The sequence below is a fragment of the Paenibacillus silviterrae genome (assembly GCF_030167925.1).
Taxonomy (GTDB): Bacteria; Bacillota; Bacilli; order Paenibacillales; family NBRC-103111; genus Paenibacillus_G; species Paenibacillus_G silviterrae.
This window is the reverse complement of the sequence record NZ_JASKUT010000002.1, coordinates 1,787,816-1,845,486: the sequence shown is the minus strand read 5'-3', so window position 1 is coordinate 1,845,486 and position 57,671 is coordinate 1,787,816. Positions and strand designations below refer to the sequence as shown.

The window sequence follows — 57,671 nt, the reverse complement described above, 5'->3', positions numbered from 1 at the left end:
TTATCGTGAGTCTATGAAAACCGTCGAGGAACTGAAAAATTACGCTGAAAGCCACGGATATAAAGTTTCGGGCGGCAGACGCGAGGTGTATCTAAACCAGCCGGGTTGCAACCCGGAGCATAGATGGGAAACTATTGTTAGACTACAAGTCGGAGAATAAGTAAGTGAAAAAATATAAAGCTAATAGGTCAAGTTTAATCTAACGAAGAACGATAGTTGAACTGATCCACGGAGCAGATTGCCGCGGCAGCTGCTCTTTCTGTTATTAAGCGGGAAGGATAACAAAGAGCATGGTCAAATATTGGAAGCATATTTCTAAAATTGAAATGGGGTATTTCAATGGAAAGCCTGATAGTAGAACCCTACAATCCAAAAAGTGATAAAGCTGCAATCAGTGCCATGTTGTGTGGAAAAGAACAATTTGATGAAATGTTTCAAGTGAGTGATACAAAGTATCCAAAAGATATATTGGTTGCCCGATACAACGGATTAACCGTAGGGTTTCTTTCATTTATTGGTTTTAAGAGAGCAACAGATACGACGATCTTTGTCCGTGACGAATACAGAAGAATGGGCATTGGCACCGAACTTATGAAAAGAGCGAATCGATTGCTTTCTCAAAATGAGGCAGTTGAGCGTTCGAGAGGGGTATGCACGGATGGAGACAGTTCTTCCCTGCAATTTTTATATAAAAACGGATTTTATATCAGTTATTCGTCTTTCATCATGGAACGGGACGATGAAAGTCTTCCCGAAGGTAGCATTTATGTAAGGCAATATGAAGATGATGATTATCTTATATGTCATAAAATAAGTGAAATAGCTTTTTTCAGAATGCACGAACAAGTGGGTATGCCCTTTCGGGGGAATCGGCTGTGGTCAATAATAACAATGAGCAAATACCTGAAGATACCCATAAACGGAGAGGGACTGTTCCTCTTAGTCGAGAGGCCATCGTAGGACTGGCATTACATGTTGCGGATACGGAAGGGATCGATGCGGTGAGTAACGGATTGGCGGGAACAGGTTAGAGGGTTACTTTATGCTCTACGTCAAGTGTTGCTCATACATCCTTCTGGCAGATACTTGCTATCCAGACGGTCTCTGCCTTCGACAAATAGACTTAAAATTTTCGAGGCCTCCCTTGGCATTCTTCGTAATGCTGGATTCGGGCCTCAAGAAGCATTTTTAATCTTTGAACACCTATTGAGTCAAGTCATATCGTTGATTGTGACGGGAGATGGTTATATACAAGGGTCAGAAGAAGAACGCCAAGTGTGGGGGGCTAAACTATTGGAGTTCTATGGAAGCCTTCCGCAGAAAGAATATCCTTGGCTTGTAGAAGCAGCCCCGAATATTGCTGCATGCGTCGATAATGATCGTCACTTTCAGTTCGGTGCAGACCTCATACTGGCTGGAGTAGAGGCAATGGCGGCCTCTATTAACGTTAGCGAATAACCGGGGAGCAGACCGCCGCGGCCACTGATCCCTGGTGTCGTTGAAATAACGGGAGATTAACGTAATAATGATGGGGCAATTTACTATCAATCCACAATATGCACGACAAGACGATCCAATCCAGCCGAGCAAGCAATCTTCACACCGTCGATATAAACGGCCAAGCCTGCGCCCTTGTTGTATTGTCGGCCGAATTTATCATAAATGATAGTGATGTTCTTACCACGATAGTATAAACGGTCTAAACAAAAATACTCCCATGTTCCTTCAGGGATAAGTGGATTAACCTCAAAGCTACCATCATACCTCGCGCGGAACCCGATGAGACCGGTTATGATCAGGTCGTTAAATGTGGAATGGTTGTAATCCTTACCCCGTTCGCGGCCGCCCTTTCTTTCAGGCCAATTCCACTCCTCAAGTATCCGTCTGGACATCCACTCCCCTGTATAGGGATCAATGTTTTCGTCTAACCAGGATACCCGCTTGCCATCAGCTTTTGTGCGGTAATGACAATGCGCGTAAGCGCTCAATAGGTTCCAATAATCTTCTTTATTGATAACTTGCTGTTCGTAATCGTTCAATACGTTGGCCAACGCCGTCAGCGTCTGGGATGTGGCGAATGGCCAAGATGGTCCATTCCACAAGCATTCGTGCTCATAGGAGAACATGAATCGGGCATGGCGCTGCTCCGCAGTTGTTGGCCCGAATGGAGCATAGAAACCGGACGGATCCATTAGCTGTGTCCATGCTTGTTCATAACCAACGTCGGGAAGGTGGAAAGCCCAAGGGATATATCCAAGCTGTTCGCGTACGTTGTGAGCGGGATCCATCTTTTGAAATTCCCATTGTTCTACAGTTTCTTCAGCAGTCTTCAATGGGATGACCTTGAAAAACTGCGCCTCATCGTCCCACAAATGTTCTTGGACAAGTTGTTTTAACCGATTCGCTTTTTCCTTAAACCTTCTTTCCGTTTCGAAGTCGCCAGCCAGGTGTGCAATATTGGTAATCGCTACTGCATCGGCGTACATATAGGTATTCAGAGTTGGTCTTAGCCCTGGGCCGCTGATGGAAATTTCCATCGCGTCACGATCGTCATTAGACCAGAATAACCCACTTGGGTTCTGATGCTTTTTTTCCCATTCCGTGTAGTTGGCGACCATATCCGGTAGCAGATCAATGGCAAGCTGGAAGTCACCGTCTACTTTGCAATAATTCCACACGGCATCTGCTATCCAACAACTATAGGAGCGGAGGCTTCCGTTTCTTTGGAACCAAAACAGAATATAGTCCTTGAGGAAGTCCTGACGGTTTCGCAACCAGCGGCCTTCATTTAAATGATGCCCGACAGCGCAGTTGATCGTGTTATGCTTGCCCGCCCATGGGACGGATGGATGAAACTCCGTGATCACGAATCCGTCAGGGGTTTGCTTAATATGTTTACGGTAAACCCACCAGCGAAAATAGTAAGTCTCCTCCAGACAACTGTCAGGACAATGGAATAGAGGAATCTGATCACGAATCCATTCCCAGGCTGACGCATTATCAACATGCTGGATTACAGATTCTTCGTCATGCTTGTTAAAGGTTGCGAAGTATTTTTTAAAATCGTCTGGATTTAACAACATTTTACGATCAACCTTTCTGATTATTTTGTAAGCGAATAAAACATCAAAATCTATGGTGCTACAAGATGTCAAGACAGTTTTTTTGATATAGTTAAGGTGTGAATTGGTTCACAATGTTCTTTGGGAACCAAAGAACATTGATCATCCCCTACTGGTATTAATGAAATAAATTACCAATTAATCGCGTACCACAGTGGTTGTGGGTGTAGCCCAAGCGAAGGCGCGGGAGAAGGTTTTCTTCCCTTGTTATTCACTTGTGGATTCAAGCACAACGTCACGGTTATAGACAGCTACGGGCGTATGGTTTTTCAGTGACTGATGCGGTAAGTAGTGGTTATGAATATGTATGTAGCGTTCAATCCCTCGCCTTGTTTCTCGAGGTGTCTCATAATCATTGAGATATACCTCGTTGTACTTCAGGCTACGCCAGAAGCGCTCGATGACAATATTATCGGTAGCACGCCCCTTGCCGTCCATGCTGATACGGACCTCATTACCTTTAAGCAACTCAATATACTTGGGACTCGTAAAATGGCTTCCTTGGTCACTGTTGACAATTCCGGGCTTCCGCCGCTTGAGTGCACGTTCCATGGTGTCAAGAACGAAGCCGATCTCTAAGCTCTGATCCAGCTGCCAGTCCACAAGATAGCGGGAGAACCAATCCATTACTGCATAGAGGTACATCCAACCTTGTCTCATGCGAATATACGTGATATCTACACTCCAGACCTGATCAGGTTCCGTAATCTGTAACCCCCGAAGCAGATAAGGATAAGTCCGATGCTGCAGGTCGCGTTTGCTCAGATTGGGACCTGGATGTATTGCCATGATCCCCATTTCACGCATGTAGCGCCTTACTGTATTCCCGTGAATGAAATCCTGACCACGATTCATAATGGCCGCGATCTTACGATAGCCCATGAAGGGATATTGCGTGTAAAGCTCGTCAATCCGGTGTTTGAGGCGAATCTCCTCCGGAGAGGGAGGAACCGGTTTGTAATACAAACTGGAGCGATTTAGGCTCAGGAGATCAGCCTGAACGAGGATAGAGTGCTCAGAGCCCTCCCATTCTAGCAGATCCAAACGTTCCTCGCGGGAAAGATTAGAGGCCAGATTTTTTTTTGAGCCACGACAATTGTGTGGTTAGCTTTCCCACCTCGGCGTAGAGTTCATCGATCTGTTGCTCGTATTCTTTTTTCATCTTAGTGATGCCCTTACGGTCATCCACGAAGAGCTGGGACAAGTTCTGGACGGCTTCGGACTTCCATCGGTTCAGCACATTAGCGTGAATACCGTGTTCAGAAGCGAGCTGAGCGACGGACTTTTCCTCTCTCAAAATTTCCAGTACGATTCGAGCTTTTTCTTCGGGTGTGAACTTCCTTCTGGTGGATGCCATACAACTAAGATACTCCTTTTTTACTGTCTAGTTTCTGTGTAGCATTATAATCTGAGCCTTCGAAAATGTATTATACTTTTTTAAATAAATATAAAATACGATTAAATTAAACCGAAATATTATAAAATCTCACACTAACCAAACAGATACCGAGATTCGAGAAAGGTAGGGGATAAGGTTTAAGGTTACTTTTTGATCGATGTGGTGGTTAGTGTATTATGGATAATAGAATGAGTGCTTCAATAGGTATTTTATTATATAAAAACATAGGAGGATGAAATGGCCTGGAGCAAATTGAAGCAACAACTGGAGAGCTTTCTCTGTCCTGCGTTAAATGGAAGGGTCGAATACCTTTCAACCAGCTACCGCTATTTACCAGATAAAGCAGGACTATGTTATATTGCTGTAGATAAAAAGAAAGTGCTCAATATGAGTGATACCTTAATCAAATGGTATCAGACGGAGATGGAAATTAAGAATGATTCAGATATCCAGATTCCTATCAACAATGAAGAAATTGAAGCGGTCAGAAAAGATACCAAAGGGACTGTTCCTGAGGAACGTTTAATAGTAATCGCAAGAAGCAGAAAAATATCAGAATATGCAAAAGAGCTTTTGTCAGCACAGACATCATTAAGTAAATCAAATTTTATCGATGTAGCTAATAGATTTTTATCCACTTCTATTGAGGAAAGCTTAGAGAGTAATGACATCTTGTTGAATATTCTAGCTTTGGTTGACAGACGAGTTGGAAAAAAAAGAATTTTAAACATGGCCGAGAAGATGAAGTTAAAGCATCCAATTGTACAGTATTTTTTTGAACTGCGGCTTAGTACGTTATGAAAGTAAATAACTCATTCACCTGAAGATTAGCGCATTAATAACTATTTATAGGGGTCGATTAATGAATAGCCCAATTAATATTCGTCCAATGACAGCCACAGATATAGAACTAATATATCGGGTTTTTACTGAACATAAAATTCGAAAACCTTTGGATTATATCATTAGATGCTGGGATCAAAACGTAATAGGCGAAAGAATAACCTTACTTGCTTTTTTTCAAGAACAGTTTGCGGGAAGTTTACATCTCCTTACTACATCTCACTATCCATATTTCGTCGAGAACGGTATTCCGGAAATAAACGATTTTAATGTTATACCCCCGCTTCGGAAACATGGGATCGGTAATTGTTTAATGGATGCTATCGAGAAAATCGCATTCGAGAACTATAAAACAGTGGGGATTGGGGTTGGCCTCTATAAAAGCTATGGCAGTGCACAACGTTTATATGCAAAAAGAGGCTATATACCGGATGGTAGAGGGGTAATGTATCAAGAACAACCCGTCACACCTGGTGATACAGTTCGTGTCGATGATGATTTAATAATATATCTCACTAAAAGTAAACCGTAACCCTTAAAGTAACGGCTAACTATAGTTGAACCTAACCAGGGAGCAGTTGTAACGGCAACCCCAATATAGATACCTTTCCTTGCCGATCCTTCGGCTGGGGAAGGTATTTCTTATTGTACAAGACACCGTTCAATAAAAATAATAGAAGATGTCGGGATGTGGGAATTCCTGCCCTCGATGTAGAGGTAACCTCATTATAAAGTGACATGTTGTCTGCTATGCTTATTCCTGCAATTCTTTCTACCCACCTTGCCCGCCTGGGTGTTCACAAGCTTTAATAACGCTGATGTAATTATTTTTTTAGATACTGACTATTCCAAACGAAAATATAGAATAGTTAAAAGATTTATCTTGCAGATAGTAAAAATTGAGAAATCTAACTATATGCCATCATTTCAAATATTTAAGAACATGTTTATCTGGAATGATAATTTTGAGAATAAAATTAAGCCAAAATTGTTAGAGAAGTTCAGACTTTATTCCAATTCCATAACGCTAAAGGATAACACTGAAACTATTAACTATTTCAATTAAAGGTAGTACAATAACAAATGTAGGCGAATTAATAAATCTATTGCCTAATGGCACGGTATCAAACAAACAGTTTGAAGAAAGAGTTGGGAAATTGTAATAATAAGCTAAGAATGGAAAAATACAAATACTTATAGCCGTTGACGACCAAAGCGGAACATATATTGGTTATTCGATTTCAACTATCTCTAAAGAAAATGAAGGGGAACTGGATTCTTTATTTTTACTTGAACAATATAGAAGCCAGGGAATTGGCGATATGCTTAATGAATAAGTCTATGGGGTGGTTTGATGAAAATGGAGTAAATAACATTCGAATCTTAGTAAGTTATTTGAATGGAGATGCTGTGAAATTTTATAAGAAATTTAAATTCGAACCAATCAGTTTAATACTAAAAAGGCAATAGTTTGTTGAAGTAACGGAGGATAGTTGAATAACTATTAGCACGCGGCAGCCGGCTTTTATCGGAAGCTGCGTTAACGAATTAAACGATTAACCAATAATAGGAAAATGGGGCTGGTTGATTTTCTCTTTTTTGTATAATTAATTCCTATATCATATGGTGCCATATTAACTGGAACAGCAAAAAATAAACTTCCGACAATAATATTAGAATCGGGAATGGGCGGGAGTGCTTTGGGTTGGGCGTTAGTTCAACCAGAGTTATCTAAATACACAAGGGTCCTTTCTTATGACCGAGCAGGATTTGGTTGGAGCACTGAAACGATCGAAAAGCCAACATGTAAAGCATATGTTCAGGATCTCAGGGACTTACTTACTCGGGTAAAATTAGATCCCCCCTATATTCTTGTTGGACACTCATATGGCGGGATGATAATGAGGCTGTTTGCTTCGGAATATCCGGAGGAAGTTGTGGGGATTGTCTTAGTGGATTCGACACACGAGAAAAGATATGTAGGATCTTCACTCAATCAAAGAAGAAATGAGGAACTACTACGGCAACAAAATAGACTGAGACTTGGCTATTTATATCCCCGATAGGATTACCTCGTTTGTTAAAACTGCATATTGGAGCAAAGAGGTTACCACCAATTATTCAAAAAAAAGTAAAGGCACTAGAGCTTCGAAATAATGCGTACAAAGCAGCCTATTTAGAATTTCTTTGTATTTTTGAAAGCGCCAACCAGTTAATAAAATCATTTCCTTTGAATTCAGAATTGCCGATAGTAGTAGTAACTGCGGGAAAACAAAGTGAGGATTGAAAAGAGATGCAAAAGGAGTTTTTAAATCTAACAGGGAAAGCCCAACAGATCCTTGTTGAGGATAGTTGGCACTCTATTCAAGTACATAAACCACGTGCTATTATTGATTCAGTATTGAGTTTATTGCGCCAATTGGGAACGTTAGTTTGAAATAACTTGGAAAAAACCTTATCATATCGTGAAACCATTAGGGAAACGGGGGGGCAAGGTTTGAATCCTTCATTTGAAACTGAACGTTTATTGCTCCGACTTTTTGAATTATCAGACGCAAAATTCGTTCAGGTATTAGCTGGGGATCAGGACGTAGCAAGTACAACTCTCTCCATTCCTCACCCTTATCCGGACGGGGCTGCTGAAGGGTGGATCGAGCGGACGCGCCAAGCTGCAGAAAAAGGCGATATTTTTTCTTTTGCTTTGCTTTCGAAAGAAGATGGTAAGCTCATCGGTTGCATAAGTTTAAGGTTGGCTAAACAATTCAACCATGCTGAACTTGCTTACTGGGTAGGCAAGACATTTTGGGGTCAAGGCTTTGCAACAGAAGCTGCCCGACGGATTATCCAGTTTGGATTCGAGGATTTGGAGTTAAATCGAATTTATGCTGCTGCGATGACAAGAAACCCAGCTTCCTATAAAATTATGAGCAAGATTGGCATGAAACACGAAGGTACTTTTCCACAGCATATAATCAAGGCCGGAAAGTATGAAGACTTAATTTACTTTGGCATGCTCCAAACGGATTATTTGAAAATGGTTTAAAGATATTAACAACAACACTCAGGTTACCGACCAAGTATACCGAATAACTAATCATCGAAGAAGACGCCGGGGAAGATGCCCGGCGTCTTTCTTTTTGAACCCTAATACGAGCGTGCTCTCCGTTAGCCTCAACCTTGTGCCGCTTCCATGTTCATGTAGTTAATGGCCCACAGATGGCCGTCCAAGTCCACGAAGCCCCAATGATACATGAACCCATGATCTTCAGGATCAGCGTGCAATTTCCCGCCCAAGGAGACCGCGGTATTCACGATTTCATCGACCTTTTCCCGGCTTTCGAAGGCCAATGCGATCGTCATCTGCGCATACTTGCTCGTATCGACGGATTCCTTCTCTGTCAGCGTATTAAAGAATGCTTGATTGATCAGCATGACCTGCAGGTTGTCGCCGATCACGATGGCTACCGATTTCTCGTTCTCGGGGAATTGCGGGTTGAGCTCGAATCCGAGTCCGGTGAAGAACGCTTTCGATTGTTCTACGTTTTTTACAGGCAGGTTGAAGCTCGTGAATGTGGACGTTAATGCCATTTTCAAAACACCTCTTCGTCAAATTAGTTTGTGTTCATTTATGCCTTCGTTTATATAGACGACAGCCGATCTGGGAATTCATCGGTCTCATGGATTCGGAAGCGTAAATTTTGAAAAATAACTCGGTATTGAGTTCGGATACCCGCCATTCCCGTAAGGTTGCTTATTCTTATTGTTCAGGGATAATCTGAATATATGACAATTAAAGGGTGGATATCGAGCGACTTTGAATGAGGGAACGTCTTGAAAATAAATGTTAAAACGGAAGTGCGAAAGAAAAAGTTCGAAACCGTCGCCATTTCAGTATTAGGTTAAATGTCTTTTTCATGCTTACATTTCTCCTGTTCTCTTCACTAATCATACGTTTTGCTTATCTACAGTTCGTTGAGAGTCGTCCGAGTCTCTAGGAACCCCAGATAAGCATGTTCATGAAGGGCGTATTCATCCCGTCCATCCGCGGCAATATTTAAGATTCGGCGGGACAGCAGATCGCATATTCGATCTCAACTCAGTCCCTATACTTTACTTTCAAAACAGGCTTTAAGCAAGAAGCGGCGGAGGCGCTGGCTGCAAAACTCGTGCAGCTGTTAACGAAAAAGGCAAAGCGAATTCCAAGCCGTTGACGACTGAGGAAGTTAAAGAAATCAACGCGGATCAATCGGATCCCACGCTTAAGTATTTGGATTCCGAGGAGGTCGGCTACGACGGCATGGAGTTGATGTATCAGAAGGAGATGCGAGGACTTAACGGTTATAAATCCTATCAAATCGACAGCATGAGACGGATCGTCGGCGACATAAAGCTGACCAAGCCGGTCAAGGGGCAGAATCTGTATCTAACGATTAATCGCAAGGTGCAGCTCACCGCGCAGCAAGCCATTCTGCCGGCGAGATCCTGCAGGCTGTTCAGCTCCCTCGATACATTAGTTCAGAGCCTTAAGGAGCAGATTACCACTGATAAGCTGCTCCTTTGCTCATTGAAGTAACGGGCGTAATATTCTGCTGATGCTGGTCCTCTCAGTTAATTATCACTCATTTGTTATTGCTCCTAATTCCAAATTTATGAAATAATCTATGTATAATTGAAAAAAAAAGAGGCGATTGTATGGGCTCACGGTTGATGCATTTAATAATTGGTGAGATGGTTGCTTCCAGCCTTAAAAATATCATAAAAGACAAGAGGGATTTTTTAAAAGGTTCGATAGCACCTGATGCCGCTTTCTCGTTTGAAAGGAAAGTCATTACGCATTATTTTGAAGGAGATGTAAACAAGAGAACCAGGCAGGTAAACTATCAAAGATACATTGATACATACTTATCAGATATAAAAGATGACTACTCATTAGGATATTTAACTCATTTAACTTCCGATAACATGTGGATGGAGTATATCTACTATCCATATGAATTAAGGCAGGAACAAGATTTAGACCCAAACTTTATAAAACGATGGTATTCAGATTTTAGAAAAATGAATGCACAACTGCTTTGTCAATATAATATGGAATATCTAAAAAACTAGTTGGAAATCGGTCCTCTCCCGAGAGAAATAGCTGGTGTAACTCAAGACGACATGCAAAAATTTATTGATGAGATGTATGGAGATTTTGAAATTATAGAAGAAAATAAGGATTGTGAACTTGAAGTATACAAATTTGATGACATTATCGAGTACATAAACTTATCGAAAAATAAGTCTATTGCTGTCATTGAAGAAATTACATATGAATTAATGGGAGAATGTTGAATGGAAAATCCCAAACACATCGTTTCAGTTTCCGCTTTAGCGATGAACGAGAAAAATGAGGTTTTATTACTTAGGACTCACTGGCGTTCGGATACGTGGGAAATGCCAGGGGGGAATGTTGAGGTAGGGGAACCATTGGACGAGGCAATTTGTCGGGAGTTTCTGGAAGAGACTGGCATTGTAATTCGTCCTATTGGGATAACAGGGGTGTATTATAATGCAACGAAGCATGTATTAGCGGTTGTTTTTAAAGCAGATTACGTTAGTGGAGATATAAAAATTCAACCAGAAGAAATTAAAGAAGCTAGGTATATTGAATTGAATGAATCAAATATAGACAAATACATAACTCGCCCGCAGCAAAGATCTCGTACACTCGACGCAATGAAAGCAAAGTGTTTTGTTCCGTATGAAACGTGGGAAGTACATCCAGCATATAACTTATTGTCAAGATTATACAACGAATAAAAACTTGGTTTTGTTGAGCTCTATCGGGAGACGATAGTGCTATTACCAGGGAGCAGATCGCTACTGATAAGCTCCCCAATTTCATTGAAGTAAAGGGCAGCATTCCTACAAGCATGGTTTTGGTTCAGGAGGATGGAATGACTTATTTAAATGCGTTGGTTAATGCACGTTGGGGGGAAGCCAGGAGTGGAAGGGGTCATTAGAGCAGCTCGACCCGTAGAGGCAACAATTTTAAGCGATATTGCTTATAGGTCAAAGGCATTTTGGGGGTATGACCCGGAATACATGCTGCTTGCTAAGAAGGATTTAACTATTACTGAAGAAAACATTCTTGATAATTGGGTATTTGTAATCGAAACTCAGAACACAGTTAAAGGTTTTTACGAGTTAAGGGGAAACTCCAACAATGAGGTTGAATTGTTTTGGTTATTTGTTGATCCAAATTCAATCGGGTCAGGTTACGGGAAAAGTTTAATGAAACACGCTATACAAGTAGCGGTGGATAGCAATTTTAATCACATTATAATAAAGAGTGATCCCAACGCGGTGGGATTTTATAGAGCGTTCGGTGCAGTAATAATTGGGGAATCCTCTTCGACTGTTCGCCCTGATTTGAAGCTCCCAGTATTGAAAATCCATCTAAAGAAGCAGACATTACGTTAACGGGTACGATAGCGCGGCGATGGAACCGATCCATCGCTTATTTGACATACTTCAGGCTGCCGCTCAACTAAAGGACAGTTTAACGCAACACTTGCCTTATTGACTTCGTCTACTGTATGGAACGGAGATAAATCAAACACTGGTAAGATCAATAGGTTATGTGGGATTATTGTTGTCTGTAATGTATTCCAATAGGCATACAAAAACAAACCGTTTCATTCCTCAGAGCAGTTCAGGATCAATGTAATCGGGCGAGAGGAGCGAATCGACCGGGTCCGCGGCTTGCGCTTTTTGGCTATAATGTCTTGTGCGTCCGCTTTTAGCAGTTACCTGAAGATTGAACCTTAGATTAGGCAGATGCATAGTGTGTAGAGAATCGATCATCTAAGGAGTGAATAATCATGGCATTCTTTCCGCTGCCCGGAACACCTACTGAAACACTTTCTCCTCCCCCTTTTTATCCTCCACCATTTCCTTCTACTCCATCTTATTTAGTGGATTGCTACTTTCAATACACTTATATCTGGTTATGGAATGGGGAAAGTTTCTGGTTTTATCCGACTAGTGTCGAGTATGGTGCAGTTTCAGGTTATCGCTGGAATGGCTTGTTCTGGCAATATTACGGGATAGACGAAAGATTGATAAGAGCTGTTTCCTGCCCTCCAATTCCTACTCTGTACTAACCACCCTAAAAATGATAAAAGAGGCTGTCCCAAAAGTAGATAAAACCTACTTGAGGTGACAGCCTCTTTTCATCATTGTACAGGTAACATTCGTGTCTGCGTCCGACTTCGTGGGATATGTCAACTCCATTACGTTAGGGTGAAGTTTATTTGAATCGACCATTGCTAAGGGCTGAAGGAATAATTATTAGTAAGGACGGATTAGCTGTATTAGTACAATGTGATAGCGAAGCTATTAAATTAACTTGGCGTACTTTGGATCAGTTGAAACAAAAACCTTAATACCCTGAAGAAATACTGGATTATATAAGTAAGAAAAGTTGAATCAGTATCGCATATTGTAGTAAAAAAAATTACGATGAAGAATAAATTACTTGCCGCCCGTGGTTGCACTAACGAAGAACGATAGCGTGGAGCTGCCGCATGGACAGCTCCTCTTTGAGTTCATTGAACCAGTTAATTTAACGTTCCATTACCTCTCTTAACAGTTGGATGCTTACTCATTTTTAAATCACCGGTATTCCGTTAGCAATCCAATTTTGAACCATCCTGTCCTTGTATGTGTTCAATCTTATTCGTTAGGAACTGGATTTCTTCGCTTTTTCAGGCTCTATAATTGGAGGTTTAAACCTCCAAAGAATTGAGAGATTACTCGCCTTAAATTGATGCATATATTGATCCCTTCCCGAGATGCCACCTTTCTGAAGTCCGATCAGATGGATATATTTTGTATCATAAAAAAGCAATAATATGTAGGTTAGACCAAGCGCGATAAATCCGACCCATTTCCCAAAATACAGGAGCAGATTAACCAATAATATAAAGATAAACTAACAGTATCACCTGCGTTTGCGCTTTTTCTGGGTGGGACTGATTTAGATGTTGAATATCATTCTTCGCATTTTGATGTTAATGTTAAAACAATCCCTTATGTAGGACCTAACTTTGATGTATGGATTCAATGAGGTTTAGAATAGATAATACCGGAACGGTAGTTGTTCTAGAGTACAAAAACATTAGGGACTATGAATTGCCTCCCAACTGGCAATTCATTATTAAAACTTCGTTCAACTATCGGAAACGATAACACCAGGGAGCAGAGCGGCTCCCTGACTACCATTGAAATAGCGGGCAAGATAGCGTGGTAATCGGCTGAAATAATTGTCACCTCTCTCGAATTGTATTCGGCTTCGAAGTCGGCTAATTCCAACATATATATAAGTTTGTGATATAATTTGTTTTATGAAACCAAATGACCACTCTAACGATATTACAATGACCGATTTCGCTATGATATTCGAGGAACTGACGAGGATTATTATTCGTCTGCCATCCATTGAAAAGCTAAGTTTTACTACTCTTTCTGTCCTTCACACCTTATCGCGCAAAAGCCCTATGCGGTTAACGGAGTTGACGGCCACAGAACAAATTACGCAATCAGCAATAACACAGCTGGTCACCCGTCTGGAACGGGACGGGCTGGTTGAGCGCCGGTCGGATCCGAGTGACGGTCGGGTAGTCCTTGTGCATATCACTCAGGAAGGAGCAAAAATAATTGATTCGCGCCGCTCGGAACGCATAGCGCACCTTTCGAAATTGTTCGAAAGACTTACGCAAGAGGAGAAAATTGCTATTGCAGTTGCAATCCCTGCACTGAGGCATCTTTCTGAAATTGGTAACTACAACATGTAGTCAATGGAATAGGCATGATCCCAAAAGAAATTTCTTTCGAACAAGGCAAGAACAATCTTGCCTTGTTTTTACATTTGGAGATACACCTTGCGACTAACCAGCAAATTATATTAGACATTTATATAAATTAATTATATAATTTCCTCAACTTGTTTTTCTTAAGGAGGAAGTTTCTTCATGGCAAACGCCCCTTTCCCGCTTGAACCCCGGCCAATTTTCGTACCAGATGAGGTACTTGCCGACCTGCGGTACCGGCTTCAATCGACCAGATGGCCCCTTGATGCCGGTAATGAGGATTGGTTTTACGGTGTGAATCGAAATTATCTTGAAGGCTTGGTTGAGGAGTGGATAAACCGTTTCGATTGGCGAAAAGCCGAAAGAGAAATAAACGCCTACGAACATTATCACGTAGACGTTAACGGTGTACCTGTGCACTTTATGCGAAAACCTGGAAAAGGCCCAAGACCAATCCCTTTAATCCTTTCCCATGGCTGGCCGTGGACCTTCTGGCATTGGTCCAAAGTCATCGAACCGCTGGCCGACCCCGCTGCCTTCGGAGGCGACCCAACCGAGGCCTTTGATGTTATCGTACCATCACTCCCGGGATTCGGCTTCTCCTCGCCACTGCCTAATAACCCTGATATGAACTTTTGGAAAATTTCCGATCTGTGGCACACGCTCATGTCGGATATTCTCGGCTATTCTAAATATGCTGCTGCAGGTTGTGATGTCGGGGCGCTCGTAACCGGTCAGCTCGGACATAAGTATCCGGATGAACTCTATGGCATTCATATCGGTTCCGCACAAAAACTGAGTTTGTTTAATGGGGAACGTGCCTGGGATCTCACTGGCGGCCGCCCCCTTCCGGACAATCTGACCGAGAGTATCCGAACCAAAATTTTTGAACTAGACCGTCGATTTGCCTCACATCTTGCTGTTCATACCCTCGACCCCGGCACACTGGCCTACGGTTTGAGCGACTCACCTGTCGGCATGCTAGCGTGGATATTGGAACGCTGGGCCAGATGGAGTAATAACCACGGCAATCTTGAGCATGTTTTTTCAAAGGACGACCTGCTCACGCACGCGACGATCTACTGGGTTACGAACACTATTGAAACATCCATGCGCGTTTACGCCAACAATAACCGTTATCCGTGGACACCCGTACATGACCGCTGGCCAGTTATCGAAGCGCCAACCGGAATCACGTTCGTCGGCTATGAAAATCCGCCGGGCATTACAACTGACGCTCGTGTACAGCATTTTCTGGAGAGCGATCGAGCACCTTGGTACAACCATGTTAACATCACGGCTCATGAACAGGGCGGACATTTCATTCCTTGGGAGATTCCACATGAGTGGGTTGAAGACATGCGCCGCACTTTTCGTGGAACCCGATAATCTAAAGCTCTTTTTAACGGTAATCGTCTCCCCTAATTAAAGAAGTATAATTGCTTATTACCCAATGTGTCTCATCGTCATCCTCGTTAAAAAAACTGACCCGAACGTACTATATTATAGGACGTTCCAGGGGAGATATTAGTTGGTATCTTGAACTAACGGGAGACGTTAGCGGAATAACTAGGGAGCAGATCACCGCGGCAGCTGCTCCCTGGTGTCGTCGAAGTAACGGGCAGATTTGCTAAACAATACATGGATGAGGGAGAATTCATTGATAACGATTAAGAACCATCAAGGTGAATATTTATTTAGAGTTGCAGGGGTATTACGTAGCGGAGATAAGATTCTTTTCCAGAGAAATAAGAAAGGGGATGCTTGGGTCTTACCTGGGGGAAGAGCCGAAGTGAACGAACCAACAGGGAACGTAGTCGTTCGTGAATTTTTGGAGGAGTTAGGGTTTCGAGTCAAAGTCTCACGGCTGTTTGCCATTATTGAAAATTTCAATGCCTATGGGAATGAGTCACTTCACGAATTTGGAATGTATTATGAGGTCGAGTCACTTGATCAATTGCAACATGATTTCATAGAGTTTGAAGGTATTGAAGAAACAGTAAACCTGACGTTTAGGTGGATTAGTATGAGTGAAATCAACCAAGTAAAGCTGTATCCTAAGGCGTTACATCAGCTATTGACCGAAATGCCTGCAGATTTCAGGCACTTAATGAATTTTGATGATTAAACTTATTGGACACGCTAATTGAATCCATAGTCTAAAACCTCCTACTAGAAGCAAACTAGAACTAATTGCTTTCTCATAGGAGGTTTTGGTTAGTATGCGGTACCCTAAGCTACTTGGTTTCAACCGTTCGGACTGCTTAGCTTGTACGTTCCATATTCCGGTTTGCATATGAGGAAACCTATTTACCTACCAACCCTTCGCTCAAACTACGTGAGCCCAAAATGGATAAACGTATTCCTAAGTTTTTGGTGGAAGAAGATATCATTCATCTGAAGATCTCATGTCGAACACATAGAGAAAGAGCGCTACTTGAGTTTCTCTACAGCACAGGCTGTCGTATTGGAGAAGTCGAGAAGTTAAACATTGAGGATCTGAATTGGGAGAACTGCTCTGCCATTGTAAATGGGAAGGGGTACTCGTGCAAAGCCCTATTTGTAACGGATACAAAACCAATTAAGCGCATGGCTATTCCAACACTCAGGTGGGCATTAAAGATCGCCGAGAGATCGAGGCAAATGTATACCCCCATCGCTTTCGTCATACCTACGCTTGCCAACTCCTAGATAACGGAGCCCCGTTAGATTTTATTCAAGGCATGCTAGGACATGAAAAAGCATCCACCACCCAAATATATGCTCAACTGCGTGGTGAACGCCGGAGAACTTTATCGTCGGTTATTTTAGCGTCATTTTGTTTTGGAGTAACGATGAAAGTTCAATTATTAAAAAGGAGACAGAGAGCTTGGGGAGCAAATTGACGCCTAAACAACAAAACCGACAGCAAGAGCATGAAATTATCGACGAGTATCACAAATTGGTAACTGAAGAAGCTCTGGGCCTGCCTTCCGACTTTTACACTTCCTGCTTGCTCAATCGATGGCCATCTATTATTCTAAAAGGGAATCCGGCATAAGGCTTGAATGGAAGCCGGGGTGGAGGGCGGATCATCGATGCTGCGGACTTTAGCGAATGCAATCGGGAACAATGGCGCATTGAAGCGTTTTTTCGTATCCTATCTTATCGTCCTCATGGTTCCTATTCTCATGGGTTCGTACCTGTACACCCATACGGTGAACGTAGTGGAGGATGGTGCGCTTCAGGCCAACTCGTCCATCCTGAAGCAGAATATGGAGATCATAGATCAAAGGCTGGCAGAGATCGATAACATGGTCAACCGCTTCTCCATATTGGCGAACGTGAGAAGCGCAATGACTGTTGGATTGCCGCTCTTGGACGATGATTATTACTTGTTTACGGAATTGAAGAAGGATCTTAGCTCTTACATGACCAATGAATTCATCTTCGATTTTGCGGTTTTCTTGAAAAAGTCGGAGACGCTGATTTCCGTTAGCGGAGGCATATATCACGGCAAGGAAGAGTATGAGCGGTTTATGAAATTCGGACACCTGGGCTACGAGCGCTGGAGTTCATTGATCACTGAACGATTCAAGTCGTTTATGCCGCCGGCCGTTCTTCATTTTGACGGGAGGCAGATTCCGGCGGTTGCTTATACCAGCTCGCTTTATTTGGGGAGCAACGCGGCTCCCGATGGCGCATTCGTTATATATATCGACGAATCGAAGCTATCCTCCATGCTGCACCATGTGACGGGGGATTCAGGCGGCTGGGCCTATATCGTGGATGGCGCCGGACAGGTCATGGCCTCTACGAAGGAAGACCCGCTGCTTGTCCAGCCTGCGGAGATATCCAGGGAGCATGATTATTTTCATAAGCAAATGGATGGGCAAGACATGCTTGTTGCTTATACAACGTCCAATTATAACGGCTGGAAGTACATTTCGGTAACACCCTCGGATTCTGTATTGTCCAAAGCGGTGTTTATCAAGCGAACCACCTGGTATATGACGTTGTTTACTTTGCTGGTGGGTCTTTGCATTGCCGTTTATTTATCTTATCGGAACAGCAAGCCGCTGCAGGAATTGTTCCATTCGTTCAAAACCTACGTGACCCGCGAAGAGGGCAAGGGACAGAACGAATACGAGTTTATGAAGGTCGCTCTGCATGAAATTATCAGCAGCAAGCAGCAGCTGGAGCATATGATGGATGAGCAGCTGCCGCTATTGAAAAATAGCTTCCTCGATAAGCTGCTGCGAGGCGACTTTCATTCCTCAAATGAGATGGAAGCGTTTCAAATCCAAGCCAGACTGCATAACAAGAGAGCAGGCTTTCTTTTGCTAATGGTCAAAATTCGCGGCTACAACGGGATCATTTCGCCGGACTTTTTGAAAGAGCTCCACTTCAGCAAATTCATTGTGAAGAATCTGCTCGGGGATATTCTAGGCAGCGACAACTGGATCCACGACGTTAGCGAAGATACAATTGTAGTCTGGTACGGACTAGCTTCTGCCGATCCGGACGACTTCCGCGAGGAATTGCAGCAAAAGCTGGGTACGCTCGATGAGCTGCTCCGTACTAAATTTGCCATCCATGGCACGATGATCGCAAGTCCTCCTTACGAATCGTTGAACGATAGCTGGAAGGCGTATCAGCAAACGAGACAGACTATAGACTACGTGGAGGAAAGCAGCGGCATCGTCTGGACGCAAGAGCTCGTACCGACGGAAACAAGCTATTACTATCCCATGGAAGTAGAGGTCAAGCTGAATAACACGGTTCTGGCAGGCGAATCGGGCGAGCTGGCTTCCTTGCTTGAGCATATTTATGCTGAGAACCTGCAGAAACGAAAGCTTGCTCCATCCGTCTTGCATCAGCTGCTGCTGGAGTTAAGGGGGACACTGACGAAGATTAGCGGACAAATGCAGATCAAGAATGGGCAAGCGCTTGACGACTGGCCAAGCAAGCTCGTTCAGGCGAAGCACGGGGATTTTGCCGAGACCTACAGCTTGATTTCCAAATACCTGCTGGTACTTTGTGAAGAAGCGAAGCAAAATCGCAATCGACACAACGAAGACACCCTACGGCAGATGTTGGAGTTCATCGAAATCGAATACGGCAATCCAGATCTGTCGTTAACCAGCCTGTCTACGCATATGAAGCTGACCGAGAGCTACATTTCGTACTTTTTCAAGCAGCATTTGCAGATGAATTTCTCAGTCTATTTAGAAAACAAACGGTTGGACAAAGCTTGCGAGCTTCTTGCCCACAGCGGACACTCCATACAGGACATTGCCGCTCAGGTTGGGTACAGCAGCGACAGGGTGTTCCGCCGCGCCTTCAAGCGGGTGAAGGGGATACAGCCAACGCAATATCGGGATTCCTTCAGAGCATAGAGCATAGAGCACAGACCTCCACAAGCGAGGTCTTTTTTTCATACAGAACGTGATCCAACCCTTGATACTGCGTCATCTCTACATGAAAGGTCCGGACATCGCAACTCGTGTCCCCTCCCGGACTTTAGGCGGGACATCGCTTGAGAAACGCCGCAAATCCAAACGAATGCGTGCCGGACAAAAGAACTGTCCGTTTACGTGAAGGCCGGCTGTGCGTCATGATGAATTCACAAGCCAGCTTACGATTGGATTACCCCATTTACCCTATTAGAGAGGAGAGGTCTACACCATGCACGCTACCGCAACGGATACCCCATCTGCTAATCCGCAAAAAGGAAAGGCCGAGTTATCCTGGCTGGGCCGTACCTGGAAGGACATACAGCAGCGGAAAATGCTTTTGCTTATGGTTCTTCCGGGATTGATTTATTTCTTTATTTTTGACTACGTGCCCATGTACGGCATCCTGATCGCCTTCAAGGATTTCAAGATGACCGCGGGCATGAGCTTTCTGGAAAGCATTAACCAGTCGAAGTGGGTCGGCTTCGAGCATTTCCAATCGTTCTTCGAGAATTCCAATTTCATGAGACTTCTCCGCAACACGCTGCTGCTGAGCTTCCTGTCGCTATTATTCGGTTTCCCGATTCCGATCCTGTTCGCGCTGGCGCTGAACGAGGTGCGATGGGCTCTATATAAGCGCTTTGTGCAGACGATCAGCTACTTGCCGCATTTTCTTTCGCTGGTTGCGATTGTTGGCATGATGAAGCTGCTGCTGTCGCCTTCCGGCGGGGCGGTCAACACGCTGCTGCAAGACCTATTTGGCATCGAACCCAAGTATTATTTCGGTGCCGTGGAATGGTTCCGCACGTTGTATATTGGCTCTGGCATTTGGCAGGAAATGGGCTTTGGCGCGATCATTTATTTGGCCGCCATCTCGAAGGTAGATACGCAGTTATATGAATCCGCTGTCATCGACGGCGCGTCCCGCCTCAGGCAAATGTGGCATATTACGCTTCCGGCGCTCAAGACGACGATCGTCGTGCTGCTGATTCTGAACATCTCCCGCTTGGTTGGCGTCGGCGCCGACAAGATCATTCTAATGTACAGCCCGGCGACCTACGAGACGGCGGATGTGTTCTCGACCTACGTCTATCGGCGAGGGCTTGTCGATCTCGATTTTAGCTTCGGGGCCGCGGTAGGCCTGTTCAATTCCGTGGTGAACGTCATCATGCTGGTGACGGCTAATTATTTGTCCAGACGCTTTACGGAGGAGAGTCTGTATTAAGGGGGAGCCATACTTATGGTAAGAGACCGCACGCTATCGTCCAGGCTGCTGGACTGCTTCACACATCTGCTCATGCTTGTGGTCATTCTAGTCGTGATTTTGCCGATCCTTCACATCGTTTCGGTCTCGCTCAGCAGTCCGGACCAGATTGTGCAGGGCCGCATCGGCCTTTGGCCGAAGCAGCTTGATCTGAATGCGTACACGACCATTTTCAGAGAGAAGGTCGTGCCGCGGGCGCTAATGAATTCCGTGCTCATTACGACGCTCGGCACGCTGCTGAATGTGGTCTTGACCACGCTGACTGCTTATGCGATATCCAAGAGAGAGCTTCCGTTCCGGCGTTCGATCGTCGCGTATATTTTGGTGACGATGTTCTTCAGCGGCGGATTGATTCCGACCTTCCTGGTCGTCAAGGCGCTCGGGATGTACAACAGCCTCGGCGCATTGATCGTGCCCACGGCCATTAACGCTTATTATCTCATCATTCTGCATGCCTTCTTCAAAAATTTTCCGCAGGATCTGGAGGAATCCGCCAAGCTGGATGGCTGCACGGACTTCGGCATCTTCCTGCGGATCGTGCTGCCGCTCTCGAAGGCAGGCGTTGCGACAATCGCGCTCTTCTATATCGTTGCGCATTGGAATTCGTTCTTCTCAGCGATGATTTACTTGCAGGACGCCAAGAAGTGGCCGCTGCAATTGGTGCTTCGCGAGATCGTGCTGCAGTCCCAGATGGCGGAGCAATTGGCACAGCTGGGGCAAGCGGCGCTCGCCGACCAAGCCTCCTCCAAGATTACGATCCAGAGCATTCAATATGCGACGCTGGTCGTTTCCATCATTCCCATGGTCATCGTGTACCCGTTCGTACAGAAATATTTTGTCCAAGGCGTGATGATCGGGTCGTTAAAAGGTTAATTTCGCTGCATGCCGCTGGTTGGAACGAGCATGGAGAGGGGGGATGGACTCGGGGAGGCAAGTCGAGGCTGTAATCACAGGGAACAGAGGCGCTGTCTGTCAACGCTTGCAGTTCCCGTGGGCGATGGGCAACGCCCAAGATTGAGAATCACATCCAATATGAAGCCATGGGGGAAGTTACATGAAAAAAACAAAAATAGCATCCGTAGTTAGCATGAGTATGGTCACTACAGCTCTACTATCCGCTTGTATGAGCGGGAATACCGACAGCCCGGCAGCGAATTCCGGGGGCAGCGGGGCCGCAGGCTCTGATTCCAAGCCAAAACTGGATATCTCCTTCGTCTGGCAGGATAGTGTCGTCCCAACCAATGTTCCGACGCTGCGCGACAAGGAGCTGGAGAAGAAGTTCAATGTGAAGCTAAGTCCGCAATACGTGCTGTGGGAGCAAAATACGGATAAATTCAATGTGATGTTCGCCAGCGGACAATATCCGGAGCTATTGATGAACTTCAACGCCGGTTCAGCGAACCAGCAGATGAAGAAGTGGGGCCAGAACGGGTATCTGCTCAATCTCAAGGATCATTTGGACAAAATACCGAACTACCGCAAGCTGTTCTCCAACGAGGAATGGGAGATCATGCTGAAATACGTCACAACGGAAGACGGCAAAATGTTCTACCTGCCCGGCCAGAATCTGGTCAAGATGCAGCGCGACTGGATTTACCGCAAGGACGTGTTCGAGAAGGAGGGGCTCAAGCCGCCGGCCACCATGGATGAACTGTACCAGACTTTGAAGACATTGAAGGCGAAATTTCCGGACTCCGTTCCCATGTCGAACCGCTGGGCCGTGGACGGTCTGGTGGCTGGCTTCAAGCAAGCGTATCGGACGCATACTGACTTCTGGAGAAATCCGGAGAACAACCAGATCGAATACGGTCCGGCGTCGAACAATTATCGAGACATGCTCGTCTTCCTGAACAAGCTCTACAAGGAAGGCTTGATTGAGAAAGAATTCGCGACGATCACGGGTCCGCAATGGGAAGAGAAGAATTTTACAGGCAAATCGCTGATCGAATATTCGTACGGTACCCGTATCTCCTATTTCGAGGATAAGAATAAAGCGGTGGCCGGCACCGATTGGGAGCTTGCGCCACAGCTGATTCGCGGCTACAGCGATAAGCCGGCGCTGGCGGAGAAGGAGCTGCCGTTCTATATCTCGGGTGCGATGGCGATTACATCGGCAGCCAAGGGCGAGAAGCTCGACAAGGTTCTGGAAATGATCAACTGGATCTGCAGCCCGGAAGGCATTCGATTCATGGAAGCGGGGCTGGAAGGGCAGCAGCATGAGCTGGTGAACGGCAAGCCGAAGCTGAAGCCAGGTTTCACTGAGGTAAGCACAATGCTTAAGGAAACCGGCTTCCACTTCTCGCTCGGACGCGAGACGGGATGGGCGGAGAAGACGGCCGGCGATCAAATCAACGATAAAATCCTGTCTATGTTCGGGGGTGAGCCGTCAGCTCCATTCGTCTTCTTCACATTCAAGGAAGAGGATGAGAAGGTAAGACAAAGTCTTTATACCGGCCTGAACGATAAGCGTCTCGAGTTTTCGCAGAAAGCGATCATGGGCGCGGTGGATCCTTCGAAGGACGATGTATGGAGCAAGTACCTTCAGGACTTGGAGAAGGCGGGTCTCAGCAAGCTGACGGAAATTCACAAAAATTCGGCAAAATAAGGAGCATGACATGATTGTCCAATTACGCTGGCAGGATGGCGGCCAGATAGAAACCATAACCAAGCTGAACGATGTAGAGCGAGAGCTGATCAGTACGATTCAAGGCGCTGCAGTCTACGACTTGGATGCGGGCGGCTCCGCAGGAGCAGGCGGTGAAGCCGCCTGGTTCCGAGCGGAATGGGCTGCCGAGCTGCCGGAGAACGCGGGTACGGGCGAAAGCGAGTACATACTTCTCGACTTCGGCATGACGCCCAATATACGGAAGCTGACGTTGTATTTAGACGGCGTAGAAATCGGCAAAACCCGCTGCTCGAGCGTGGATACGCAATTCGTCGTTCCTGCCGCATGGCTGCGAGGTAACCCTGTACACTCACTGCTGCTTGTCGTGAATGAAGGCGTTACGGTGAACATGTGGCTGAAGGGAAAGGGACGAACGCCCTATCAGCCGCCTGGCTATACGACGCTGCTTGCCGAGCTGCCCGGATCGATGGAGCTGCGTCCGCTCGAAGGGCTGGGCAGCCTGCTGCGGGTCGAGGTCACAGGCGGTGAGCTGCGCCTGGCCTTCACTAACGGCTGGGAAGGACGTTTAACGCTTTTCTGCGAAGGCGTGTTCCGCTTCACGGCGTTTCGTCCAGACGAGAAGGAGCCGCCGCTCATCGATAGCATGGTGCTGGATGAGCTGGATCGCAATCTGACGAGCATGCAGCAGCCGCATATGGAGGAAGGAGCGGAGGAGCTGAGCTTCGCATGGAATGGGTTGCAAATCCGACTGAACAAGGAGCCTTTCGAGCTGTCGGTGTTTCACGAGGACAACGGTGAGTTGCTCTTTCGGCATACGCCGGAAGGGATGAGCAGCTCACCGCTCACCGGCATGTCCATCGAGCTGTCGGAGGATGAGCAGATATTTGGCCTCGGCGAGAACGCTACGCCTACGATTGCGAAGCGCGGCCAGCGGGAAGAGATGTGGGTCGCCCACGATTTTGTTCATTGCGACGTTCCGGTGCCGTTCTACATCAGCACCAAGGGCTACGGCTTGTACTTCAATAACTCGTATCATTCGATCTTTGACATGGGCGGGCTTGTCCCGGACCGGGCGCTTCTATGGGCGGCGGGAGGTGGGCTCGATTATTTCTTCATCCATGGCCCCGCACCTAAAGCTATTGTTGCTGGATACAGCAGCATCACCGGCAAGGCCAAGCTGCCGCCGCGCTGGGCCTTCGGCTTCTGGCAGTCAAGGACGGGTGCTGATTCGGCGGACGCCGTGCTGGCGAAGGCGGATCGGTTCAAGCAGGAAGGGCTGCCGCTGGATGTGATCGGGATCGATCCGCCATGGATGGAGGACTTCACCGAATTCAAGTGGAATTCGTCCAACTTTCCTGAGCCGCAGGACTTTGTCCGCCGCCTCAAGGAACGCCAGCTCCGCCTGATCCTGTGGTCCTCTCCCTTCGTCAATCCAACCTGCGGCAACTTCGAGGAAGGAGCGGCGAACGGGCATTTCTTCCGGGACGAGAACGGGAGCTTCAAGCCAATCTGCTGGTGGAAGGGCTACGACTCGGGCTTGGTAGACTTCACGTCGCCGGAAGCGGTGACGTGGTGGCGCAGTCAATTACTCCCGCTGCTCGAGCTGGGCGTAGACGGCTTGAAGATCGATGGCGGCGACGGCTCCGAGGTGCCTTCCGACCTCTACAGCGCGGAAGGGCGCACGGGGAGCGAGCTGCACAACTTGTACCCGCTGTACTTTGCGAAGGCGATCTACGGCATCTTCCAGGAGGCGCGTCCGAATGAACGGGTATTGGTGTGGGAGCGGACCGGCTTTGCCGGCAGCGGCAAATATCCTTGCACCTGGGGCGGCGATCAGCTGGCTGACTACTCCGGCACGCGGGTGCTGATCAAGGCGGGGCAGGCGGCGGGACTCGTCGGCATTCCGTTCTGGTCGCAGGACGTTGGCGGCTTCTGCACCAGCCCGGACAGCTCGGAGAGCTTCTTCATCCGCTCGTACCAATGGGGCCTGCTGTCGCCTCTCTCCCGGGCGCATGGCGACCGGACGGAGCCGTGGGCTTACGGCGACCGCGCTTTCCGCATCGTCAAGGAATATATCAAGCTTCGTTACCGGCTTTTGCCTTATTTATATAGTCTGGCCTATGGCGCGGTTCTGAGCGGTGTGCCGATGATGCGGCCTCTCTTCTACGAATTCCCGGAAGACACCGCAACGTACGGCTGCGACTATCAGTACATGCTGGGAGACGGCTTGCTAGTGGCACCCATAGTAGAGGAGACCGAAGTGGAGGATTTGTCGGCGACGCGGGAGATTTACTTGCCTTCCGGCGAGTGGATCGACTACTGGACAGAGCAACGATGGGAAGGCGGACGTACATATTCATATGACGCGGCTATCGACAAGCTGCCTTTGTTCGTAAAATCTGGTACGCTGCTGCCAATGGCCCCGCCTATTCTGAATACGACGGACTATGATGGCAAAGAGCTGTTCCTCCACTATTACCCTGATGCGGAGGGAACAGAAGCCATCGCGTCTCATTATCTCGATGATGGCGTGTCACTAGACTACCGCACGGGGGCGTATGATTGCATCGAATTTTCCGCACAGCATCAGGCTGGAGGGATCGTCCTTTGCATCCGTACGGCGGCTAGCGGCTACAGTGCTCCGGGCAGTTTGATCAGGGCTATGTTGATCGTGCACGCGGGAGCTGGCCAGGAGCCTGTCCAATTTCCGTTCGAGTATTCGATAGGGGCGGATGAGGAAAGAAGCTTTACGCTTCACCGTTCGTAGCAGGACCGGAATTTCATTAGCATAACACGTATCGCACATGAAACTTGGCGGGAGGTCAAGCGATGTCCAAGACGAAACAGCGATTCGCAAGCAGATTCGCCTTATGGACCATGGTCAGCTTGTTATTATCTCAGCTTTTTATGATACAAAGCTTCGCGGCCGGGAAACCGGAGCCTAAGCATGATAAAGACAAGACGGTCATCGTTCACAAGAAAATATATGTGTCTCCCTCCGGCTCCAATAGGACAGGGGACGGGTCGGAGAATGCCCCGTTCCAAACGATCGACAGAGCTCGCGATGAGATCAGAGCATTCTATCGGGGAACGTCGCATGCCGCTCCAACCATAGCGGGAGATATTATCGTTTACTTGCGTGGAGGCGTCTATACGCTGAATGAGTCGCTCACCTTCGGTCCCGAGGATTCGGGCCGCCACGGGTATAACGTGATCTATCAGGCGTATCCAGGGGAGAAGCCTGTGATCAGCGGGGGACAGCGCGTTACTGGCTGGCAGACCGTATCCGATGGCGTATATAAAGCGCCGGTAGGAGATCTGCAGTTCCGTCAGCTGTACATTAACGACACACGCGGCATCAGAGCCCGCACACCTAACGCAGGCGGCTACTATCGATTAAAGTCCTACAATAACAGCAGCAAGACGATTCAAGTGAATGTGTACGAAGCGAATGGTTTGAGCGGGGGGGCGGGCACGCCTGAGATGATCATCCAGACACACTGGGCGGACCGCCATATGATCGTCGATTCGTTCACCGCGAACGACACTACAGCGTCTATCGTGACCCGAGAGCCCGAGCGAAGTCAGGTGATCGGCAATGAAGCGCCGTTAAGCGAAGCCAACCAATCGTACCATTTTGAGAATAAGCTGATCTTTCTGGATGCGCCGGGAGAATGGTTCCTGGATACGGACCACCGGGAGCTTTACTACAAGCCTCGTCCTGGCGAAAATCTCTCGACGGCACAAGTGATTGCGCCGAAGCTGGAAGCCTTGGTCAAGCTGGAGGGCACGCTCGATCAACCGGTGCACCACATTCAGTTCCAAGGCATCAGTTTCGAACATTCCAACTGGCTGAAGCCGAATCAAGGCTACGCAGGCACACAGGCGACCTATTATCCCGTAGGCGATGTCTGGTATGGAGGGAAGCTTCCTGGCGCTGTGCAGCTGGAGGCAGCGGGAAATATCCGCTTCGAGCGGAACACGTTCAGGCATTTGGGAGCAACCGGCCTGGAGCTTGTCGCCGGCAATTTTGACAACGCTATCGAAGGTAATGTATTTACCGATATATCCGGCAACGGGATCGCGGTAGCGAGCAGGATCAGTACGGTGAAGGCGCCGCCTTCGGATCCTCGTACCGTAGACAGACGAACGTCGATTCGCAACAATTACTTGTCTCAGGTCGGACAGGACTATTACGGTGCCGTGGGTATTTTTGGCGGATACGTGGAGGAAATGGCGGTCGAGCACAACGAGCTGACCGATATGCCTTATTCCGGTATTTCCATGGGCTGGGGCTTTACGACGAATACGACCGCGCTTAAAAACAATACGATCCGGTACAACCGTATCTCCCATGTCATGAAGCTGCTTGATGACGGGGGCGGCATCTATACGTTATCGTACCAGCCGGGCACCCGGATCACAGACAACTACATTCATGACGTGCTTCGTTCTCCATGGACGACGATGAATCAGCCGCCGGAGAAGGAATGGTGGAAGAACCTCGGGATCTATCTGGACCAGAACAGCTCGGGGATGACGGTGATGAATAATGTCATTCTGAACTCGGAGCGGGATATCAAGACGAACGTGGCCCCTTACGGGACCAGCACGTTCATCCGCAACCACAATGACCTGCAGTATGTGAAGCTCATGGCAGGGCTCGAGCCCGCCTATCGGGATATTCGGCTGACCGTGCCGACCGATCCGCCGCCTCGGCTACCGGATCAAACGCCACCGGTGCTGCTGAGCGCCGTGACGGATGAGACGGGCAAGGAGCTTACATTGAAGTTCAGCGAACCGCTCGAATCGGTATCCGATTCAGGCGTACTCGATGCGTCGAAGTTCATCTTGAACGGAACGTCGGCCTCCGTCGCTTCGGCTGTCATGGACTATGCGGACGTGAAGAACGCAACGGTGAAGCTCATGCTTACCCGGACTGCGGGTTATGGCAAAATCGTGACGCTGACGCTGGCGGACGGAGCGGTAAGAGATGTTGCGTTAAATAACATCGCAGCCGTTACCGGCTACAGCTTGACGAACAACACGCTCATTCCTTACTTCATGAAGCTGACCATGGAGGGCTCTACCGTGCTGCGGACAGGTCATTCCGCCCGAATTGGGGTAGCGCTTACGACGCGGGACGGACAGCCGGTTGACCTGTCGCAGGCAACCTCTGTGACCTACAGCTCCGCCGATAGCAGCATCGCGGCTGTCCATAGCAGCAGCGGCGTGGTGACCGGCGCCCGGGCGGGTCAAACCAAAATTAACGTGCATGTCAACATCGACGACATCGATGTTCACACAAGCGTGGATATCTTCGTGATCTCCGCAGCTGAGCCTAGGCCCGCGCTGATCAACATTGCCAAGAATAAGCCCGTCCAGGCGACGAGCCAATTCAGCGATGCCTTCAGCGCTAGCAAGGTGAACGACGGCGATATTCAGACAGCGTGGGTAACCGGCGCCATAGCATCCTTGACGCTTGATCTGCTGGAGCAAGTGGAGCTTTACAAGCCGCAGCGCATTGAAGTGGTGACGCGGCAGGATGCCGACCAAGGCAGCACGCGGAGAAACTTCGAGGTTCAAGGCTCCAATGACATCAAATTTGCCACGTATGAGGTGCTAGGCAGCCAAGGCGCCGACACGCTGGAATACAAATCCACCTGGAGCGTCGATGTATCTGCTAAGCCGCTATACCGGTATATCCGCTTCGTCAAATCGGCGAACTATGCGGCGGTTGCCGAGCTGAGAGTTCTGGCGGCGCCGCTCCAATCGCTGGAGGAGGTCGCCAATACGGCAGTGATTGCCGGAGATGGCGAGCTGCAGATCTTATGGGATGAACCTGCTGATGCGGATGTTACCGAAGTCAAGATTTACAATGGCGACCCCGAAGCGGATGCTGCACTTTTGCAATCGGTGCCCAAAGGGGTCGGAACCGCAGTGATAGACGGACTGACGAACGGAATACGATACGCCTTCACGTTCAAGACCGTGAATTCGCAAGGCAAGGAATCGTTCGGGCGCAAGGTTACAGGTACGCCTGGCACGCTTACGAACCTTGCTGCGGGCAAACCGGCGACAGCCACCGATGCTTACAGCAGCACCTATGATGCAAGCAAGGCCAATGACGGCCAGCTGTCTACGGCTTGGGTATCCAGGACTGCGGCTTCTTGGACAGTAGATCTGGGACAGCAATATCGCAATCATGTCATTCGCGGGATTGAAGTGATCACCCGGCAGGATGCCGATCAAGCAAGCACGCGGAGTCACTTTGAAATCCAGGCGTCTAATGATCCCTCCTTTGCCACGCATATTGTGTTAGGCATTCAAGGGGCTGAGGTGCTGCCTTACAAAGCGGCTTGGTCTGCCGAAGTGGCGGGCACAAATGCGTACAGATACGTGCGGTTTGTCAAGCCAATTGGCTATGCCGCCGTTGCTGAGTTGAAGGTGCTGGGGGCGCTTGTGCAGGCTCCGGAAGAGGTTACTCATGCGTCGACTTACACGCAAGACAAAGAGCTGATTCTTGTATGGGATGCGCCTGTGTCGGCGCAATGGACTGAGATTCGCATATATAACGGCGATACGCTGGTGAAGTCCGTACCCGCAGGAGCGGGGAAAGCCCACTTGACCGGATTAACCAATAACGCCCCGTATACCTTCATGATCCGAACCGTCGGTCGACTGGGCAATGAATCTGCCGGGGTTAGCGTGACAGGAACGCCGAAGGTGTTAACCAACGCGGCTCTAGGCAAGCCGGCGACGGCAACGGATATTTACAGCGCGGCTTACGACGCTAGCAAGGCGAATGACAATAGCGTAGCCACTGCCTGGATTTCCAAGGGCACGGCTTCCTGGACGACAGATCTGGGGACAGCGTATTCGATCCGCAAGCTGGAAGTCGTGACGAGGCAGGATGCGGATCTGGCAAGCACGCGCCGCCATTTCGAGATCCGCGCGTCCAATGACCCGAGCTTCGCCACCTATACGGTACTCGGAAGCCAAGGGGATGAAGCGCTGCCCTTCAAGGCAACATGGTCCGCTTATGTGCTCGATGCCACGGCTTACCGCTATGTGCGGTTCGTGAAGCCGCTGAATTACGCTTCGGTCGCGGAGCTTCGGGTGTTAACGGAATAAATCCAAGATAAAGTCGACCGATTCGGTCAGGGGGAGAGTATCTACTGTGTATTACGGCGTAGCATATTATCCGGAGATGAGAAAGGCAGCTCAGATCGAGCGAGACCTGCAGCTGCTCGCCGACGCGGGAATGAACATCATTCGGATCGGCGAGTTCACCTGGTCCGAGATGGAGCCGGAGGAAGGCGTGTATCGGTTCGAATGGCTGGAGGACGTTATCGGCAGAGCGGGGCAGCTCGGCATCCATACGGTGCTCTGCACGCCTACGGCAACGCCTCCCGCCTGGCTCTGCGAGCGTCATCCAGGCATGATGTACGTGGACAATGACGGGCGGGTGCGGCCTTTCGGCGGTCGGAGACATTATTGCTATAACAATCCGCTTTACCGCGATTATTCGTATGGTATCGCGAAGCGGATGGCGGCGCAATTTCGCGACAATCCGCACGTTATCGGCTATCAGATCGACAACGAAATGGGCCAGGAAGGGACGGGACGCTGCCGCTGCGGCGTCTGCAAGAGCTTGTTCCACGCCTGGCTGGAACGCAAGTATGGAACGATTGAGGAGCTGAACGACCGATGGGGGACCGTATTCTGGGGGCAGCGGTACAATGCCTTCCGGCAGATTAACCTGCCGGTCGCGACGATTGAGACGAATACGATTAAGCCGATCGATTCGTATTTTGACAATCCGTCGCTGCGGCTTGATTTTGAACGGTTCTGCAGCGAGTCCAACATTGCCTATCAGCTGGTTCAGGCAGAGGCGCTTCGCGAGCATGGCGGCAAGCACCAGATCGTGACGACGAACGGCACCGGCTGCGGTACGAACAGTATCGATTACTTCGATAACTTCCGAGAGCTGGATCGGTATGGCGTCGATGCTTATCCAAACCTGCGGGGGGAGGAGCTGTATGGGGCTTCGTTCGAGTGGGCGCTGGGCCGCAATATGGAGACGAAGTCTGAGCCTGGACGATTCTGGGTGCTGGAGCTGGCTTGCGGCGGCGGCCACGCCCTGTGGGGGCACGAGGGCAGGCTGCAGCCGTATCCGGGCGCGATCAAGCAGCTTGCGATCCATGCTTTTGCCGGAGGTGCGGAGCTGGTCACACACTTCCAATACATTCAATTCCCGTATGGAGCCGAGCAGCTGAACCATTCGATCCTCGATGCGGACGGGGTGCCCCGCAGGCGGTACCGGGAGGTGCAGGAGGCGGCTTCGGACCTGAACCAGCTAGCCGGACTGCTGCGGGAGACGGAAATTCGCTGCGATACGGCGATACTGTTCGATTACGATTCCTTGTGGGCGCTCAAAATCAAGCCCGTGCACAAGCAGTTCTCTTGGATCTCTCATGCCCAGATATGGTATGAGCAGCTGACGCAGCTAGGGATCGGCACAGATGTCATCACGGCTAAAGCGGACATCAGCCGTTATCGGCTCATTGTGGTACCTTCGTTATTCCTGATGGACGATGACTTGCGGCAGAAGCTGAAGGATTATACGGCAAGCGGGGGCATCGTTGTCGCCACCTTCCTGACCTCCGTCAAGAACAAAGACAATGTCGCTTTCCAGGAGACGCTGCCTGCCGGGATGACGGACTTGTTCGGTGTGCATGTCACGGAGTGGGAGCCGGTCTTCGAGCATTCCGTGTCGCTTATTGAGCTGGAGCAAGAGAAGCAGCGATGGGAGGGCATGAGCCGGTATTGGACGGAATGCCTGGAAGTCCAAGGGGCTGAGCTTGTCGGGCGCTATGCGGACACGTTCCGGCAAGGGGAAGGCGTTGTCAGCCGGCGCGCTTTCGGTCAGGGCACGGCCTATTATATAGGCACAATGCTTGAGCCAGCGACGATGAAGCAGCTGCTGACTCGCATAGCGGTGCAAGCCGGGGTAAAGTCAGCGCCATTCTCGCTGCCACTCGGGGCGGAAGCCATACAACGGGAGGGAGCAGGTTATACGGCGTGGTTTGTATTCAATGCAACAACGGAACGGATGACCCTAAAGCTGGATGCACCTTATGAGAATGTCCTTCAGCAAACCCGAGTGCAGGATCAGCTGATTTTGCCGCCCAAAGGGTATGCCGTCCTGAAGACGACAAGATGACTTGTTGCAAGGGTGGAGCAGTTCGAGGGACTGCTTCGCCCTTGATTTCTTCTAAGCTGCAAATGCAGCGGAATCAAATCCAGAGTGCGGACCCTCCGCCTCTTTGAGTCTATCCTTCATACAGAATTGCGAGGGCGTTTATCCAGGCATAGATACATTTCTAGCTAAAGGAAGGTGTAATGATGTTAATGAAGTCCAAGCGCAAGTGGAAAGGCCCCAAGTTGTGGTTTTTATGTGCGGTGATGCTGGTGGGATTGCCGTTAGCTTCCCAGGCGGACAAAGCGATGGCTGCGGCGACGGAGCTGTATGCGTCGCCTTCAGGCACGGGAACGGTTTGCAGTTCAGCTGCGCCATGTTCTCTGACAGGTGCCAGAGATCAGGCGCGTCTCTTGACAGCAGGAATGACGGGCAACGTCATTGTGAATTTGTCCGGCGGCACCTACTATCTCGGGAGTACCTTTACTCTCGGAACGCAGGATTCCGGGACGAACGGATATGCCGTCATTTACAGGAAGAAGCCCGGAGAAACGAATGAGCCCATCATCAGCGGGGGGCAGGAGATTCCTGGCAGCTCTTGGGTAGTTCATGATTCTGCCCAAAATATATACAAAGCCAATGTAGGCAGCTTGAACTTCCGCCAATTATACGTCGCGGACTCCCGTGCAATCCGCGCGCGTCAGCCGAACCTTACCAACGAGAATACAGGCGGTCCGTATTATTCGGCGGTAACTTCTGTCAGTCCTTTCAAGGTCAATGTTTCCGAGATTGGCACTTGGGCCGAATCGGGTCACGTTGAGTTTGTATGGAATGCCCATTGGAGGCATAAACGCCTAATCATTAGTGATTTCACCGTAAGCGGTACGCAAGCGGAGCTATCTATGGTTGCTCCTCCTCCGATGGAGCTGAACTCAGGCATCATAAACAATAACCCGCAGGATCCGACCTACTATTATTTCGAAAATGCATTGGAGCTGTTGGACGCTCCAGGCGAGTGGTTCCTGGATAAGTCCACGGCAAATAATCATATGCTGTATTACAAGCCTCGTACAGGCGAGTCCATGGCCAGCGTAAAAGTAATTGCGCCCAAGGTTCAGACGTTAGTCAGTATTCAAGGAACGGACAGCGCGACTCCTGCCCATCATATTCAGTTGAAAGGCATCACCTTCGCTCACAGCAACTGGACGCATCCGAGTTTGTACGGCTATCTTCAGACACAAGCCGGTCTGCCGAAGACGACATCGGAGGGACAAATTGTGCCGGGCGCGATCTTTATGATGCATACCAGCCATATTCGCTTTGAACAAAATACCGTTCATTCGACCGGCGCCATCGGGATGCTGATGAAGGGCGCATTGCAATTCAACCAGATCGTGAGCAACACATTCAGAGATATTGCCGCAGGGGGCATCTACAGCTACTCTCAAGACAGCAGCTATGACCTGATCTCGAACAATCTCGTCGAGAAGGTCGGACGCGACTACAAGGACGGCGTGGGTATCCTGGCTACCAAGCCGGATCATATGTCCATTGAATTCAATGAGGTCCGCACGATGCCTTATACGGGGATCAACCTAGGCTGGCAATGGGACGACACGGAGACCGGAACCGATGACAACACAGTTCAATACAACAAAATCTACGATGTAATGCAGCTTCTCGATGACGGTGGCGGGATTTACACACTGGGACGCACGAACAATACCACATTCCATCATAACTATATTTATAACCTCACAGCTTCATCTTACTTGTCCGCAACCAAACCTTATCCGATCGCTGGCATATATCTCGATGGCGGCAGCGCATACAAGACGGTCCAAGAAAATGTTCTTGATAATACAACAGTGGCCTTCTTCGCCAACAACCCCCCAAACCATGACAATTTGATTCAAAATAACTACCACAACGTCCCCCAAGGCACCATCTTAAACACAAACCAAGTCATCAACAATACGCTGGTTAGCGGGAGTAATTGGCCGCCCACCGCAGCGGACATCATCTCGAAGGCAGGGCGCATGACGAATCAAACGCTAGCTTATACCGCTGTCAGCGCATCCTCCTCGAGCAGCGGTTATTCCCCAAACCTTGCGGTCAACGACAGCACGGACGAACCGGGGTGGAAGCCGAACCTTTCCGTCACCGGCAACCCGTGGTGGCAGATCGATTTGGGCACGGCAGCTCGGATCAAGAAAATCGAGATTGTATCCCGGCTTGGCACCGCCAACGATCCGGTCATACGAAGAAACTTTCAAATTTGGGCTTCCAATAACGCAGCGATGTCGAACGGTTATGTTGTGCTCGCTACGGTAGATAGCAATGGATTTCCGCACCAGACGACTTGGTCCAGGATTATTACTGACCAAGCGTCATACAGGTACGTCGCGATTGTCAAGACGGGGCAGGAAGACTTTTATTTGAATGAGGTTAGAATTTATAGATAGGTTAATAACGGCAGTAGCTGGGTGGCACCAGCTTCTGCCGTTATTGTGCTCCCTCACGGACCAGCGGTTCGGCCTTCTCTTTTGTCCTGTTCCAGACCGTAACTCGATGACCATTTTGAAGCAGTACCCGAGCGAGCGTCGCGCCCATTGGTCCCACCCCTATAAATGATATATCACTCATCTTGTTTCCTCCTTGTGCCATTGTATACTTCATCAACTATGGACATGGCAAAAAATCGTTGGGTTTTACGAAAAGCATGGATTTAAAATGTGGTTCGTACAAATGTACCGATAAGCGATACGCAATTACGCTAGGGAGCAGTTCACCGCGCGGCGACTACTCCCTGATCGCGTTAAAGCTAAAGGGGCAGTTATGCTCGAGTATGACCACTAGCAATGATTGATTTTTAGTAAAAAAAGATATTTAAGCAAAGCATAGAAGCGTAAATATTGACCATTTTTGAGTGGGGTTGAGTGGATACAACGTAATCATATCGGGATTTTCAATATGTATGTGATTTTTTGATAAACCAGGCCAGGGAGCCGTTACAACGTCGTACGGATATCGGTTCACTGTTTAAGTAACAGGAAAATCCTTAAAAATTAAAAAAAACCTGAATTCTGGTATTACAAAGCGGGAGAACGCGCTCTGGCTGGCATTGGATTTACCTTGGATAAAGATCAATACCTCCGCGACATGACCCGGGCATTGGGGACTTGGTCCCAAGCTAGATCGGCAAGTATTGAGGAACAGACTATCAGCAAGCAACGTGAGGTCCGCAACGTCTATTATCAGGAATATCTAAGAACAGAAGGCATAGAGATTGAAGGCGTAGTTGAAACTCTAGCCGAACTGTCAAAGTACGTCCATGGCCATTGTTACGACTGCAAAACGTGCTGATTTTCAACTTATTCATGAAAACCGCCAGATTAGACAATTCATGGAATTCGTCCTTGTTCGAGAAGACTACGAGCGCACCAAGCCGCACCCTGAACCATACTTGATCGGCCTAAAGCGCTCGGAGCTACCAAAGAAGAGACCCTGGTTGTAGAGAATTCAAACAGAGGGTTGAACTCAGCCGTTGCGGCTGGTATCGACTGTGCAATTGTCCATAACGACTTTACAAAAACACATGACTTCTCACAGGCCAGCTATCGAATCAAGAGTCTGATTGATCTAAAGGACATTATTCTGAATGAAACCTGAGAGAGCATTCGCCAGCGTGTCCATACTTGACTGGATTAAGCTATCTGGGAACGATAGAGGAATATCCAGGGAGCAGACCTCTGCGGCAGCTGCTCCCTGGTGTCGTTGAAGAATCGGGAGTTTAACACAATGATTTTGATTGAATATATATACGGAAATATGTATAATAATACATACATTTAATGGTAAGGAGTGGAAAAGTGAAATATAAAATATTTGTGGATGGTCAAGAAGGGACAACAGGGATAAAAATACATGATTACTTATCTAAGATTTCTAACATAGAAGTAATCAAAATTGAGTCGGAAAAGCGAAAAGATTACGAAGCCCGTAAGGATTTAATAAACGAAGCCGATGTCGTATTCCTTTGTCTTCCTGATGCTGCTTCAAGGGATGCTGTATGTATGGTAAGTAATAATAAGACCAAAATAATAGATGCTAGTACGGCATTTAGGACCAACCAGGATTGGACATATGGATTACCAGAATTACATAAAAATCAAAGAAATAAAATCCAAAGTTCATCTAGAGTATCTGTCCCAGGATGCCATGCCACAGGGTTTATTTTAGCTATACATCCTTTGGTAGCAGAAGGAATTATACCGAAGGATTACCCGATAACTTGTTATGCGCTTACTGGATATAGTGGTGGAGGCAAGAAACTTATATCTGAATATCAGAACTCAAATAGAGAACAGCTTTTCGCACCAAGACATTATGCACTTAACCTTAACCATAAGCATCTTCCAGAAATGCAACTTTATTCTGGGTTAAACTCGGCACCACTTTTCACTCCAATAGTCGGAAACTATTATCAGGGTGATGCAGTCAGTATTCCTCTCTTACCTAGAATGTTTATAAAAAAAATGACGGCAAAAGATATTCAAGAATTGCTTGCCTCTTATTATAAAGATGAACGTTTTGTTCGAGTTGCCCCATTTGACTCTGAGGCATATCTTGAAGATGGTTACTTTAATCTCACGCTATGCAATAATACAAATTATTTGGATATATTTGTGTTTGGTCATAAAGACCAAGTATTACTTGTTTCAAGATTTGATAATTTGGGAAAAGGTGCCTCGGGGGCAGCCATTCAGAATATGAACATTATGCTTGGGTTTGACGAAGGTGTAGGACTGGAGTAAGAGAAATTGTTATTCGTTAAACTATTGGGGAACGATATCGCAATAAATCACATCAAGAGGAGGCTGCTGGCTATCGGCAGCCTCCATTACGTTAATGGTGATACTTTAAGATCATGCGAGGTGAACCGTATCACAAATAAGGCGAAATTGTATTGAAACTACATTGCGAAACTATTTGAGTGTCTACCCTTATTAAGCGATACTCAACTTTAATTGCTTCGCTGACAGTAGATGTCAGTGAAGTTGTTTTATAATGATGACAATCATTGATTACCGATTGATAGTTGGTATCACTTGATGAATCGTACAATAGGGAGAACTTGTAAATGAAGAATACGGTATATCTTTATGTGTTTGACACAATGGCAGACTGGGAAATAGGTTACTTAACTGCCGAACTGAACTCGGGAAGATATTATAAAAAGGGGTTGGGCCCATCCCAAATAGTCACCGTTGGAATGGAAAAGACTCCTGTAACTACAATGGGCGGATTGAAAATACTGCCTGACATTAAACTGGATGAGTGCAGCATTGAAAGCACAGATGCATTGATTTTACCCGGTGGAGATACATGGATAGAAGCCATTCACCAACCCATCTTAAAAATCGCTCAGAGGTGTTTAAAGGAAGGTATATTGGTTGCAGCGATTTGTGGTGCAACAATGGGACTTGCCCAGGCAGGATTGCTGAATTCTCGCCCGCATACAAGCAATGATCTGGAATACCTTAAAATGATCTGTCCCACTTACACAGGTAAAGAGTATTACAAAATGGAGTCTGTTGTAACTGATGGAAAATTGATCACTGCATCTGGAATAGCTCCGTTGGAATTTTCTGTACACGTCTTGAAAGCTCTGGGCGTGTTATCTTCACAAACATTAGATGCCTGGTATAGTCTTAATAAGTCTCAAGAACCCAAACATTTCTATGAGTTGATGAATTCAATCCAGTAAGGGTATAAGCATAGGATTGAGGATTTGTAAGAAGTAGACAGTAGAATTATAGAGCCGCATTCACCTGAGTGTAATATCTATTTTTCACATAAATACGCATAGCAGTTTCATTTTCCCGAGAAAAAGAGGGTGCTTCAGATAGCGAAATGGGATAACATGCTCTCGATGCTTTGGATACTTAGAACCGGAAGGAAACTCACCGCCACGCAGATCGCGGACAGTTTGGAGATTAGCGTTCGCACCGTGTACAGATATATCGACGCATTATGCGCCAGTGGTGTGCCGGTCATCGCGGAATCGGGCCATGACGGTGGCATTCGTATTCTGGAAAGCTTCAAGGAGACGCCATTGTTCTTCAACTCCGTAGAGGTGAAGGCGCTTGTGGATGCGTTTAAATTTGCGCAAGGCGCTGGTTATCCTTATACAGAGGAGCTGGAAAGCGCGCTGAAGAAGGTAGAGAATGGGCTGCACGAAGAGCAGCGCCACGATCTGTCCCGTCGGTCGAATGGCTTGGATGTGATTTCTCCGTCGCGTCTACCTTCCGTCGTTCCGTTGTTACGTGACCTAGAGCAGGCGGCGAAGGACGGGTTAACGGTTCGCATCACCTATCGCAAAGCGAATGCGGAGCAGGACGACGGACGAGAAGTTGATCCGTACGGGCTGGCTTACGACCGAAACGAATGGTACGTTGTCGCGTTCTGCCATCGGTCACAGGCGGTGCGGACGTTCCGCGTGGACCGCATCGCGCGGCTGGAGCGGACTGAAGCATGGTTCGAAAAGCCGGAGCGTTTCTCCGCGTCCGTCTATTTCAGTGACCAGTCCGAACGGGAACGGGAGGCAGACGGACCAATGACGGTCATCCGCATCGAGGGAGAGCCCGACACGCTGAACGCGGTTTGCCGCCACTGGCATATGCGCCACTATTTGACGGAACGAACCGATCGGGAGGTGCGGTTTCTGCTCGACGTCCCGACGATGAACAAGTACCTTCCGATGTATCTAATGACGTTCGGCACAGCCATTCACATTCGGGAGCCGCTGGAGCTGAGGCGTCAGATCCAGGAGTTGGCTTATGGAATCGCCAAACATTACGACGAAGATTCCGATTGAACTTCACTGACTAAGTTAACGGAAGTAGCGCCTGTCCGCGTATTCCTCGAAAAGGATGCGAATCGGTAATTCTTTAATGTTGAGCCGCAGCAGCTTGTTTACCATACTTCTAATGAAGAGTGCGTGGTGCATCTGCATAATGACCCCCTGGTAAGAATGAGGCGCAACACATGATAATTCATTATGATGGTAACTTACTCACGGTTACGTTATCGGTAACTTATCGCGGAGCTAAAGGGCGGCATTCCTGTATTAAAAGGAATAGCAAAAGAGAATCCGTAAAACATAAAGTCGGTTCCGACGGGATCCCTACTTACGTGCCGATCCGCCGACTGTTGCTATTTCTTCATCTGCAATGCCCTTAAAATAACTGCTGCAGCCTCGGCGCGCGTGGCATTCGCTCGGGGCTTCACCGAACCGTCTTCATAGCCGGCGATCAGTCCTTTTGCTGCAGCGGCGGCAAGAGGTGTCTTGGCCCAATCGGATATACTGGAGCTGTCCGAGAAATGCACACTCACCGGTTCCGCCGAATCGATCTGAGCTGCGCGAATGACTATGGCCGCCATTTGCTCCCGGGTGATCCAATCTTCGGGAGCGAACGCCATCTCGCTGTAACCGTCCACTATGCCGAGTGCCGAAGCCGTCGAAATCGCAGGCTGCGCCCAATGCGCTTGCGTATCGGCAAAGCTCTTGCCATTCTGCGCCTCGAAGCCAGAGGCTTTTACGATGAGGGTAACGAATTCCGCCCTTGTGATCCGTTCATTGGGTTTAAAGGTATGGTCTGGATAGCCGGTTATCGCGCCCATCTTGACCAGTTGAAGCACTGCGGGCTCCGCCCAATGGCCTTGGATATCGGATAAATTCACAGCAGGGTCCGGGCTTTGTACCGTTTGTGCTGCGGGTTCCTTGGAAGCAAAAACTGCATATTTCGTAAAATGCGTCACCGTGCCCGTTACAGTCGAAGCGGATTCATCCACCTTTAGATCGTTCAGTCTGACCCAGCTGCGGGTCTGTTCGTTTAACCCATATATGCCGACTTTTGACTTATCTGAACCCGCTTTGCTCTTATCATAAGGCAATGTGATGGTGACGGGTTTGCTGAATTCTCCTTCTCGATCTTTTTTCATCTCATAAACGTCGCTGATCTTGACTAGCGATTCATCGTAAGGCAGGCTTGCCGTTTCGCCGAGCTTGTCGATGGTAAACTGAATGCTGCCGTCCAAAGCCCCTGCCGGTACAACGATCGTGACCCCGTTCAGTGTCAACGTACCACCGGCAGTCCCGGAAATCGAACTCATATTGGTCAAAACACCGCCGCTTCCCCGATGTCCGCTGCTGTCCGGAGCGGTATTTGGGGTATAGCTGACGAATTGCGTAAAGTGCTTCGTCCAGATCACTAGGTCGCTTCCGACGGTCAGCAGCGCATCTCCACCGGCAGCAATTTCACGGTTTGCCGCGACTTGCGTATCTGCCGATATCGAACGTGTGATCGGCGTAAATATGCCGTCACGTACAAAACCTGCCGATTTTCCCCCTTGATTCGGGAGAAGCAGCCGCACCGCATGATCGAAGGTCAGCGGTAAGTCCGGAGATCCAACTTCAACGACGGTGCTCGCTTGGCCGCCCCTTACAGATACGCTGCCGCTGCGCAGCGCTTCCGGCAATAAGATCGTTCCATCCCATCCGGTGGGACCGGTGACTTGCGTACCCTCCGGAATCGTCATCTGGATATGGCCGAGTGTTGTAACGACCAGCACATCGATCAGCGGAAGCACCGCTGTTTTGTTCGAGCCTGCCGCAGAGACCACGGATGCAATCTTAGCATTCGTAACTCCTGCAGGTACGTGAATGGATACCGGCTCAGCGGGATCCACTTGCAGCCGCGCCGAGGAATCCGCTGTTTGTAATGCGGCCTTCTTTATGAGGATACGGTAAGATTTCGTCGTTGTGCCGTCCTGCGCCGTCACATCCACTGGAATTGCCGTATTGCCCGTGGAAAGCTCAATTTGCTTCGATGACGCTGCTGCCGCATTGATCTTGACGCTTGCGTGCGCCTCTTCGGGAACGGCCGTTACCGTAATGGCATCGACACTATGGCCGACTTGAACGGTATATTCAAGTGTCGTCCCGTTGAAATCCAGCGTACCCGTGCTTACCGTCAGCGTTTGGAGGTTTGCGTTCGAACTCATGTCCGGAACCGCGGCTCCTACGTTAAACATCTTCGTTTCCACTGTACCCGCTCCGCCCACAAACGCCGTATACGAGCCGTCTTGCAGCGCGTACGGTCCGAATGAGTAGCTGCCGCCGGCTTGAGCCTGCACTTCGTCAGCTACCACCGTACGGCTGTAGGGATCCGCCAATCGAAGCGTGACCGTTCGACCGGCATAGGAGCCGTTTTCTCCGTCGATCGTGACCTGATTGCCGCTGACGATTGCCGTAACGGACCGGCCATCCGATGCAAAAACGTGCACAGGAAGAAGGAGAACCGCAAGCACGACAGCCATCAAGTATCCTACGCATGTATGTTTCAAACAGGTCGCCCCCCTCTCTTAGCCTTTATGGCGTTACGATAATTGCTTTTGTTTGCTGAACCGCTTGGGACACCTGATGCTGCAGGTCGTCCCAAACCATAACTTTGACGGTGTAATTTTTGGCAGCCGGCAGATTGAATTGCGCCGACGCCTCCTGACTGTCCTGAATCTTGCCCTTGATCGCTACCATTTGCAGCGGAGCCGTACCGTCCATCAATTGGAAAATGATCGTGACCGGTACATTTACAGACGCCTGTAAAGGATGAATCGCCGCCGTTACCGTCGCCGAAAGGCCGGTAGCGGTCACTTGCGGTTCATCGATGCGATAGTTGGGGAGATCGGCCGCCACGACGATTTGGCTGATAGCCGCATCCGTATAACCCGCTGCCTCTATCGTAATGGTATGGGTGCCGATGCCAAGTACACCTGCGCGAATCGTTATTTTCCCCTCGGCTACTGTATAGTCGCTGCCGGAAAGATCTGCAGACCCGTCTTTCACTGCGGTGATGGCGTTTCGCCACGCCTCGTTATCGGCGAACGTTAGCTCAATCGCGGATGCGGTATCGTTGGCGGTGCTGTCGGCTGTCAGTGCCGGTGCAGCTTGCAACGCTGCCTCTTCCCTATGGACGATAAGGACGTAGGTCTGTTTATGCACCTGATCCTGAGCCGTCACCACAATCGGGATGACCGTGACGCCGACGTCAAGCGGGATCGGCTGCGCAGCTTCTGCGCCTGTCAGATTCCCTATCGACGTAACGACAGCTCCCGCGTCCTGGGCGGCAGGTGTCACCGTCAGGCTCGTTGTCGCATTAGGCACATTCACGTTATAAATGCTGTTTTCCGGAGTAAACGCAGGCGATAACGTTCCTGCGCTTGTTACTATCCGATTCAGAAGTGCATTGCCGGAAGGGGCCGCTCTCTCGACTACAACGACATAGGACTTTTGAGTGACGCCGTCTGCTGCAGTGGCCACAACGGGGATAATGTTGGTCCCTACGGTCAGCTGAACCGGGATGCCTGCACTTTGCCCGTCGTACACGACATTCGCCACTGTTACGGTATTGCCCGGGGCGGGCGCAGGTGTTATGGCGATAGACGATACGCCGTTAGCAACCTTTAGCGAATATGCCGCCGTATCCGGTGAAAAGCCCGGCGATAGCGCTCCCTGATTCACCAGCAGCTGATCCAGCTTCGCTTGATTGGATAGCGGCGCTCGGTTAACCGTCAGCAAATACGTCCTTTCTGTCAGCCCGTCCGCTGCAACGACGCGAATCGGGATGACCGTGGAGCCGACCGCGAGCCGGATCGTTCGCGAGGCCCCGCTCGGCTGGCTCGTGCCTGCAATGGACATGGAGGCGCCGGTGTCCGCCACCGCTGCCGCAACGTCGATGCTGGAGACGGAATTCGCCACGTCGACGGTATAGTTTCTGGTCTCCGGCAAAAATGCTATATTCCCGCTGCTTACGGATAGTCCGCTCAAAGCCGCGTTGCTTGATGGACCCGCGCGGTTTACGATGAGCGAATAGGTTTCGGCCTTATTGCCGTCCTCGGCCGTCACAACGATCGGGACCACCGAAATGCCGGCCGGGGGCTGAATCGTTACAGCGGCCTTGTCGGCGGCCGCCTCCCCGTTCACGGTTATGGTCGCCTGTGGGCTCGATAAAGTCGGCGTTACTGTTAAGGCGGTATCGCTATGATTAAGCGATATCGTATAAGCATGCACATCGGACGCAAAGCCTGGGCTCAGCGTGCCCGGACTTACGGTCAAGCCTGCGAGAGAAGCATCGCTCGTTTTGCCGGAGACGAACAACACATACGTTTTTTGCACCGTTCCGTCCGCCGACGTTACGGAAACGGGAATGAGATTCGAACCCGGAGCCAGATCGACCGCTATCGTCTGTCCGCTGGTCGCAGGCTGGCCGTTCACCGAGATGGAAGCATTCGCGACGGCTGCGGTCGGCGTAATGCTAATGGAGCTGAGCGGCTGGCCGGCGGTCACCGTGTAGCCTGTCTTTTCCGGGGAAAAGACAGGGCTCAGCGTCCCGGAACCCACCGTTAGACCGGCAAGATCCGCATTCATGGAGTCGGACGGCGGTCTATAAACGGTTATCGTGCGCTTCGGATAGGTAAAGCCCTTCTGGGAAGGGTCCAATTCTATGCGGGTATTGCCGTTCCCCAAGGGGAATGAGACGCTGGATTGGCCGCTGGTCAAGCTGACCGAATCAACCAATTTATTGTTATTGGGGTCATACACGCTCATTTTGAGGCTTGCGGACGACGGAGCAAAGACGGCTGTCAGTGAAAGGCTTGTATCTGCACTCGTTACCGAGACGTTGTAGTCGTACGTATCGGCCGCTACGCTGGGAGATACCGCTTTGGCGCCTCCGCTGTAGTTCACTTTCAGCTCCTGAATGTCCACTCTCAGTATCCTGCCGTAGAAATGTCCGATGCTTCCTACCAGGATGACATTCTTGGCGGCCGCAACCGAATAAAACGGATTGGACGAAATTTCCGTTTTTGTCCAACTCACGCTGTCGGTAGATGTAAGGATCACGGATTTGTAGTCGGGTGCTCTCCCTACGGCCACAAATTGACCTTCGCCATAGGTCACGGAATACAATCCATTGGGATTGTAAACGCCTGTCCAATGAATCCCGTCCGTCGAAGTCAGAATGGCGCCATTATACGATAGGTCATATCCTACCGCCACGTAATATCCGTTGCTGTACGTCACGCCGGCCATATAGGAGGGGTAGTAGCCGATGGTTTGACTATCCACTGTCGTCCAAGTAATGCCGTCGGTAGAAGTAAGAATGGTACCCGATTTCCCCACAGCGATAAATTGACCGTTGCCGTAAGTAACGCCGTACAAATCGTTCACGCTGCCCGAAACGGATAACGACCAATTGGTACCGTCCGTCGAAGTCGCGATTTTACCGTCCCAGCCTACGGCAACGAAGCGCTGATTGCCGTAAGCGACACCATTGAAAGAATCGGTTTCCGAAGCCAGTTCATTAGCGACGACATTGTAGGTAATTCCATCGGTCGATGCCATGATGATGCCGCCAGCGCCCCCGTAGCTGGCACCGACAGTGACATAGACGCCGTTCCCATAAGCCACTCCTTTTAAATCTGCCTGTGGAGATGAAGGAGATCGGGACCACGTGTATCCGTCCGAGGAAGTTCCAATATACGCTAAACTTACGGCGACAAATCGGTTGCCGTCGTAAATAACACTCGACAATCCATCGGCGCCGGAAACCCTTATATAATCCCAATCCGACGCCGCCGCCTGTACAGGCCTCGGCAATACGCCAAACACGGAAACCAGAATTATCATGACTGCCAACGCGCCCGAAAGGATCCGATTTTTTTTGCTCTCCATATCAACCTTCCTTATCTCGATATATTGTTGTGCTGCTCCTACCTGCCCTTATGGAAGTATAGTTCAAAGCAACCCTCCGCACATATACCAAAAGGTATAGAGGTTCGTTTTTTTTTGATACAAATAAAAGGGATAAGGATACAATTGTCGAATTTGACCTGTAGGACTTTCAGTGAATTTGAGGCATCAGGGGAGTGTAAGCTAGTTGATATCATCGGAACGATTTTATGGCAGAGAAGACGAACTTGAGGTTTTGAAAACCGCATTTCATTGGGCTTCTCTCGGGTCTACGGAATTAGTCTTGATCTCCGGTCAGCCGGGCATCGGCAAGTCCTCTCTCGTACAAGAGGCTTTTAAGCCGTCCGTGATCGGTAAATGCTATTTCGCCTCAGGGAAGTTCGATCAATATCAGGCCGGGGTTCCCTATGAGCCTTTTATAAAATGCTTTCAAACCATCATCAAGCAGCTGCTGACCGAACCGGAGCCCCAATTTCAAAATTGGACGAAGCGGGTCAAAGAGGCCGTTGGACCGAACGGAGCCTTGATCGCGGATGTCATTCCCGAAGCGGCTTTGCTGCTGGGGGAGTCCCCTCCGAGTGAGGGGCTTTCTTCCAAAGAAGCCCGTCAACGATTTGAAAGGGTATTTCACCGCTTCGTTCAAGTTTTTACCCGCGTGGATCATCCTCTTGTCTTGTTTTTCGACGACATGCAGTGGGCGGACGATGCTTCGCTGAGCCTCTTGCATTCCTTGATGGATGATCCGGAAAGTCAGCATTTGCTTGTCATCGCGGCATACCGGGAACCGGAGCATGGCCGTCATCCATTTGAACATGGGCTGCCGGGAGATTCGCCGGGATATTCGGTCCGCCGGCTCGAGCTCAGGCCTCTCGAATTCGAACAAATACGGGACATGCTTGCGGATTCGCTAGAGTGCCGACAAGACGAAGTCGTTCATGCGGCCCATACGCTAGCCGTCAAATCCGCCGGCAATCCGTTTTATGTGAAGCAGCTTTTCCGTACGGCTTGCGACGAACGATATATCGCTTTGAATTCCTCAACCGGAAGGTGGGAATGGGATTTGAAGCGCTTAAATGGTCTTCCGGAATTCGACGGGCAAATCGGCAACCTGGCCGCCCGGATTAACAAGCTTCCGCCTCCCTCTAGGGAGCTGTCGGTCATCTGTGCTTGTCTCGGCAGCAAATTTACAGATCGCTTATTAAGTGCCGTTAGCGGATATAACGAAGCAGATCTGGTCTCGAATTTGGCGCCCGCTATCCGGGAAGGGCTGCTGCTGACGGAAAACACGGATGGGGCCGTCACTCATTACCGCTTTACTCACGACCGAATTCAACAAGCGGCTTATTCCATGCTGGACGATCGGCGTCTTAAGGAAATCCACTTGACAGCGGGCCGCTTTCTGCTTCTGCAGGAAGCGGCTGCAGCCGGCAGGGAGCAGGCGCTGTTCGACATCGTCAACCATTTCAACCAAGCACTGGAGCTCTTATCCGCAGAAGACCGGGAGCTGGCGGCCCGATTGAATGAGGAGGCAGGCAGGAAAGCGATGCAATCCTCTGCCTATCAGGCGGCGCTGCAGTACTTCACAACGGCCATCGGGTGTTTGCCTGACCATGATTGGGAACGAGACCGTGAATTTATGTTCCAGCTCTATTTAAAGTGCTCCGAATGCGAGTTTTTGTGCGGTCATAACGAAGCTGCCGAGGCCCGGTTGAACGAAGTGCTGCGGCGGGCGCGCGATTGGACCGAGCGGGCACGGGTCTATACATTAAAAATCGAACAGTACAGCAATGCCATGAAATACACTCAAGCGATTGCACTTGGACTAACCGCACTCCGGGAGGTGGGAATCCGCATACCGGAACGGCCAAACAAACTGGTGATTTTGAAGGAAATTTTGCTCACGAAGAGGCTGCTCGCGAAACGAATGCAGGAGCTTGCTTCGCTGCCCGAGATCAGCGATCCGAAGGCCAAGGTCATGATGGAGCTGCTCGTAGCTCTCGTAGCTCCGACGTTCTTCTCCGACCGGGAAGTATTTGCGGTCATCGCTTCGAAATTTATCCGTTTGACGTACAAGTTCGGCTCTACCTCCCTGTCACCCAGCCTATATGCCGCTTTTGCCATGCTGCTCGGGACTGTTCTGGGGCAATACCAAATGGGCTACAAGCTCGGAGCCATCGCTGTTGAGTCGGCAAATCGCTCCGGCATCGCCTCGGTGATGTGCAAGGTATATGTCATGTTTTATGGCGTCATCTCCCCATGGGTGCGATATGACCGGGAGGATGAAGATAAGCTGGAGCGGGCCGTCAAACTGGGTCTGGACGCGGGCGATTACGTGTATGCCAGCTATGCGGTCGGGAGCCTGATCAATTTAGCTTATGCCCGGTGCTCCATGGATCAAATCCATGAGGTCAACCGCAAGCATCTGCAGGTGCTGGAACATACCCAAGAAGAACTCGTCTTCAAGAATGCTTTAATTTATATGGATTACGCTCAAAAAATGTCCTCTCCGGGAGAAAACGTATTTTCCATTACGGACGGACGGGCCGATGAAGCCGAGTTTCTCAAAGACATGTTGAAGGACGAAGGTAAAGCCGTCACGCTATATCAGCTTTACACGTACAAGGCGCAAATCCATTATTTATTCGGGAATTACCCGGAGGCGATTCACTTTGCGGAACTGGCCAATCCTTACGAAGCGTTTTCCGCCCATGCCCCACATCTTGCGGAGCATCATATATATGAAGCGTTATCCATCGCGGCTGCGTGGGAACAAATGACATCGCGCGAAAAAGCGTTCCGCCGGAGCAGATTGAAGCGGCTGTACCGGCAATTCCAGGCTTGGGACCGTATGGCGCCGGAAAATTTCAGGCATAAATTCCTTTTACTTCAAGCGGAGATAGCCCGATTAAAAGGATCGGATCAGGACGTGATCGACTTGTATGATCGGGCTATTGTGTTTGCCCGCGAACGAAAGTATGTCCAATTCCAAGCGGTGACGTGCGAGCTGGCGGCCAAATATCATTTGCATAGAGGCAGACTACGGATGGCTCGCAGTTATTTGGAGGAAGCCTATGAGGCGTATGGAGCTTGGGGCGCAGAGTCCAAACGGTGTAGGTTGAAGGCCGAATACCCGGAGTGGTTGCAAGAACCGGAGACTGAACAACCATGGACGGACGGCATCGATGGCCGTGAGGATGCGGACGAACTTCATGCGGGCAAGCGGAATCCGGAGCAGCGGGAGTCAGCCTTCCAAGAGATCGATTTGGCCGCCATTGTCAAAGCCTCTTTGTCGCTGTCTCAAGGGATGAATTTGGACGAAATCCGGCAGCAGCTGATGAAGATCATATTGGACGCCGCGGCAGCTGAAAAGGCCGCACTGATCGTGAAGCGGAACGGAGAACTTTGGGTAGAAGCGGTTCAGCTTGCAAGCGGCGAATGGCCGGGCGGACCAAAACCTCTTGTCGATTGCGAGGATGCGCCTGTATCCTTCGTGCAGTACGCCTCGCGGCTCGAGCGGCTCACCCAGCTGAGCGATGCCTTGCAGGACGACCTGTTTCGGAGTGATCCTTACATCGTCCGAAATCAGTGCAAGACCGTTTGCTCTATTCCGCTTTTTTTGCAGGAGCAATTCTCCGGCGTCTTGTTTCTGGAGGATAATGGGCGACAGCGCCATTTTACAGATCACTGCATAGAAACGGTCCGTATCCTTGCTTCACAAGCTCTTTTTGTTTGCAAGCTTACCGGCCCTTTCGAGGATTCATCCGTTTCGGCGAAAGTACCCGGTGGCAAACCTGGAGAGCAGACCGTCGACTCCTTGACCGAACGCGAGCTCGAAGTGTTGAACCTGATGGCTTCGGGAATGACGAATAAGGAAATCGCTTTTCAACTTGGTGTAACGGTAGGTACCGTTAAGGTACATACCCATAACTTATTCAGCAAGCTCCACGTAAACAGACGAACGAAAGCGATCGCTGAAGCCAAGAAGAAAAAAATATTGGAGTAGCACTTCGCCGTCACCGGCCTGCCGGTGGTCAACGCGATCCGTGAAAGCGAAAAATTGATTTCTCCTTTGAATTGAAGCTCAAACAGCCCCCATCTTAGGAGGGGAGAGAGAGAAATATCTGCTGTTTAAGACTTTAGCCGGCAATGCGCTGGCAGCGAGGCTGACCATGGCATGAATGGCTCTAGCGCCTGCGGATCGAGCTGACCTGTTAGCTGAGGCAGCGTGCTTCCTTCAGATCCCGCTCAATGGCAAAGAGTTCATTACAGAACTTACCTTGCTTCGCTACCAACCGGATTGTTCCTTGCCTCTGGCGGCGCCGCCTTTGAAGCCTCGTCATATTTACGCCGTGCATGTGCCCAGCAGGCGACAAGTGTCACATCGGCCACTTTGTGATACCCTGGGTAACCGTCGACATGCAGATAGCCTTTGAATCCAGCCAAAAAGTTTCGCGGATGCTCGCCTCCTCGGGTTCTCTGGTAATCGAACTCAACAGCTGGGTCTTCTCCGCGTCCGCTGCGATATAACCACAGATAGGATTTCGATTCGGCCGATTTGCCTGGCTCGTGCAGCGCTTGTAACGTGGTCTCATCAGCATGTAAGATATCTTTCTTCAGCAAGTATTCTTTCATGGCGCTAACCACTGGCGTCAGCCACTTCTCCGCTCCGTAGATCATCCAATTCGCCATCGTTTGCCGGGACAATGTGAAGCCTAGACGAGCAAAGTGCTGTTCTTGCCGATAAAGAGGTAAGCTTTCCACATATTTCTGGCACATCACATGCGCCAGAATTGACGGCGAAGCTAGGCTTCCCGGGTAGACAGGCTTTGGCATCTGTGCCGTGATGATAGGTGTATGAATGTCATTGCGCTCGCATGATCGGCACGAATAAACCTGCCTCACGTGGCGGATGACCTTGACTTGAGGCGGCACAATGGCGATCTCGCTGCGTGTCTCGGTGCTCATCTCATGGAGCGAACCGCCACAGCACGAACAGGCCTGATCCGACTCATTGAGTTCATAAGTCACCGTTTCAATCGGTAACCGATCAAAAACAACTTCACGCCTACCCGTCGTCTTCCGGCTCGTAGGTCACCTGCTCCATCTGTGGCTTTTGTCCTTCAGGTATCGCAAGCACCTCGGCTTCGTTGAACAAATTCAGTTCCAATTGGTCCGGGTTCGTCTTCTCACTGGATGCACCAAAACGTTTTTGTTTCGCAAGACGGTTCTGCTCCTCATACCACCTGAGTAAAGCAGTAAGCTCAGAAATTTGCTGTTCCTGCTTAGCAATTCGCTGATTCAGTTTTTCGATTGTTGTTAAGTTTTCCGCTCGATTTTCCATATCGTATACTTTCGGAAAATGTCGCATCATCCCTGCTGCAAGGTATGGCGATACAGCGAACATTTGAGTTATACGACAGAATCAGCCGTAACTATTGGATGTGCCTGACGCTGACTAAGCGAAAGTCCATCCAGCAGCCAGCGAAGCTCGCGGGAGGTAATGGTTGCGGTACCCACGCTTTCGTTCGGCCACTGAAACGTGCCTCGTTCAAGTCTGCGGTAAAACAGCCAAAAACCGTTGTGCTCCCAGTGTAAAATCTTGATCTTGTTACATTCGCGGTTGCAGAAAACAAACAAGCATGAAGAAAAGGGATTGAGTCCAATGCCTTCTTGCACGATTGTGGCTAATCCGTCAATAGACTTCCGCAGATCTGTTGATCCTGTGGCAAGATAGACATGCTGGACGCTGGATAATGTTAACATGGCTCTTCCAGTGACTGCACACCTTCTTTAAGCAACCGTTGGTCAAAGCCAGGACGGATCTCAATTTGGACTGAACCGATACGAACGACAAGTGAAGATTCATGGGTAATAGATTGGATTGGATCGGAAACCTTTAGCGGAACCCAGCTAGGAGTGACAGGGCCATCAGCATCTGAATGAACTACTTTTAGTTTGCGGAGCCAGTACTTCAACTGCTCTTTGGTTACTTGGTGAGCATCGCACCAAGCTGCCATTGAAAGATTACTCGCTCGATAATCCTCGATACGAGATGACCAATCCTTGCGACGTTTTTCTTTTGTTGTCATAAGGCAACCTCCAACTTAATTGGGATGCCTTCATTGTCTCATGTATATTTGGGATCTTGAAGGTGTGCTGGGTTTGACGCTTACGCAAAAGATAAGTTTGTGAAGGAATGTACTTAAACTCCCAAGCTGTGAGCGTTACGCTATCGGCGAACTTCTGGCACCTGTTAAGGGCAGGATAGCGTGGAGGCAACGCCGAAATAGTGTCAGAAAATACATAAAAGGTAACTCAAAAACATGCTAAGAGTGTTGTCCAGCGGTTTGGAATTTATAAAAAGGGGAAAAGCTCAATGTTAAATCGTGTCATTCAACAGTTAAGATTACAGGTACTGTCAATTAATGAGGTTGAGGACTCCCATAGCTCAACAGTTTATAAATGTACTTTGTCTAATAATGAAAATGTTTTTTTGAAAATTCCTTTTTCAAAATTGAAATATCAGCGAGAGCTAGAAGCCTATGAAATTTTAAAAGGGAATGTTTCTACCCCAGTAATGTTGGATTATTGGTCTGGTGATGAGGAGTGTCCTGGTGCTTTTATATTATCTGAATTAAAAGGAAAACCGCTAACATCTAAAGCTACACCAACAGTTGCGTACCAAGTTGGTGTTCTTCAAGCTGAAATGCATTCTATTCTTCCTCCGAACAATAAAGTCTTAACAGGTATACAAAATGAATTTCCGAATTGGTCTGATTTTTTTGAACGTCAGTTTTATAGTTTTGCTGAAGATGTAAAGGAGATATTAGATGAACAGTTATATATAAAAGCCATTGAAAAATATGAAAAGATGAAGATAAAGCTCCCGCCCCCAGATGGACCAAGTTTTGTACATATGGATTTTCGTCCTGCAAATATTATTGTAGATAAAGAGAAAGTTTCAGGAATGATAGATTTTGAAAGCGTAAGATTTGGTTCAACGGAAATAGACTTCACTAAAGTATATCGTGATTTTTTAAGTATTGATGATAGCTTGTATTTTGCATTCCAAGAAGGTTATAACAGTATCAGACCATTAATTGACCTAGAAAATGTTTTACCTTTCTACAGTTTTACTGATGCCTTCATTAGTATTGGATGGTGTAATCGTCGGGGAATTGAAAAAAATGCTTTATTTCTAGAAGAAAATTTAGGGAGATTGAAAAAGTGGTTATTATAAACAAAAGTGGTTTTTATCCGTGAAAGTAAAGTATTTCGAAGATTGAACTAATGAGGAACGATAGCGCAATACTTACATCACGAGGCTGCCGCGGGAATAAACGGCAGTCTCGTTAAGCTATTGGGCAGGATACTTCACATCTTTTGTGGAATTAATTGGTTATAGGTTTGACTGTCAATTTTCTTCAAGGAGATGGAGTCCAATGTATATAAGAGACAAGTATTCGAACCTTTTTAAAAAAGCAACTTGGGGGAAAATCGAATCGGAATTTACCATGGAAATGCCAGAGGAAAACTTGATAAGTAATGTTAATATCGTCCCATTTATAAATGAAAAATGTGTTATTATTCGTTTAGAAAATGGAGAGTGGGAAATACCAGGTGGGACATTGGAAAAAAACGAGCTATATGCTGATACAATAAGACGAGAACTTATCGAGGAAGCCGGAGCAATTCTACAGACATACGTGCCTTTTGGGGCATGGAAATGTTTCTCGCATCATATCCACGCATATAAACCTCACCTACCACACCCAGAATTTTTCCGCCTAGTTGGGTATGGTAACGTAGAAATTAGTTCGAACCCCCTCATTCCAGACGATGGTGAGAAAGTAGTTGCAGTAGAAATAATGTCTGTCGGGGAAGCAGCAGAAAAATTTATACAAAAGGGAAGAACAGATTTAGCTGAACTATATATGTTGGCTGAGGAACTGTGTAATCAGAACTAATATTTCGAGAAAGAACTTTAAGCTAACGGCGAACGTTAGCGTAATAACTAGGGAGCAGCGGCAGCTGCTCCCTTTTTTCATCGGGAGGATAATTCAGTAAAAACAATTTATTCGTGTGATTTTTAATACATATAATGGTAAAATTATTCAACTGGGGGGATATTATGCAGAAGAGATTAAGTGGACAAATCGCGGTGGTGACTGGGGCTAGTCGTCGACAAGGAATAGGAACAGCAATTTGCCGAAGTTTAGCGAGAGAGGGAGCGGACATTTTCTTCACAGTTTGGCATGAGTATGATGACTCTATGTCTTGGGGAGCAGAGGTTGAATGGACGGGTTTATTGCGAGATGAAATTCAAGCGTTAGGAAGCCGTTGTGAAAGCCTGGAAATTGATTTATCTCATTCAAAGGCCCCTGCTCAATTGCTTGATACAGTAATAGAGAGATTAGGCTCTCCAACCATCCTTGTTAATAATGCAACCCATGACGCAAGTAATGGATATATGAACATTGATGCAAAATCCCTCGATAAACATTATGAAGTGAATGTAAGAGCCACATGTCTTCTTTGTGTTGAGTTTGCCCGGCGTTTCAAATATGAAAACGAAAAAGCTGGACGTATTATAAATCTAACTTCTGGTCAAGAACAAGGACCAATGACTGGATCATTGGAGTATGTAGCAACGAAAGGTGCAATTTCGGCTTTTACACGTTCATTGGCTCCCGAAATTGCTCCACTTGGTATAACAGTGAATGCGGTCAATCCAGGTCCTACGGATACTGGTTGGGTGACCGATTCAATTAAGCAACATCTTCTACCCAGATTTCCAATGGGGCGTTTGGGCTCACCAGAAGATGCAGCTCGGTTGATTACTTTTCTTGCAAGTGATGAATCTCAATGGATTACAGGTCAAGTTCTACATTCTGAAGGTGGCTATATTCGAAAATAAATTTATTAATACCCTTGAAGTAACGGGGAACGGGAAACGATAGTTCAAGGGCTGCCGCTGTTTGATCGCATGGCAGCCTGTTTGTATTACAGTCAATTAACGAGTGCTACATAAACTTCTATCAGATAATTATCAGTCATATGTTATTGGTTACCGTTCCGTATTGTGGGATCATTATTGTATTTAAATATGGGAGGGATCATAGTGATTCGGGAAGCAACTGCAAATGACTCTGCTGTGCTTTCAAATTTCTATAAATTACTAGCACCTGCAAGCAAAAATAGTAACGTTTTGCCTGAAAGAATTGAACAGATTAAAAAAGATGAAAACGACTTTTTTTTCTCGACATTGTACAAGAATTTGTTTAATGAGTAGTGTCCATAGAACAAATAACGTTTCCAATATGTGGTACAATTAATTGATGGTATGCAACGGGCAGCATGGCTTTACCCTAACTTTTTCAAAGTGGAGGTGCCCTATGAATCCTGCATTTGACACCTATATTCAATCGCTGGCCGGTCGGGACGTGACAGTTATCGGCGCCGGCGTCAGCAACGCACCGCTGATCCGCATGCTGTGCTCAGCTGGGGCGCGCGTCACCGTGCGAGACCGCAACCCGGCCCTGCCCCGAGAGGAGTGGGACGATCTGGGCGTCGGGCTGCAGCTAGGGGAGAATTACCTGGATCACGTTGGGGGCGACATCGTGTTCCGCACTCCGGGCATGCGCCCAGACCATCCGGCTCTGGACTCAGCCCGCGCAGGCGGCAGCCGTGTGACCAGTGAAATGGAGGAGTTTTTCGCGCTGTGTCCATGTCCCATTTATGGCGTGACCGGTTCGGACGGTAAGACCACCACCACGTCGCTGATTGCCGATATGCTGGCCAACGGGGGGCGTACGGTGCATCTGGGCGGCAACATTGGCACGCCACTGCTGACGCGCGCGGGAGAGATGTCGCCGCTGGACGCATGCGCCGTCGAGCTGTCCAGCTTCCAGCTGATGGACATGACGCGCTCTCCCCATGTGGCGGTGATCACCAACCTCTCGGCCAATCATCTCGACTGGCACCGCGACATGGATGAGTATATCGCCGCCAAGCGCCGCCTTCTAGATTATCAGAGGGCTGGCGAGCTTGCCGTTCTCAACGGCGACAATCCGGTGACCGCTGCACTGTGCGGGCGGGGGCGGACCCAGTACTTCGGCACGCACACGGTCCGCGATGGCGTGATTGACGGGTTAGTACCTATCCGTGACATTCGTTTGCCAGGGTGGTATAACGTGGAAAATGTCATGGCTGCCATGACCGCCGTGCGGGGAACCGTGCCGGACGAGGCAATTCTGGAGACGGTATGCACCTTCGTCGGCGTAGAGCACCGAAACCAGTGGGTGGCAACTGTTGGTGGCGTGCATTATTACAACAATTCCATTGGCTCCAGCCCCGCCCGTACCGTTGCTACACTGCACGCGCACATGGGCCGAGTACTGCTGATCGCCGGGGGGCGTGATAAGAATGTACCGTTTGACGAGATGGCCCGGCTGCTGCCTGAACATGTCAAGGTGTTGCTGTTGATCGGCGAAGCGGCCAGTCAAATCGAGGCTGCGGCGCGAGAAGTGCCAAGGTGCCCGCCCATTGTCCGCTGTGAAGGCCTGGCCGAAGCAGTGGCGCAGGCACACAAGATAGCCGTACCGGGCGACACTGTGCTGCTAAGCCCTGCCTGTACTGCATATGACCAATACAGGAACTTTGAAGAGCGCGGGCGTCACTTTGTAGAACTGGTCAGGGCACTGCATCGGTCGGAGGGAATGGGTTAACGTTAGTTAATACAGGATACCGCGGCAGCCGGCCGCTCGCTTGGCTGCATTCTCACTAGAAGGCGGCATAGTTCAAGATTGTAAATTACACTGGTAAGATTATATTCAGCTATCGTTTAGAAAAAGGGGTTCCTTAATGATCAATTATCTATATCATTATTTTGACCAATCGACGGGTCCCTTCAGAAATTTATCCGACTTAGAACCAGAGGTAGCAGAGCGTATTCTTGAAGAGATACGGGTACGGAAGAAAGGATTTGCAAGTAAAAGATCCAAGGACTATCTTACAATTCGACGAAGTCTTGAACGACAGGCAAGAGAGTTATTTATTTTAAAGGGAGGAAAGCCTATTCGAAGTTTTCCTCATTATATGACAGTTGGCGAATGTCCGTGGCTCTTAGATTGGTTCGAAAAAGGTGAAATGCTTCGTATTCCCTCTGCAGAATTTGATCCTCACACCATAAGTTTTACCTACGGAGATTTGTTCCCCACGATGAGATACCAGGATGGAAAGATATATCGGAGTCAGGTATACACGTTAAATGAGATTTATCAAGTAATAAGTGAATTTGGATTACCGCAGGAATGGAATCGCGAAGGAAAAAAAGGACCGGAAAGGTACATAGAAGTGCAAGTTTGGGATGATAAACCATTAACCGCATGGTTGTTGCACTAACTGTGAACGACAACGAGGCAGCTCGGGTTACGGAGAGGGCTGGTTTATATTGGAAGGTACACTATGTAATGTAAGTTTAGGCGAATCAGGCAACCTCGTGAATCTAAAGGTATTCCCCATGGCTTAGGGGTATGAATTCTGACAAGGGGGATTCCGCTAGCGGGTTCATGTCAGGATAATGGAAATGAAATCATTCAAGAAACCATAGGGAGTGAAAAGGAATATAGTGGGGTGCGTATATTGAGCGATAATGAGCAATGGCATCGACATTTGGGGGCATATGGGATTTGCTTGAAGGATGAAAACCTTTTAGTCATTCTTAAGGGAGGAGGTCCATACTTCGGACGATATGACCTTCCTGGTGGCACGGTTGAAGCTAATGAATCTTTAGCAGCGGCTGTGCAAAGGGAATTCCTAGAGGAAGCTGGCATCAACGTAGAAATTAAAGAAAATGTTGGTGTTTGTGATTACTTGGTTCCTTATGACTTGCCCAAAAGGGGTACTTCCCATATCCACCATGTTGCTGTATTTTATCTGGTTCAAAATATCGGTGGTACAATTACACTAACTCCTGAACTATTCGAAGGACAAGATTCGCTAGGTGCTTTATGGGTACCGGTTAAAAAAATGACTGCTGAAAATTCTTCTCCCCTCGTTATTCAGGCGATAGAATGGCTAAAATGGAGGAAATTATCCTTTGAATTCCAG

At 48.5% G+C, this 57,671-nt stretch carries 47 protein-coding genes and 2 pseudogenes (2 of these 49 running past the window's edge); 40 read left to right on the top strand and 9 right to left on the bottom strand.

Translation table 11 applies throughout. The features are described 5' to 3' along the window. The 3 genes and pseudogenes from QMO62_RS31025 to QMO62_RS33490 all read left to right on the top strand — a co-directional run. Positions 1 to 160 carry the end of a GyrI-like domain-containing protein gene (locus QMO62_RS31025; RefSeq protein ID WP_284646323.1) on the top strand. 431 nt of this gene lie to the left of the window's left edge, so 160 of the gene's 591 nt are visible here — the last part of the coding sequence; its start codon lies off the left edge, out of view; the stop codon is at positions 158 to 160. Between the two features lie 179 nt (positions 161 to 339). Next, positions 340 to 960, top strand: coding sequence for a GNAT family N-acetyltransferase (locus QMO62_RS31020; protein WP_284646322.1), 621 nt, complete (start codon positions 340 to 342; stop codon positions 958 to 960). Between the two features lie 63 nt (positions 961 to 1,023). Further along, positions 1,024 to 1,458: pseudogene (locus tag QMO62_RS33490) on the top strand (TetR/AcrR family transcriptional regulator C-terminal domain-containing protein); the annotation flags it as partial. Positions 1,459 to 1,544: 86 nt separating this feature from the next. On the opposite strand, the gene QMO62_RS31015 reads toward QMO62_RS33490, so the two are convergent. Both QMO62_RS31015 and QMO62_RS31010 read right to left on the bottom strand, forming a co-directional pair. After that, a complete protein-coding gene (locus tag QMO62_RS31015; protein WP_284646321.1) occupies positions 1,545 to 3,083 on the bottom strand; it encodes an MGH1-like glycoside hydrolase domain-containing protein in 1,539 nt (512 codons plus the stop codon). 246 nt (positions 3,084 to 3,329) lie between these two features. Further along, positions 3,330 to 4,479, bottom strand: a protein-coding gene (locus QMO62_RS31010) for an IS3 family transposase (protein WP_284646320.1) whose coding sequence is annotated in 2 segments (ribosomal slippage) — positions 3,330 to 4,206 and positions 4,205 to 4,479 — 1,152 coding nt in all. Because the reading frame shifts where the segments join, the coding sequence is not laid out codon by codon here. Positions 4,480 to 4,758: 279 nt separating this feature from the next. Between QMO62_RS31010 and QMO62_RS31005 the strand changes: the two genes are divergently transcribed. The 6 genes from QMO62_RS31005 to QMO62_RS30990 all read left to right on the top strand — a co-directional run bounded on the left by QMO62_RS31005 (position 4,759) and on the right by QMO62_RS30990 (position 8,407). After that, positions 4,759 to 5,322, top strand: a complete 564-nt coding sequence (locus tag QMO62_RS31005) for an SF0329 family protein (RefSeq protein ID WP_284646319.1) — start codon at positions 4,759 to 4,761, stop codon at positions 5,320 to 5,322. Between the two features lie 61 nt (positions 5,323 to 5,383). Further along, positions 5,384 to 5,896 carry a GNAT family N-acetyltransferase gene (locus QMO62_RS31000; RefSeq protein WP_284646318.1) on the top strand — a complete coding sequence of 171 codons (513 nt, stop codon included), beginning with the start codon at positions 5,384 to 5,386 and terminating at the stop codon, positions 5,894 to 5,896. Between the two features lie 652 nt (positions 5,897 to 6,548). Continuing rightward, positions 6,549 to 6,701: a GNAT family N-acetyltransferase gene (locus QMO62_RS33485; protein ID WP_369699122.1), complete on the top strand. Its 153-nt coding sequence runs from the start codon at positions 6,549 to 6,551 to the stop codon at positions 6,699 to 6,701. A gap of 273 nt (positions 6,702 to 6,974) precedes the next feature. Continuing rightward, positions 6,975 to 7,430 carry an alpha/beta fold hydrolase gene (locus QMO62_RS33480; RefSeq protein WP_369699121.1) on the top strand — a complete coding sequence of 152 codons (456 nt, stop codon included), beginning with the start codon at positions 6,975 to 6,977 and terminating at the stop codon, positions 7,428 to 7,430. Between the two features lie 11 nt (positions 7,431 to 7,441). Further along, positions 7,442 to 7,651, top strand: coding sequence for a hypothetical protein (locus QMO62_RS30995; protein WP_284646316.1), 210 nt, complete (start codon positions 7,442 to 7,444; stop codon positions 7,649 to 7,651). A 210-nt stretch (positions 7,652 to 7,861) separates the two neighbouring features. Beyond that, entirely contained in the window at positions 7,862 to 8,407 is a 546-nt protein-coding gene (locus QMO62_RS30990) for a GNAT family N-acetyltransferase (protein ID WP_284646315.1), read from the top strand. Between the two features lie 128 nt (positions 8,408 to 8,535). On the opposite strand, the gene QMO62_RS30985 is transcribed toward QMO62_RS30990, so the two are convergent. Next, positions 8,536 to 8,952: a VOC family protein gene (locus QMO62_RS30985; protein WP_284646313.1), complete on the bottom strand. Its 417-nt coding sequence runs from the start codon at positions 8,950 to 8,952 to the stop codon at positions 8,536 to 8,538. A gap of 619 nt (positions 8,953 to 9,571) precedes the next feature. Here QMO62_RS30985 and QMO62_RS30980 point away from each other — a divergent pair. The 19 genes from QMO62_RS30980 (at position 9,572) to QMO62_RS30890 (ending at position 35,211) form a co-directional block, all read left to right on the top strand. Further along, entirely contained in the window at positions 9,572 to 9,937 is a 366-nt protein-coding gene (locus QMO62_RS30980; protein WP_284646312.1) for a hypothetical protein, read from the top strand. 119 nt (positions 9,938 to 10,056) lie between these two features. Next, positions 10,057 to 10,473 (top strand): hypothetical protein, encoded by a 417-nt coding sequence (locus tag QMO62_RS30975; protein WP_284646311.1) that lies wholly within the window; start codon positions 10,057 to 10,059, stop codon positions 10,471 to 10,473. After that, positions 10,474 to 10,698, top strand: a complete 225-nt coding sequence (locus QMO62_RS30970) for a hypothetical protein (protein WP_284646310.1) — start codon at positions 10,474 to 10,476, stop codon at positions 10,696 to 10,698. Further along, the gene (locus QMO62_RS30965; RefSeq protein ID WP_284646306.1) at positions 10,699 to 11,166 is read left to right on the top strand and encodes an NUDIX hydrolase; all 468 of its coding nucleotides are present in this window, start codon (positions 10,699 to 10,701) and stop codon (positions 11,164 to 11,166) included. Between the two features lie 186 nt (positions 11,167 to 11,352). After that, positions 11,353 to 11,829: a GNAT family N-acetyltransferase gene (locus QMO62_RS30960; protein ID WP_284646305.1), complete on the top strand. Its 477-nt coding sequence runs from the start codon at positions 11,353 to 11,355 to the stop codon at positions 11,827 to 11,829. Between the two features lie 401 nt (positions 11,830 to 12,230). Continuing rightward, positions 12,231 to 12,512 carry a transporter gene (locus tag QMO62_RS30955; RefSeq protein ID WP_284646304.1) on the top strand — a complete coding sequence of 94 codons (282 nt, stop codon included), beginning with the start codon at positions 12,231 to 12,233 and terminating at the stop codon, positions 12,510 to 12,512. Between the two features lie 1,275 nt (positions 12,513 to 13,787). After that, a complete protein-coding gene (locus tag QMO62_RS30950) occupies positions 13,788 to 14,204 on the top strand; it encodes a MarR family winged helix-turn-helix transcriptional regulator (RefSeq protein ID WP_284646303.1) in 417 nt (138 codons plus the stop codon). Between the two features lie 177 nt (positions 14,205 to 14,381). Next, positions 14,382 to 15,608 carry an epoxide hydrolase family protein gene (locus QMO62_RS30945; protein WP_284646302.1) on the top strand — a complete coding sequence of 409 codons (1,227 nt, stop codon included), beginning with the start codon at positions 14,382 to 14,384 and terminating at the stop codon, positions 15,606 to 15,608. Positions 15,609 to 15,879: 271 nt separating this feature from the next. Continuing rightward, positions 15,880 to 16,347, top strand: coding sequence for an NUDIX hydrolase (locus QMO62_RS30940; RefSeq protein ID WP_284646301.1), 468 nt, complete (start codon positions 15,880 to 15,882; stop codon positions 16,345 to 16,347). Positions 16,348 to 16,568: 221 nt separating this feature from the next. Continuing rightward, positions 16,569 to 16,910: a tyrosine-type recombinase/integrase gene (locus QMO62_RS30935; RefSeq protein ID WP_284646300.1), complete on the top strand. Its 342-nt coding sequence runs from the start codon at positions 16,569 to 16,571 to the stop codon at positions 16,908 to 16,910. Beyond that, complete coding sequence (locus QMO62_RS30930) at positions 16,829 to 17,104, top strand: tyrosine-type recombinase/integrase (protein ID WP_284646299.1); 276 nt, start codon at positions 16,829 to 16,831, stop codon at positions 17,102 to 17,104. Before QMO62_RS30935 ends, QMO62_RS30930 begins: the two co-directional genes overlap by 82 nt. A 192-nt stretch (positions 17,105 to 17,296) precedes the next feature. Next, the gene (locus tag QMO62_RS30925; RefSeq protein WP_284646298.1) at positions 17,297 to 19,597 is read left to right on the top strand and encodes a helix-turn-helix domain-containing protein; all 2,301 of its coding nucleotides are present in this window, start codon (positions 17,297 to 17,299) and stop codon (positions 19,595 to 19,597) included. 289 nt (positions 19,598 to 19,886) lie between these two features. Then, a complete protein-coding gene (locus QMO62_RS30920; protein ID WP_284646297.1) occupies positions 19,887 to 20,879 on the top strand; it encodes an ABC transporter permease in 993 nt (330 codons plus the stop codon). A 15-nt stretch (positions 20,880 to 20,894) separates the two neighbouring features. After that, positions 20,895 to 21,791 (top strand): carbohydrate ABC transporter permease, encoded by an 897-nt coding sequence (locus tag QMO62_RS30915; RefSeq protein WP_284646295.1) that lies wholly within the window; start codon positions 20,895 to 20,897, stop codon positions 21,789 to 21,791. Positions 21,792 to 21,972: 181 nt separating this feature from the next. Continuing rightward, positions 21,973 to 23,523, top strand: a complete 1,551-nt coding sequence (locus QMO62_RS30910; RefSeq protein WP_284646294.1) for an extracellular solute-binding protein — start codon at positions 21,973 to 21,975, stop codon at positions 23,521 to 23,523. 10 nt (positions 23,524 to 23,533) lie between these two features. Beyond that, complete coding sequence (locus tag QMO62_RS30905; RefSeq protein WP_284646293.1) at positions 23,534 to 26,311, top strand: glycoside hydrolase family 31 protein; 2,778 nt, start codon at positions 23,534 to 23,536, stop codon at positions 26,309 to 26,311. A 62-nt stretch (positions 26,312 to 26,373) separates the two neighbouring features. Continuing rightward, positions 26,374 to 30,678 carry a discoidin domain-containing protein gene (locus tag QMO62_RS30900; RefSeq protein ID WP_284646291.1) on the top strand — a complete coding sequence of 1,435 codons (4,305 nt, stop codon included), beginning with the start codon at positions 26,374 to 26,376 and terminating at the stop codon, positions 30,676 to 30,678. Between the two features lie 46 nt (positions 30,679 to 30,724). Next, positions 30,725 to 32,770, top strand: coding sequence for a beta-galactosidase (locus QMO62_RS30895; protein WP_284646290.1), 2,046 nt, complete (start codon positions 30,725 to 30,727; stop codon positions 32,768 to 32,770). A gap of 179 nt (positions 32,771 to 32,949) precedes the next feature. Beyond that, on the top strand, positions 32,950 to 35,211 hold the full coding sequence (locus QMO62_RS30890) for a right-handed parallel beta-helix repeat-containing protein (RefSeq protein ID WP_284646289.1): 2,262 nt from the start codon (positions 32,950 to 32,952) through the stop codon (positions 35,209 to 35,211). Positions 35,212 to 35,251: 40 nt separating this feature from the next. On the opposite strand, the gene QMO62_RS30885 is transcribed toward QMO62_RS30890, so the two are convergent. Then, positions 35,252 to 35,392, bottom strand: a complete 141-nt coding sequence (locus QMO62_RS30885) for an NAD(P)-binding domain-containing protein (protein WP_284646287.1) — start codon at positions 35,390 to 35,392, stop codon at positions 35,252 to 35,254. Positions 35,393 to 36,080: 688 nt separating this feature from the next. Between QMO62_RS30885 and QMO62_RS30880 the strand changes: the two genes are divergently transcribed. From QMO62_RS30880 to QMO62_RS30865, 4 genes are all read left to right on the top strand, one after another. Beyond that, a complete protein-coding gene (locus QMO62_RS30880; protein ID WP_284646286.1) occupies positions 36,081 to 36,263 on the top strand; it encodes an HAD hydrolase-like protein in 183 nt (60 codons plus the stop codon). A 355-nt stretch (positions 36,264 to 36,618) separates the two neighbouring features. Then, entirely contained in the window at positions 36,619 to 37,563 is a 945-nt protein-coding gene (argC, locus tag QMO62_RS30875) for an N-acetyl-gamma-glutamyl-phosphate reductase (RefSeq protein ID WP_284646285.1), read from the top strand. Between the two features lie 326 nt (positions 37,564 to 37,889). Next, positions 37,890 to 38,516, top strand: a complete 627-nt coding sequence (locus tag QMO62_RS30870; protein WP_284646283.1) for a type 1 glutamine amidotransferase family protein — start codon at positions 37,890 to 37,892, stop codon at positions 38,514 to 38,516. 165 nt (positions 38,517 to 38,681) lie between these two features. Further along, positions 38,682 to 39,626, top strand: coding sequence for a helix-turn-helix transcriptional regulator (locus tag QMO62_RS30865; protein ID WP_284646282.1), 945 nt, complete (start codon positions 38,682 to 38,684; stop codon positions 39,624 to 39,626). A gap of 338 nt (positions 39,627 to 39,964) precedes the next feature. Here QMO62_RS30865 and QMO62_RS30860 read toward each other — a convergent pair whose 3' ends face one another. Continuing rightward, positions 39,965 to 42,157: an S-layer homology domain-containing protein gene (locus tag QMO62_RS30860; RefSeq protein WP_284646281.1), complete on the bottom strand. Its 2,193-nt coding sequence runs from the start codon at positions 42,155 to 42,157 to the stop codon at positions 39,965 to 39,967. 25 nt (positions 42,158 to 42,182) lie between these two features. Beyond that, positions 42,183 to 45,497 (bottom strand): cadherin-like beta sandwich domain-containing protein, encoded by a 3,315-nt coding sequence (locus QMO62_RS30855; RefSeq protein ID WP_284646280.1) that lies wholly within the window; start codon positions 45,495 to 45,497, stop codon positions 42,183 to 42,185. Positions 45,498 to 45,747: 250 nt separating this feature from the next. Between QMO62_RS30855 and QMO62_RS30850 the strand changes: the two genes are divergently transcribed. Beyond that, positions 45,748 to 49,563, top strand: a complete 3,816-nt coding sequence (locus tag QMO62_RS30850) for an AAA family ATPase (RefSeq protein ID WP_284646278.1) — start codon at positions 45,748 to 45,750, stop codon at positions 49,561 to 49,563. 223 nt (positions 49,564 to 49,786) lie between these two features. Here the strand turns inward: QMO62_RS30850 and tnpC are convergent. The 3 genes and pseudogenes from tnpC to tnpA form a co-directional block, all read right to left on the bottom strand. Beyond that, positions 49,787 to 50,901, bottom strand: a pseudogene (tnpC, locus tag QMO62_RS30845) (IS66 family transposase); the annotation flags it as partial. A gap of 68 nt (positions 50,902 to 50,969) precedes the next feature. Next, complete coding sequence (tnpB, locus tag QMO62_RS30840) at positions 50,970 to 51,323, bottom strand: IS66 family insertion sequence element accessory protein TnpB (protein ID WP_284646277.1); 354 nt, start codon at positions 51,321 to 51,323, stop codon at positions 50,970 to 50,972. Then, positions 51,317 to 51,649 carry an IS66 family insertion sequence element accessory protein TnpA gene (tnpA, locus tag QMO62_RS30835; protein ID WP_284646276.1) on the bottom strand — a complete coding sequence of 111 codons (333 nt, stop codon included), beginning with the start codon at positions 51,647 to 51,649 and terminating at the stop codon, positions 51,317 to 51,319. Before tnpA ends, tnpB begins: the two co-directional genes overlap by 7 nt. A 287-nt stretch (positions 51,650 to 51,936) precedes the next feature. Here tnpA and QMO62_RS30830 point away from each other — a divergent pair, with 287 nt between their 5' ends. From QMO62_RS30830 to QMO62_RS30800, 7 genes are all read left to right on the top strand, one after another. After that, the gene (locus QMO62_RS30830; protein WP_284646275.1) at positions 51,937 to 52,800 is read left to right on the top strand and encodes a phosphotransferase family protein; all 864 of its coding nucleotides are present in this window, start codon (positions 51,937 to 51,939) and stop codon (positions 52,798 to 52,800) included. A 202-nt stretch (positions 52,801 to 53,002) separates the two neighbouring features. Continuing rightward, positions 53,003 to 53,527, top strand: coding sequence for an NUDIX hydrolase (locus QMO62_RS30825; RefSeq protein WP_284646274.1), 525 nt, complete (start codon positions 53,003 to 53,005; stop codon positions 53,525 to 53,527). A 164-nt stretch (positions 53,528 to 53,691) separates the two neighbouring features. After that, positions 53,692 to 54,477, top strand: coding sequence for an SDR family oxidoreductase (locus QMO62_RS30820; protein ID WP_284646273.1), 786 nt, complete (start codon positions 53,692 to 53,694; stop codon positions 54,475 to 54,477). A gap of 204 nt (positions 54,478 to 54,681) precedes the next feature. Continuing rightward, positions 54,682 to 54,852, top strand: a complete 171-nt coding sequence (locus QMO62_RS30815; RefSeq protein WP_372516749.1) for a hypothetical protein — start codon at positions 54,682 to 54,684, stop codon at positions 54,850 to 54,852. A gap of 103 nt (positions 54,853 to 54,955) precedes the next feature. Next, the gene (gene murD, locus QMO62_RS30810; protein ID WP_284646271.1) at positions 54,956 to 56,287 is read left to right on the top strand and encodes a UDP-N-acetylmuramoyl-L-alanine--D-glutamate ligase; all 1,332 of its coding nucleotides are present in this window, start codon (positions 54,956 to 54,958) and stop codon (positions 56,285 to 56,287) included. A 136-nt stretch (positions 56,288 to 56,423) separates the two neighbouring features. Next, positions 56,424 to 56,963 (top strand): hypothetical protein, encoded by a 540-nt coding sequence (locus QMO62_RS30805; RefSeq protein WP_284646270.1) that lies wholly within the window; start codon positions 56,424 to 56,426, stop codon positions 56,961 to 56,963. Positions 56,964 to 57,203: 240 nt separating this feature from the next. Continuing rightward, positions 57,204 to 57,671, top strand: partial view of an NUDIX hydrolase gene (locus QMO62_RS30800; RefSeq protein WP_284646269.1) — the 5' portion only. Its footprint extends 30 nt past the window's final position; 468 of the gene's 498 nt are visible here — the first part of the coding sequence; it begins with the start codon at positions 57,204 to 57,206; its stop codon lies off the right edge, out of view.

Bases quoted from the DNA above. Each gene is read 5' to 3' on its own strand.
- QMO62_RS30825 (WP_284646274.1), top strand. From the start codon at position 53,003: ATGTATATAAGAGACAAGTATTCGAACCTTTTTAAAAAAGCAACTTGG.
- murD (WP_284646271.1), top strand. From the start codon at position 54,956: ATGAATCCTGCATTTGACACCTATATTCAATCGCTGGCCGGTCGGGAC.
- tnpA (WP_284646276.1), bottom strand. From the start codon at position 51,649: ATGACAACAAAAGAAAAACGTCGCAAGGATTGGTCATCTCGTATCGAG.
- QMO62_RS30890 (WP_284646289.1), top strand. From the start codon at position 32,950: ATGATGTTAATGAAGTCCAAGCGCAAGTGGAAAGGCCCCAAGTTGTGG.
- QMO62_RS30925 (WP_284646298.1), top strand. From the start codon at position 17,297: ATGCTGCGGACTTTAGCGAATGCAATCGGGAACAATGGCGCATTGAAG.
- QMO62_RS31020 (WP_284646322.1), top strand. From the start codon at position 340: ATGGAAAGCCTGATAGTAGAACCCTACAATCCAAAAAGTGATAAAGCT.
- QMO62_RS31015 (WP_284646321.1), bottom strand. From the start codon at position 3,083: ATGTTGTTAAATCCAGACGATTTTAAAAAATACTTCGCAACCTTTAAC.
- QMO62_RS30985 (WP_284646313.1), bottom strand. From the start codon at position 8,952: ATGGCATTAACGTCCACATTCACGAGCTTCAACCTGCCTGTAAAAAAC.
- QMO62_RS30935 (WP_284646300.1), top strand. From the start codon at position 16,569: ATGGATAAACGTATTCCTAAGTTTTTGGTGGAAGAAGATATCATTCAT.
- QMO62_RS30805 (WP_284646270.1), top strand. From the start codon at position 56,424: ATGATCAATTATCTATATCATTATTTTGACCAATCGACGGGTCCCTTC.
- QMO62_RS30885 (WP_284646287.1), bottom strand. From the start codon at position 35,392: ATGAGTGATATATCATTTATAGGGGTGGGACCAATGGGCGCGACGCTC.
- QMO62_RS30965 (WP_284646306.1), top strand. From the start codon at position 10,699: ATGGAAAATCCCAAACACATCGTTTCAGTTTCCGCTTTAGCGATGAAC.
- QMO62_RS30830 (WP_284646275.1), top strand. From the start codon at position 51,937: ATGTTAAATCGTGTCATTCAACAGTTAAGATTACAGGTACTGTCAATT.
- QMO62_RS30905 (WP_284646293.1), top strand. From the start codon at position 23,534: ATGATTGTCCAATTACGCTGGCAGGATGGCGGCCAGATAGAAACCATA.
- QMO62_RS30950 (WP_284646303.1), top strand. From the start codon at position 13,788: ATGACCGATTTCGCTATGATATTCGAGGAACTGACGAGGATTATTATT.
- QMO62_RS30865 (WP_284646282.1), top strand. From the start codon at position 38,682: ATGCTTTGGATACTTAGAACCGGAAGGAAACTCACCGCCACGCAGATC.
- QMO62_RS31005 (WP_284646319.1), top strand. From the start codon at position 4,759: ATGGCCTGGAGCAAATTGAAGCAACAACTGGAGAGCTTTCTCTGTCCT.
- QMO62_RS30915 (WP_284646295.1), top strand. From the start codon at position 20,895: ATGGTAAGAGACCGCACGCTATCGTCCAGGCTGCTGGACTGCTTCACA.
- QMO62_RS30880 (WP_284646286.1), top strand. From the start codon at position 36,081: ATGGCCATTGTTACGACTGCAAAACGTGCTGATTTTCAACTTATTCAT.
- tnpB (WP_284646277.1), bottom strand. From the start codon at position 51,323: ATGTTAACATTATCCAGCGTCCAGCATGTCTATCTTGCCACAGGATCA.
- QMO62_RS30870 (WP_284646283.1), top strand. From the start codon at position 37,890: ATGAAGAATACGGTATATCTTTATGTGTTTGACACAATGGCAGACTGG.
- QMO62_RS31000 (WP_284646318.1), top strand. From the start codon at position 5,384: ATGAATAGCCCAATTAATATTCGTCCAATGACAGCCACAGATATAGAA.
- QMO62_RS30920 (WP_284646297.1), top strand. From the start codon at position 19,887: ATGCACGCTACCGCAACGGATACCCCATCTGCTAATCCGCAAAAAGGA.
- QMO62_RS30900 (WP_284646291.1), top strand. From the start codon at position 26,374: ATGTCCAAGACGAAACAGCGATTCGCAAGCAGATTCGCCTTATGGACC.
- QMO62_RS30820 (WP_284646273.1), top strand. From the start codon at position 53,692: ATGCAGAAGAGATTAAGTGGACAAATCGCGGTGGTGACTGGGGCTAGT.
- QMO62_RS30945 (WP_284646302.1), top strand. From the start codon at position 14,382: ATGGCAAACGCCCCTTTCCCGCTTGAACCCCGGCCAATTTTCGTACCA.
- QMO62_RS30910 (WP_284646294.1), top strand. From the start codon at position 21,973: ATGAAAAAAACAAAAATAGCATCCGTAGTTAGCATGAGTATGGTCACT.
- QMO62_RS30855 (WP_284646280.1), bottom strand. From the start codon at position 45,497: ATGATAATTCTGGTTTCCGTGTTTGGCGTATTGCCGAGGCCTGTACAG.
- QMO62_RS30955 (WP_284646304.1), top strand. From the start codon at position 12,231: ATGGCATTCTTTCCGCTGCCCGGAACACCTACTGAAACACTTTCTCCT.
- QMO62_RS30975 (WP_284646311.1), top strand. From the start codon at position 10,057: ATGGGCTCACGGTTGATGCATTTAATAATTGGTGAGATGGTTGCTTCC.